The organism is Aminobacter sp. J41 (assembly GCF_000526635.1).
Taxonomy (GTDB): domain Bacteria; phylum Pseudomonadota; class Alphaproteobacteria; order Rhizobiales; family Rhizobiaceae; genus Aerobium.
Window position 1 is genome coordinate 57,481 of the sequence record NZ_JAGL01000009.1, and the last position, 56,672, is coordinate 114,152.

General features: G+C 61.3%; 56 protein-coding genes and 2 tRNA genes (2 of these 58 only partly in view). 11 read left to right on the forward strand and 47 right to left on the reverse strand.

The features are described from left to right. The 30 genes from L630_RS0108490 to L630_RS0108650 all read right to left on the reverse strand — a co-directional run. On the reverse strand, positions 1-3,557 hold the 5' portion of the coding sequence (locus L630_RS0108490) for a hypothetical protein (RefSeq protein ID WP_024847834.1). It extends 283 nt beyond the left edge of the window; 3,557 of the gene's 3,840 nt are visible here — the first part of the coding sequence; its start codon is at positions 3,555-3,557; the stop codon falls past the left edge of the window. A gap of 8 nt (positions 3,558-3,565) precedes the next feature. Beyond that, on the reverse strand, positions 3,566-5,548 hold the full coding sequence (locus L630_RS22145) for a hypothetical protein (RefSeq protein WP_144708619.1): 1,983 nt from the start codon (positions 5,546-5,548) through the stop codon (positions 3,566-3,568). Then, complete coding sequence (locus L630_RS0108500; protein ID WP_144708618.1) at positions 5,548-5,922, reverse strand: hypothetical protein; 375 nt, start codon at positions 5,920-5,922, stop codon at positions 5,548-5,550. Before L630_RS0108500 ends, L630_RS22145 begins: the two co-directional genes overlap by 1 nt. 79 nt (positions 5,923-6,001) lie before the next feature. Then, on the reverse strand, positions 6,002-6,481 hold the full coding sequence (locus L630_RS0108505; protein ID WP_024847837.1) for a hypothetical protein: 480 nt from the start codon (positions 6,479-6,481) through the stop codon (positions 6,002-6,004). Then, complete coding sequence (locus L630_RS0108510) at positions 6,481-8,859, reverse strand: hypothetical protein (RefSeq protein ID WP_024847838.1); 2,379 nt, start codon at positions 8,857-8,859, stop codon at positions 6,481-6,483. The genes L630_RS0108505 and L630_RS0108510 overlap by 1 nt, the downstream gene beginning before the upstream one ends. A 2-nt stretch (positions 8,860-8,861) precedes the next feature. Next, positions 8,862-9,467, reverse strand: coding sequence for a hypothetical protein (locus L630_RS21205; protein WP_024847839.1), 606 nt, complete (start codon positions 9,465-9,467; stop codon positions 8,862-8,864). Positions 9,468-9,533: 66 nt separating this feature from the next. Further along, positions 9,534-10,496 carry a hypothetical protein gene (locus tag L630_RS0108520; protein ID WP_024847840.1) on the reverse strand — a complete coding sequence of 321 codons (963 nt, stop codon included), beginning with the start codon at positions 10,494-10,496 and terminating at the stop codon, positions 9,534-9,536. Between the two features lie 583 nt (positions 10,497-11,079). Beyond that, positions 11,080-11,949, reverse strand: coding sequence for a hypothetical protein (locus tag L630_RS22150; protein WP_024847842.1), 870 nt, complete (start codon positions 11,947-11,949; stop codon positions 11,080-11,082). A gap of 30 nt (positions 11,950-11,979) precedes the next feature. Next, positions 11,980-12,408, reverse strand: a complete 429-nt coding sequence (locus L630_RS0108535; protein ID WP_024847843.1) for a hypothetical protein — start codon at positions 12,406-12,408, stop codon at positions 11,980-11,982. Continuing rightward, positions 12,401-14,059: a portal protein gene (locus L630_RS0108540; RefSeq protein ID WP_024847844.1), complete on the reverse strand. Its 1,659-nt coding sequence runs from the start codon at positions 14,057-14,059 to the stop codon at positions 12,401-12,403. Before L630_RS0108540 ends, L630_RS0108535 begins: the two co-directional genes overlap by 8 nt. A gap of 543 nt (positions 14,060-14,602) precedes the next feature. Beyond that, entirely contained in the window at positions 14,603-16,591 is a 1,989-nt protein-coding gene (gene nrdJ, locus L630_RS0108550; RefSeq protein ID WP_024847845.1) for a ribonucleoside-triphosphate reductase, adenosylcobalamin-dependent, read from the reverse strand. Continuing rightward, positions 16,591-16,818: a glutaredoxin domain-containing protein gene (locus tag L630_RS22425; protein ID WP_024847846.1), complete on the reverse strand. Its 228-nt coding sequence runs from the start codon at positions 16,816-16,818 to the stop codon at positions 16,591-16,593. Before L630_RS22425 ends, nrdJ begins: the two co-directional genes overlap by 1 nt. Further along, the gene (locus tag L630_RS0108560; RefSeq protein WP_024847847.1) at positions 16,755-17,102 is read right to left on the reverse strand and encodes a hypothetical protein; all 348 of its coding nucleotides are present in this window, start codon (positions 17,100-17,102) and stop codon (positions 16,755-16,757) included. The genes L630_RS22425 and L630_RS0108560 overlap by 64 nt, the downstream gene beginning before the upstream one ends. Then, positions 17,099-17,812, reverse strand: coding sequence for an FAD-dependent thymidylate synthase (gene thyX, locus L630_RS0108565; protein WP_024847848.1), 714 nt, complete (start codon positions 17,810-17,812; stop codon positions 17,099-17,101). Before thyX ends, L630_RS0108560 begins: the two co-directional genes overlap by 4 nt. Next, the gene (locus L630_RS22155) at positions 17,802-18,140 is read right to left on the reverse strand and encodes a DUF3310 domain-containing protein (RefSeq protein ID WP_024847849.1); all 339 of its coding nucleotides are present in this window, start codon (positions 18,138-18,140) and stop codon (positions 17,802-17,804) included. Before L630_RS22155 ends, thyX begins: the two co-directional genes overlap by 11 nt. Further along, complete coding sequence (locus L630_RS0108575; protein WP_024847850.1) at positions 18,140-18,580, reverse strand: hypothetical protein; 441 nt, start codon at positions 18,578-18,580, stop codon at positions 18,140-18,142. The genes L630_RS22155 and L630_RS0108575 overlap by 1 nt, the downstream gene beginning before the upstream one ends. Further along, positions 18,562-19,368, reverse strand: coding sequence for a hypothetical protein (locus L630_RS0108580; protein WP_024847851.1), 807 nt, complete (start codon positions 19,366-19,368; stop codon positions 18,562-18,564). The genes L630_RS0108575 and L630_RS0108580 overlap by 19 nt, the downstream gene beginning before the upstream one ends. Before the next feature lie 193 nt (positions 19,369-19,561). Further along, on the reverse strand, positions 19,562-21,430 hold the full coding sequence (locus L630_RS0108590) for a DNA polymerase (protein WP_024847853.1): 1,869 nt from the start codon (positions 21,428-21,430) through the stop codon (positions 19,562-19,564). Beyond that, positions 21,430-21,618 carry a hypothetical protein gene (locus L630_RS0108595; protein ID WP_024847854.1) on the reverse strand — a complete coding sequence of 63 codons (189 nt, stop codon included), beginning with the start codon at positions 21,616-21,618 and terminating at the stop codon, positions 21,430-21,432. The genes L630_RS0108590 and L630_RS0108595 overlap by 1 nt, the downstream gene beginning before the upstream one ends. Then, on the reverse strand, positions 21,615-21,824 hold the full coding sequence (locus L630_RS0108600; protein WP_024847855.1) for a helix-turn-helix domain-containing protein: 210 nt from the start codon (positions 21,822-21,824) through the stop codon (positions 21,615-21,617). Before L630_RS0108600 ends, L630_RS0108595 begins: the two co-directional genes overlap by 4 nt. A 175-nt stretch (positions 21,825-21,999) precedes the next feature. Next, complete coding sequence (locus tag L630_RS0108605; protein WP_024847856.1) at positions 22,000-22,269, reverse strand: hypothetical protein; 270 nt, start codon at positions 22,267-22,269, stop codon at positions 22,000-22,002. Beyond that, entirely contained in the window at positions 22,256-23,953 is a 1,698-nt protein-coding gene (locus L630_RS0108610; RefSeq protein ID WP_084465855.1) for a DnaB-like helicase C-terminal domain-containing protein, read from the reverse strand. Before L630_RS0108610 ends, L630_RS0108605 begins: the two co-directional genes overlap by 14 nt. Beyond that, on the reverse strand, positions 23,954-24,169 hold the full coding sequence (locus L630_RS0108615) for a hypothetical protein (protein WP_024847858.1): 216 nt from the start codon (positions 24,167-24,169) through the stop codon (positions 23,954-23,956). Then, positions 24,166-24,561 (reverse strand): hypothetical protein, encoded by a 396-nt coding sequence (locus tag L630_RS0108620; RefSeq protein ID WP_034329744.1) that lies wholly within the window; start codon positions 24,559-24,561, stop codon positions 24,166-24,168. Before L630_RS0108620 ends, L630_RS0108615 begins: the two co-directional genes overlap by 4 nt. Then, entirely contained in the window at positions 24,548-25,186 is a 639-nt protein-coding gene (locus L630_RS0108625; RefSeq protein WP_024847860.1) for a hypothetical protein, read from the reverse strand. The genes L630_RS0108620 and L630_RS0108625 overlap by 14 nt, the downstream gene beginning before the upstream one ends. Positions 25,187-25,215: 29 nt before the next feature. Next, positions 25,216-25,449, reverse strand: a complete 234-nt coding sequence (locus L630_RS0108630) for a hypothetical protein (protein ID WP_024847861.1) — start codon at positions 25,447-25,449, stop codon at positions 25,216-25,218. 4 nt (positions 25,450-25,453) lie between these two features. Beyond that, a complete protein-coding gene (locus tag L630_RS0108635; protein WP_024847862.1) occupies positions 25,454-25,684 on the reverse strand; it encodes a hypothetical protein in 231 nt (76 codons plus the stop codon). Positions 25,685-25,700: 16 nt separating this feature from the next. After that, on the reverse strand, positions 25,701-26,045 hold the full coding sequence (locus tag L630_RS0108640) for a hypothetical protein (protein WP_024847863.1): 345 nt from the start codon (positions 26,043-26,045) through the stop codon (positions 25,701-25,703). 14 nt (positions 26,046-26,059) lie between these two features. After that, the gene (locus L630_RS0108645) at positions 26,060-26,389 is read right to left on the reverse strand and encodes a hypothetical protein (RefSeq protein WP_024847864.1); all 330 of its coding nucleotides are present in this window, start codon (positions 26,387-26,389) and stop codon (positions 26,060-26,062) included. 29 nt (positions 26,390-26,418) lie between these two features. Then, positions 26,419-28,905 carry a DNA-directed RNA polymerase gene (locus L630_RS0108650; RefSeq protein WP_024847865.1) on the reverse strand — a complete coding sequence of 829 codons (2,487 nt, stop codon included), beginning with the start codon at positions 28,903-28,905 and terminating at the stop codon, positions 26,419-26,421. Between the two features lie 798 nt (positions 28,906-29,703). Here L630_RS0108650 and L630_RS0108660 point away from each other — a divergent pair. Then, positions 29,704-30,105 carry a hypothetical protein gene (locus tag L630_RS0108660; RefSeq protein WP_024847866.1) on the forward strand — a complete coding sequence of 134 codons (402 nt, stop codon included), beginning with the start codon at positions 29,704-29,706 and terminating at the stop codon, positions 30,103-30,105. Between the two features lie 32 nt (positions 30,106-30,137). Here L630_RS0108660 and L630_RS0108665 read toward each other — a convergent pair whose 3' ends face one another. Beyond that, positions 30,138-30,413, reverse strand: coding sequence for a hypothetical protein (locus L630_RS0108665; RefSeq protein WP_051473154.1), 276 nt, complete (start codon positions 30,411-30,413; stop codon positions 30,138-30,140). 160 nt (positions 30,414-30,573) lie between these two features. Between L630_RS0108665 and L630_RS0108670 the strand changes: the two genes are divergently transcribed. Together L630_RS0108670 and L630_RS0108675 are read left to right on the forward strand one after the other, a co-directional pair. Further along, a tRNA-Asn gene (locus L630_RS0108670) sits at positions 30,574-30,648 on the forward strand. Positions 30,649-30,810: 162 nt separating this feature from the next. After that, a tRNA-Asn gene (locus L630_RS0108675) sits at positions 30,811-30,885 on the forward strand. 34 nt (positions 30,886-30,919) lie between these two features. Here the strand turns inward: L630_RS0108675 and L630_RS23140 are convergent. Beyond that, complete coding sequence (locus L630_RS23140) at positions 30,920-31,201, reverse strand: PepSY domain-containing protein (protein ID WP_024847868.1); 282 nt, start codon at positions 31,199-31,201, stop codon at positions 30,920-30,922. Positions 31,202-31,317: 116 nt separating this feature from the next. Between L630_RS23140 and L630_RS22810 the strand changes: the two genes are divergently transcribed. Further along, entirely contained in the window at positions 31,318-31,470 is a 153-nt protein-coding gene (locus tag L630_RS22810) for a hypothetical protein (protein WP_156941755.1), read from the forward strand. A gap of 70 nt (positions 31,471-31,540) precedes the next feature. Here L630_RS22810 and L630_RS0108685 read toward each other — a convergent pair whose 3' ends face one another. From L630_RS0108685 to L630_RS0108735, 11 genes are all read right to left on the reverse strand, one after another. Continuing rightward, entirely contained in the window at positions 31,541-33,679 is a 2,139-nt protein-coding gene (locus L630_RS0108685) for a sodium-translocating pyrophosphatase (protein WP_024847869.1), read from the reverse strand. 179 nt (positions 33,680-33,858) lie between these two features. Next, positions 33,859-35,085 (reverse strand): MFS transporter, encoded by a 1,227-nt coding sequence (locus L630_RS0108690; protein ID WP_024847870.1) that lies wholly within the window; start codon positions 35,083-35,085, stop codon positions 33,859-33,861. Then, a complete protein-coding gene (gene nusB, locus L630_RS0108695) occupies positions 35,082-35,588 on the reverse strand; it encodes a transcription antitermination factor NusB (RefSeq protein ID WP_024847871.1) in 507 nt (168 codons plus the stop codon). The genes L630_RS0108690 and nusB overlap by 4 nt, the downstream gene beginning before the upstream one ends. Before the next feature lie 2 nt (positions 35,589-35,590). Continuing rightward, positions 35,591-36,046 carry a 6,7-dimethyl-8-ribityllumazine synthase gene (locus tag L630_RS0108700; protein ID WP_024847872.1) on the reverse strand — a complete coding sequence of 152 codons (456 nt, stop codon included), beginning with the start codon at positions 36,044-36,046 and terminating at the stop codon, positions 35,591-35,593. A gap of 118 nt (positions 36,047-36,164) precedes the next feature. Next, positions 36,165-36,782 carry a riboflavin synthase gene (locus L630_RS0108705; RefSeq protein WP_024847873.1) on the reverse strand — a complete coding sequence of 206 codons (618 nt, stop codon included), beginning with the start codon at positions 36,780-36,782 and terminating at the stop codon, positions 36,165-36,167. Beyond that, the gene (gene ribD, locus L630_RS0108710) at positions 36,782-37,897 is read right to left on the reverse strand and encodes a bifunctional diaminohydroxyphosphoribosylaminopyrimidine deaminase/5-amino-6-(5-phosphoribosylamino)uracil reductase RibD (RefSeq protein WP_024847874.1); all 1,116 of its coding nucleotides are present in this window, start codon (positions 37,895-37,897) and stop codon (positions 36,782-36,784) included. Before ribD ends, L630_RS0108705 begins: the two co-directional genes overlap by 1 nt. A 6-nt stretch (positions 37,898-37,903) precedes the next feature. Next, positions 37,904-38,368, reverse strand: coding sequence for a transcriptional regulator NrdR (gene nrdR, locus L630_RS0108715; RefSeq protein WP_024847875.1), 465 nt, complete (start codon positions 38,366-38,368; stop codon positions 37,904-37,906). A 34-nt stretch (positions 38,369-38,402) separates the two neighbouring features. Continuing rightward, complete coding sequence (gene glyA / locus L630_RS0108720; RefSeq protein ID WP_024847876.1) at positions 38,403-39,716, reverse strand: serine hydroxymethyltransferase; 1,314 nt, start codon at positions 39,714-39,716, stop codon at positions 38,403-38,405. A 157-nt stretch (positions 39,717-39,873) separates the two neighbouring features. Further along, entirely contained in the window at positions 39,874-41,124 is a 1,251-nt protein-coding gene (locus L630_RS0108725) for a L,D-transpeptidase family protein (protein WP_024847877.1), read from the reverse strand. A 229-nt stretch (positions 41,125-41,353) separates the two neighbouring features. Continuing rightward, positions 41,354-41,869, reverse strand: a complete 516-nt coding sequence (locus L630_RS0108730) for a winged helix DNA-binding protein (RefSeq protein WP_024847878.1) — start codon at positions 41,867-41,869, stop codon at positions 41,354-41,356. 146 nt (positions 41,870-42,015) lie between these two features. After that, positions 42,016-42,444 (reverse strand): DUF6163 family protein, encoded by a 429-nt coding sequence (locus L630_RS0108735; RefSeq protein ID WP_024847879.1) that lies wholly within the window; start codon positions 42,442-42,444, stop codon positions 42,016-42,018. Between the two features lie 110 nt (positions 42,445-42,554). Here L630_RS0108735 and hemB point away from each other — a divergent pair, with 110 nt between their 5' ends. The 4 genes from hemB to L630_RS21220 all read left to right on the forward strand — a co-directional run bounded on the left by hemB (position 42,555) and on the right by L630_RS21220 (position 45,950). Beyond that, entirely contained in the window at positions 42,555-43,586 is a 1,032-nt protein-coding gene (gene hemB / locus L630_RS0108740) for a porphobilinogen synthase (protein WP_024847880.1), read from the forward strand. An 81-nt stretch (positions 43,587-43,667) separates the two neighbouring features. Continuing rightward, complete coding sequence (locus L630_RS0108745) at positions 43,668-44,138, forward strand: RDD family protein (protein ID WP_024847881.1); 471 nt, start codon at positions 43,668-43,670, stop codon at positions 44,136-44,138. A gap of 111 nt (positions 44,139-44,249) precedes the next feature. Further along, positions 44,250-45,011, forward strand: coding sequence for an arginyltransferase (locus tag L630_RS0108750; RefSeq protein WP_024847882.1), 762 nt, complete (start codon positions 44,250-44,252; stop codon positions 45,009-45,011). 57 nt (positions 45,012-45,068) lie between these two features. Continuing rightward, the gene (locus tag L630_RS21220; protein ID WP_245263691.1) at positions 45,069-45,950 is read left to right on the forward strand and encodes a DMT family transporter; all 882 of its coding nucleotides are present in this window, start codon (positions 45,069-45,071) and stop codon (positions 45,948-45,950) included. Here L630_RS21220 and L630_RS0108760 read toward each other — a convergent pair whose 3' ends face one another. Both L630_RS0108760 and parC read right to left on the reverse strand, forming a co-directional pair. After that, a complete protein-coding gene (locus L630_RS0108760; protein WP_024847883.1) occupies positions 45,951-47,468 on the reverse strand; it encodes an ATP-binding protein in 1,518 nt (505 codons plus the stop codon). Between the two features lie 147 nt (positions 47,469-47,615). Further along, complete coding sequence (gene parC / locus L630_RS0108765) at positions 47,616-49,898, reverse strand: DNA topoisomerase IV subunit A (RefSeq protein ID WP_024847884.1); 2,283 nt, start codon at positions 49,896-49,898, stop codon at positions 47,616-47,618. Between the two features lie 207 nt (positions 49,899-50,105). Between parC and L630_RS0108770 the strand changes: the two genes are divergently transcribed. Next, positions 50,106-51,290, forward strand: a complete 1,185-nt coding sequence (locus L630_RS0108770) for a hypothetical protein (protein ID WP_024847885.1) — start codon at positions 50,106-50,108, stop codon at positions 51,288-51,290. A gap of 107 nt (positions 51,291-51,397) precedes the next feature. Here L630_RS0108770 and aspS read toward each other — a convergent pair whose 3' ends face one another. Continuing rightward, positions 51,398-53,188 carry an aspartate--tRNA ligase gene (aspS, locus tag L630_RS0108775; protein WP_024847886.1) on the reverse strand — a complete coding sequence of 597 codons (1,791 nt, stop codon included), beginning with the start codon at positions 53,186-53,188 and terminating at the stop codon, positions 51,398-51,400. A gap of 285 nt (positions 53,189-53,473) precedes the next feature. On the opposite strand from aspS, the gene L630_RS0108780 reads away from it, so the two are divergent. Beyond that, positions 53,474-54,748 carry an MFS transporter gene (locus tag L630_RS0108780; RefSeq protein ID WP_024847887.1) on the forward strand — a complete coding sequence of 425 codons (1,275 nt, stop codon included), beginning with the start codon at positions 53,474-53,476 and terminating at the stop codon, positions 54,746-54,748. A gap of 75 nt (positions 54,749-54,823) precedes the next feature. After that, the gene (gene rnd / locus L630_RS0108785) at positions 54,824-55,978 is read left to right on the forward strand and encodes a ribonuclease D (RefSeq protein WP_024847888.1); all 1,155 of its coding nucleotides are present in this window, start codon (positions 54,824-54,826) and stop codon (positions 55,976-55,978) included. A gap of 45 nt (positions 55,979-56,023) precedes the next feature. Here the strand turns inward: rnd and ppx are convergent, their stop codons facing one another. Next, on the reverse strand, positions 56,024-56,672 hold the end of the coding sequence (gene ppx, locus L630_RS0108790; protein ID WP_024847889.1) for an exopolyphosphatase. The gene runs 869 nt beyond the window's last position; only the last 649 of its 1,518 coding nucleotides appear in the window; its start codon lies beyond the right edge, outside the window; the stop codon is at positions 56,024-56,026.

A 56,672-nucleotide genomic window follows, 5' to 3' on the forward strand; every position in this document is an offset into this window, starting at 1 on the left:
GCTGCTTCGAAGTTCTCGCCCTGTCTGATCGTGACGGAGCCTAGCGGGACGCGATCCCCGGTGCCGCTGCCGACCTTGACCTTGATGTCCTTGGTGGCCTTCGACTCGTAGACGAGACGCTGGTACTTCTGCCATGCGTTCTGTCCGTCGATGGTCTCCAGGTCGAACAAGGACGGATGCTTCTTGCCGAGGAGTTCGTCGACCCAACTGATGTGGTAACCGGCGTTCTTCCAGTCGGCCTTCCCGAAGACCTCCGAGGGTTTCCCGAGGGAGATACCCAGGTCACCCGCACGGTTGAGCATCACGTACTCGGCCCGAAGCGGATCATCCGTCCTCACCGGCTTGGAGTTCGTCGGGTCAATACCGCGCCAGTAGTCGTCATCGACCGGCTTCCCGAGGAAGTCGATCTTGGCGTAGGCGTTGTATTTGAAGCCAGCGTTCGCCGCGAGCTGCCCGAGGAACTCCTCCGATTCATACTGGGTCCAGTCGCCGGTAACGACGCCCTGGTTCTTGCCAGCAGCACGGATGAGACCGGGGGTCCACTGCTTCGCGTAATCCTTGAGTACCTGGTTCAGAGTCTTCGCGGTGTTCTCCGTGGGGTTCTCTGCGATGGTCAGGATGTTGTCGATCATGTCGCCCATGCCTCGCAGGGACGCTGCGTCGGACATGAGGTTGAACGACAGAAGCAGGAGACCGGTGCCGTAGTCAGACAGCCAGTCGGAGGCGCGGTACGTGTCGTTCACGTACATGCCGTCCTTCATCTCCAGGTAATGCTCGCGCTTGGCGTCTCGCATGAGACCAACGAGCATCAGCGGAGCAGAGAACGGAAGCAGACGGGTGAGGTCGATGGCCTTACCACCGATGATCAGCGAGGACGGCGGGTACTCCTGAAACGCAGCCTTCTTGGCGTCCCACCGCTTGTGACCGGCGGGGCCAGTAATATCGAACAGCCCCATTTCAGCCGCCATGTAGGCCGAGCCCATCATCATGTAGCCGAGACGCTGTCGACCGATAGCTCGCTGCTGCGCATGGTAGCCGTTGGCACCCGTCAGATCGTCCACGAACTTGAACGTCTTGACGAACTTCTCGCCGTACTTCGTTCGAGCAGCCGCCTTGATCACCGAAGCCGGGATCGGCTGGATCGTCTGCATCGAATGGCTACCGATGTTGATCAGCGTCCTCCAGAACGGGACCGCCATACGTGCCACGATGGACACGGCGGGGTTCGAGGAGTTGCGCCAGTTGTCGACCTGTTGGGCCATCTTGCCGAGGGCATACCGGGTATCGATCACGCCCTGCCAGAGATCGTCCTGCACGGTGATCCTGAGGGACGGATCGACCAGAGCGCCCTTCTCGTCGAACTTGCTGTTGGCGTATTCGAGAGCCAGCTTCTTCGCCCTGCCCTTCGGGTTACCCGCCTTGAGGGCCAGGTTGTAGCCGTCCGCGTATGCGATGCCGACCGCTCGCATTGCCTTGGAGCTTTCCGAGGAGGCAATCGACAGGTCAGCCGCGAACTTCCACATGCGAAGCCCGAGGTACCGGAGATATTTGCCCTGGTCCTTCAGAGTATCGTAGTCGGTGTACCCGGAGATCGGGTTCTCGGTGATGTCGAAGTCGTCGAGGACGCCCTTGCCCCTGGCGTACGCCGCCTTGAACACCTGCCAGGACCGATTGAACGCCAAGCGGTAACCCGCGTATTCCCTGAAGGCACGACGGAAGTCGCCCCTCGTGAGGATGTGTTGCGTGATCGGCTGCAGGACGTTGTTCAAGGTGTTCGAGAGAACCTCCAGACCAGCCGTCGAAGGCTGACCGAGGAGCGAACTGGAGTGCAGATCGTGGAACGCGCGGAGCCACGAGGACTCCATCAGGGCCTTCTCCTCGGGAGACAGGCGAGACAGAGCGTTGTCCTTACGGTTTGCCAGGACGGCCTGACGGGCTTTGTCGAACTCATCGAACTGCCGGTATAGGTCATCAAGGACGCCCACAGGATCGATGCCCATCTCGTCCAGTTCCATAGACCGGATCAGAACGAACTCGTTCTTCGTGGTCGTAAGGTTGATGCCCATCTCCGAGAGTTCCTCGGCAATGTCCCTCTCGGCCTCCTTGAGAGCCTTCAGGGTGTGGTCCTTGAACAGGACGCCCTTCCGGGTGTTCATCGCGCTAGACGATGCCGTACCAAGCTCGCGGTAGACCTCACCGAGCTTCGTCTTGTCCTTGAGGACACCAGCCGCGATGTTCCTCCAGGCCGCGTCGGTGCGAACCTGGGGATTGGCGCGGATGTACTCCAGCACCTCACCGGCCTTCGCTTCGAGACGAAGGAGACCCTGTCGCAACAGGGAGGTCACGTAGGTGTGGCCGAGGGAGGTCGCCCGAGGAAGCTGGTCAGCCGACCGCAGGAGCGTCAGCGCGTCCTCGATGTTGCCCACATGGACAGCCTCGTAGAACTTCGCCGCGTGTTCCCGGTAAGCCTTGGAGGTCGCCCCGGTCTCGGCACTGTCGATGGCCGACTTGAGGCTCGGGTTGCGCTGCTTCGACAGGTCGAGGACGTGCTGGACAGGCCGCAAGACCTCACCGATGAAGTTGTCCACGTCTTCCTTCGGAGGTGCCGGGACGTTCTGAGGAGCGTCCTTGATCGGCACCCCGAGGCGCTGCTGCAGGGCTTCTGCGGCAACCTTCTCGCGGACATGGGCCTTCTGCGTCTTGGCTACCTGTTCAGGCGAATGCTTCGTCTCGCGAGACACCTGTGAGGCCACGTTGTCGAGAGCCTTGGCGAGGTCATCGGTGTTCGCCGGTCCTTCCCGAAGCGGGACGCCGACCTCGTCGGACAACTGCTTCAGGGTGTTCATGTCGACGAACTCGGTCGGGACCGACTTGAGGTACTGGTAGAGCTTCACGCCGAGCACCGGAGCGGCCAGAAGCGCGTCGGTGATCAGGTTGGCAGCGAAGCCCTTGACCAGGGAGGTCTCCGGGGTGTCCTCGTCGTTGATCACGAGGAAATCCGGCATGGCACCGCCCGTCCACTCGTCAGCGAGCTGGATCAGGTTGTCCTCGTCCTCGAACGTCAGCGAGGTCACGGCGGCACCCGCGAGGATACCGCCAGCACCGCCGGTCATCACGCCAGCGGCCACCGCAGGGGTAGCCTGGCCGACGACACCAGCGATCTTCTCACCGACGCCACGTTCGGTGTCCATGGCCGGGTCAAACAGGGTGTTCGCCTGTTCCTCGACCCACTCACCAGCGCCCTTGAGGGTGTCAATGCCGGTGACCTCACCCACCTTTTTCAGGCCGATGGAGACACCTTTGGCACCCTCGCGGACAGCGTCGGTGAGGTAGCTGGTTGCCAGCATCGGGGCGACGTAGCTGGCGAGACTTCCCGACCCGCTCCGCATTGGGTTGTGGATGATCGCCTGGACCTCCTCGCGGGATTTACCGGAGAGAGCGGCGATGTCATCGACAGCGTTCGGGAACTTTTCAGGGTTTGCGCGGATGGCTTCCAGAAGCTCCGCGCTTGGTTGAAAGGTTCCGTCTTCCTGCGGAACCCAAGGGGAGTTGGTCATCTGTCTCCTTAGAGTTGGTATTCAGGTCGAGCCATGCGGGACTGGACGTCCTGCTGATGGACCGAGACGAGCTGCTGCTGGATTCGCTGTGCAGCGTCGGTGATTTCGAAGAGAGCCGGTCGCTCACCGCCGTTGGACTTGGTCAGATCACTGATCGCGACCGCCAACTGCTGGTCGAACGTCTTCTTGAGCTGGTCTGTCGGGAGTGTCCGCTTGAGGACATCCACGGTCTCACGGACGCCAGGCATCTTGAGGACCGGCAGAGCCGAGCGCTTGGTGTTGAACTCGGCCATGGCAGACTGGTAGGTCTCCCGGTCGATTTCACCGTCGAGGTACGCCTTGAGGGCCACACGCGGGAAGGACGCGCTGTTGAAGTCGGCCTTCTCCATGAACTCCTCATTGTCGACGTTCTCGTCCCCTCCGGTCATGCGGGTGAGGACAAGCTGGTACACCTCGGGGCTCTTGGCCTTGAGGTTCTGCAGCTCTGCCTCGTCACCAGACAGGGCCAAGTTGGCAATCTGGACGATCTCGTCGGCATCCCGCTCTTCCTTCAGCGCGGCCTTCTGCTGGTTCTCCACGCGGATGCGCTTCAGGTTGTCGCGGACGTACTCGCGCTGTGCCTCGGGAAGCTTGGCGTTCGCCATGAGGTCTTCGATGTGGTCGCTGTCAGCGAACTGGGGGTCAGACTCGGCACGACGGACGAGTTCCTGGGCGTAGCTCCGACGAGCCTCACCGGAGTCGACACCGAAGTTCTCCGGGGCCGTCTCTAGGAAGGTCGCGACATCCTCCTCGCCGCCGTCAGCGTCGAGCGCGAGAGTGCCCTTCTCTTCCTTGGTGGAGGCTACGCGGACACCGGCAGCTACCTGGTCTCGATACGCGATGAGCGCATTGACGACACGACGGAAGTCGGTGTTGGCGCGGTTGCCCTGGATGCCGTCGTACTTGCCTTTACCGTCCTTGCCCTTGAGCGCTGCCCACTGACCAGCCAGCACCTTGTCTGCGAAATCCTCGGCGGAGATTCGCCCTTCAAGGAAGTCGGACAGACGCTGGCCCTTCGGCATGACCTTCTCCAGCAACACCTGAGCGAGCTGGTGCTGGACAGCCGGGGTGAACCGCGTGGTCTTCGGGTCAAGACCGGATGCACGGACGACAGCCTTCAGCGTACTCGGGATGAACTGGTAGAGACCAGCCGCACCAGTGTAGCCACCGGGACCAGAGTACTGCTTCTGGTGCTCCATGACCTGTTCGATGGTCATTTCGGTGAGCTTGACGCCCCCACGTCCGTTGATGGCGTTGTAGTTACCACCACTCTCGCCGCCCATGAGCGGCACCATGAGGTTCGTCCAGGCGTCTCCATCCTTCAGGGCAGACAGTTCGATGTCCACCTTGGAGGCTAGGCGGTTCTCCAGCGCTTGCTTGTGGAGACTCGGCATGAAGCTGTCGAGGTGACCGGCATGGACCTGGACCATATCCTTGAAGATCGGAGCGATCCGGGTAATGTAGCCGTGGTAGTAGCTGTCGCTAGATCCGTTCAGCTTCTCGAAAACCGCGGCCTTCTGCTGTTCGAAGAACTGAGAGAGGGCTTGTGGGTCCGAATTTTCGTGCAGACCAGCCTGTGCGTAGGCCGTCCGAAGCTCACCAGCGAACAGATCGGCGTCCAGGCGACCTCGTTCGGCCTCATACGAGTCCAAATCCATCTCGTCGGACTTCATCAGGCCGAAGAAAGAGCTTCCCTTGGCGATGCGGACGCGGCTTTCCTCGGCTCCCATCATCGCGAGAGCCGCCTTCTGCTCCCTTTCGAGCTGTCCCTCGCCGGTATCCTTCTGCTTTTCCTGGTAAGCAGCGGCAGCATCCGGCAGGACGCCCAAGAGACGCGCCAGAGCGGCCCCAGGTTCGTTCCTCGCGTCGTGGTAGTCATAGACAGTGCGAGGACTCGGGATGTTCGACGTCTCCTTGTACGTCGGAATCATCGATTGCTGTGGTGCTGCCATTACTTGAAGGCTCCATAGTTGCTAAGCCCAGCCGTAGCGATCCGCGTCATGGCCGTCAGAGGGTTGACCCTGTTGGTGTTGATCTGGTTCTGAGCACCGATCTGGATGTTCTTGCCGGAAAGCGCGTAGTTCGCGTTAGCCGCGTCTGCGCGATCCTTGGCATTTGCGATTGAGAGAGCGCCCTGGCGTCCCTGTTCGGCCCCGCGAGCGGCCATGGTGGCACCATACGTTCCACCGCCAGCGGTTTTGACGGCGCTCTTGCCGCGAGCCGCCTCAAGGAAAGCCTGATAGGCGTCTTTGTTGGCCGCATTCGTCTCGACAAGGAACTCGCGCTCATTTGCAGCGTGTTGCAGACGAGCCTGTTCCTGAATCATGCGGTTGTTCTTCTTTGCAGCGCTTGCTTGCCCTGCGACCTCTGCCGCACCAGCGGCGAGACCAATGACTAGACCGAGATCACACAAGTGCGTCTCTCCGAATGACGAAAGGACGGAACAATTCGCCGGTCGCTCCATAGGGAACGGGCGGCAGAAGCTCTGCGCCACACCACTTGAGCCAGCGGTGATGCAGGGTGTTGTTTCCGTGGGTGAAGTTGATGAGGTGCTGGAGGTCGGGATAGGTCTGGAACCACCCGGCCAGGTGTTTGCGACACTCGCGAATGAACGGGACACGGTACTTTTCGATGTGAACCGTCGCGAGAGCCCAAATTAGTGCAGTATGAGGGGTAATTCGGCGGATGCCCCAAATGACAAAGGGTCCATCCGGTGTGTCGGCTACGTGAGCTTCCTCGGAGTGCTGCAGGGAGTCCCTAAGACCACCCAGGCCATAGGGTCTCCCATAGAAAGCCAGCAGCTCCTTCTGATCCGCCGCCCTCAGATTGAGCGCGATGGTCGGAAGGTCGTCCTCACGAGCCCTCCGTACCATGTAGTCGGTCATCAGGTCGTTCGACGCTTCTTTGGTCGATATGCGCCGTCCCATTCCAGAGACGAGAAGCGGACACGCCAGGGCGTCGAAGCCTTGACGCGGATTTTCGTCTTGGACGCCTCACCCGGAGCCAACACGCGGAACTTGCCGCTGTTGAACGAGAACTCACCCAGCTTGTCCGTCACAGAGCCGACGATGAAGCCGGACTGCTTCTTGACGTGGGTGTCTCGACCGAACGGGGTCACATGAACCTCGAACGGGCCCGAGTTGGCGTATAGGAACGAGACACTGCGGAGTTGCAGTCGACCGTCTTGGATTGCGACGAGCTTCGCGTCACGGACGTAGATCGGGTTGAGTTCCCACTCGAAATCGTACGTCCAGCCGACATAGAAGTCCTCGCCGGTCAGGTCGACATTCGGGATCATGATCATGTCTTCGTAGGCGTAGACCGGCTTGTAGGTCTTGCACCCATGGATGCTTCCCTGGTTGTTCGGGGAGATCACCACGAGGTGCCTCTCCAGGTCTTCCATCGACTGAATCCAGTACGGCATGATGATCCAGGTGTTGCCCTCGTAGTAGGTCACACCGAGGAGACTGGAGGGGACGCGGTAGTCCAGCAGGACACTCGCCTCAGACAGGAGCTGGTCTGCACCGTTCTGGAAGTTGAACGACAGGATGTGAAGCTCCCCGTCGTACTCCACGGTAAGGACGAGCTTGTCGTCGACGAAGCCGCCACCGTAGATGTCGAACGGGAACTCCCAAATCTGCCATGCCGACAGAATCTTACCTTCCTCGTTGTTGAAGAAGTTGTAGAACCAGAGCTTCTTCCGGTCGGCCTCCGAGAGGAGAAACAGGATGTTGTCCGAGGACGACGACATGATCCGGTAGACGCCCGAGGGGATCAACTCGGGAACGTGTTCGGTGATCGACGGAGCGATCTCGCGGCCAAACGTTCGGTCGATCTGGTACTCCCGCAGGGACGCATACGCCCTCCCCCGGAAGTCATCGACGAAGATCACGTTCGGGCCGATGTAGGTCGGCTCCACGCCAACCGCGTTGTTGTACGAGTTGACGCGCTTGATCGACACCGTGTTGGGCGACAGGATGCCCTCGCGGTCACTCTCAAGCCTGAATTGCTCGAACTGTGAGAACAGCAAGAGCTGGCCGTCGAAGTCCATGGCCTGACCCAGGAGGGCACCACGGGAGTTCGGAGAGGCGATGTCGATGGGGTCTTCGTCCAGCAACTGGGTACAGGTCGAGCGGTAGAAGTTCTCGAAATGACCCACCTGGGACGCGATGAAGTTCTCGTCCGACAGGATGCACATGCGACCCTTGTAGGCCCACATCCTGTTGATCGTCCGACCCACGAATGATGGCGTCGGGTTGCTGTCCCGGTCGCCTACCTCGCGGCCCTTCCAGGTATGCTGCTTGAAGGTCCAGGTGCCGTCGCCGTTGTCCACGAGGACGTGCGGCATGGTGGCCGCATTGAGAATCTCGCGGGAGTCCCAACCGTAGGTCTCCTCCCACTGTCCGTTAGCGTACCAAACCCAGTAGTCGTCTTCCTTGTCGGAGCGAGACTGCTGGATCAGCACGAGACGGCCATGGGCATCGAAGTTCGGCAGATCGGTGAACTCGTCGACCTTCTCGTTGTAGGAGAAGATCGCCTGGTTACCGTAGTCGTCGTGAGACGTCAGGAAGCCCTGCTCGTCCGCGAACTGGACCGACAGGACGGTCTCCGAGGCAACATTGACGGTGTGTCCGGCTGTTTGCGCCTGAGACCGGAGGTCTGACGCGATTTCCGCTGGCGTCTTGTCGTCGGTCTGCACGAGGCCCACGCGGATGCCGTTGATGTACATCGCGTAGTTGGCCTTGTAGCCAGCCCTCTGCTTGACCCACAGGGTACCGTGGCGGAACGGGTTGCGGCGCAGGACTCCACCGTTGTCGATGCCGGTGACACCACTCTCGTCATAGAGCGTGGCCTGGACGATAACCTTGCGGTTGTAGATGAAGGTCGTGTCGCCCACCGTGAAGAAGCCCAGGTCGGATGCAGCATCCTTCGTGTCGATGTATGAACCGGCCATGCCGACGAAGTTCACTGGCTCCATCATGCCGGTCGTCAGGTTGGTCACGACGATGCCACCCGAGTGGACACTGATGCGGTACTGACCGGACGGTTTCTGGATGTCGTGGGTTGCGACCGTGTTGCCCTCGGCCAGCGGGGCAAGACCGGCCTTCCCTCGGAACTCACCACATGGGCGGGTCGAGAGACCGTTCGCCGGATCGCACCAGGTGTTCCGAAGGTCCGCAGCGGAATTAAGAGTTCGAAGCTCCGGTGGCTGCTGCGAGATACCACCGACCACATTGGGGATACCCCCGGAAACTGCTGTCATCGTTAGATTAGACGAAGGCTGTTCATGGGAAGACGCGACGTGACGTCGTTCACGATTTCCGCCTCACGGAGCGTCAGCGGTTCTGCAGCAAGCTGCTCCGCGTGAAGCATCGCGAGGGCGCGGTTCTCGTCGCTGGTGTCTTCGTTGAGGTTCATTTCGTCGCCCACGTCGCGCACCTGGGAGACACGGGCGGCTCGCAGGGCGATGTACGTACGGGCGGAAGCAGGAAGCTCCTCGAACTCCAGGCCGAGGATCATCTGGACACTGACGGGCCCTTCGAAGGCGTAGGTGTTGGCGAACGGGGTAATGTTGAAGAGACGGTTTCCCCGAGCGGTCACCTTGACCGGCTTCGATGCCCCTACTGTCTTCACAGACAGGACGTTAGACGGAAGGTAGATCGTCTTGGTGTGGTCCGGTGTGAGGTTCCGGTACTCGGTGTTGAAGTACCAGCCTTCAGTCTGGACCGCCTTGGAAATCTCTTGGAGCGTGTCGTAGGCCTGTGAGGCCTCAAGCGGGAGAGCACCAGACAGAGAGTTGACCGGAGCCTCGCCCATGTTCTTGAGGATCAGGTTGACCGCCTCAAGAGCTGTCATCTGAGTGATTGCCATTGTGTCCCCAAACGAAAAAAAGGGAGACCCCTGTTAAGAGGCCTCCCTGGAGGAGAGCGAAAGCAATTACGCCTTAGCCGAGATCAGTCGGATGCACTCGGGACGGAGGACGCCGTGGCCGACTGCCATCTTCGAGACCATGAGCGTACCCTGGCGGTTCACCTGATAATCCTTCTCGGTCGAGAGGTTCATCAGGCGGACGGTGCCGAGGGCCTGCTTCTGCATCACGAGAGCGACAGTTGCGGTGCCGTCGACGGTGTAGTCCTGAACCGTCGAACCCGCGCGGACACCAGCGATGGTGTCGACACCGAAGTCGAGCGCGAGGTTGTTGGTCGGGACGACCTCGAAACCAGCGACACGGAGCTTACCGCCGTCGTTCTGGTTCGGGCCACCGTTACCGAAGTCACGGTCCAGGAACGAGCCATCCTGAATGAGATCCCAGTAGAGCTTCGGGGTGACGAAGATCGTGCGATCCGTGTTCGGGATGTTCGTGCTGTCGAAGTGTGCAGCAGCGCTGTAGATGGCGTCGACGATGTTCTGGATCGTCGGGGTCGTACCGATCTTGTCCTCGGTAGCCGCGCCCATCTCCGGTACTGCACCGGTAGCACCCGTGACAGCCGCCTTGGTCGCAATAGCGAACAGGTGCTGGTCATAGGCCTGGGCGAGCGAGTCACCCATCTGGAAGGCCAGCTCCGAGCGAACCTCGTAGTGGTTCATCGCCTCTTCGAAGTTCGAGACGAAGCCCGAGCTGATGAGCATGTCATCGATGTGGATGACCTTCTCACCGTGGTTCGTGGACTGACCGAGGATGACGTTACCCGGAGTGTGGTACTCCGCTGCCATCTTGCCGAGAGCCGGGAACTGAGCCGACTTGCCGTGCGGGATGGTGCGCTCACGATGGCGACCCTTCATCACGCAGCGGGTATTGAAGACCTTCAGGGTCTCACCAGAGAACACCTTCAGGTAGAGGTTGTCCGAATGGGACGGACCTGCCGGAATACCGGCGTTGACCGTTGAAGTCTGAGGCATGAGTTACCAAGAAAAATCAAATGGCTGCCGTGGAGGCAGACAGAAGATTCCGTCTGGAAACTCTCGTGTTCGTCTGTGGTTATCCCCGAAGGGGCCAGAAAGTACTTGCGAAGGTTCCGTGAGAACGAAATCGTTAGGAGTCGCCCTCTAGGGAGAGGCGGGACTACATCGATTTATTCTTGGCTGGCGAAACTGAACTGCCGTCCCAAGTCGAGGCTTCCGTCATTCGGTCAAGAAGCAGGACGGCAGTGAGACGAATTTTGTCTCTATATGAGGGGGAAATTGGAAGTAGCCTCCCAGGGTGCGCTTCAGTGAGAGGCGTGGGAGGCATTGTTCCTACTTCCGCTTCGGTTGCTTCTTCCGATTGGCTTTGACGGAGGAGATTTTGAGGTTGGACAAGGCGTTCGAGCCACCGGCCTTCAATGGCTTGACGTGGTCGACCTCCTTGCCCTTCAGAGCGGCCTTGCCGTGAATCTTCTCCATGCGCCGCCGAGCCCTCTTGCGAAGGATGTTGTCCCGGCGACGGTCTGGACGGCGAGAGGCCCGGTATTCCTTGGCGTAGTCTCTCGCCATGGACCTCGTGTTACATGATGTTCGAGCGAGCGAGCTTCGCCATCACCTGACGACGGAAGGACTCGTTCGTGTCGTAGCGCGGGTCATTCAGGTCCGCGAGGTAGTCGTCCATGGTCTCGTAGCGAGAACCACCGACAGAGGCACCCTTGACCGTCACGGGAGCTTCCGGCTCACGGGAGTCATCCTTCGTGGCCTCCGCGACAGCTCGCGAGTAATCCGCGTGAAGCGCCTTGATGGCACGGAGGACGCGGCTGCGGTCGTTCGAGTTGATCTCCGCGTCGAACGCCTTCTGGTCGGCCTCCGGGAGGTTGTCGATGGCCCACTGGATCATATCGTTGTAGCCATCGGAGCCACCGGTGAGGGAGTACGCCTCGTTGATCACGTTGGCGCTACGAGCGGCGAGCCCCTCGATGTAGACGTCCACGAGGTCACGCGGGTAACCGGCCTTCTCAAGAGCCTCGTAGTCGCTGTCGTCGATACGGCCATTGGCGTACCACTTCTGAGACAGCTCACCGAGGTTCAGACCGGCCTTTGCCGTCGCGGCCTCTGCTGCGGCTCGCTCCTCCGGCGACATGGGGTCTTCTGCAGGAGCTTCCTTGGGAGCAGGAGTTTCGGTCTCCTTCTGGCCCGAGGACATACGCTTCTCCAGTTCGGTGTATGCCTTAGCCAGGTCTTCCGGGGACTTGAACTTCTCGGGAAGCCACGCAGGGCGGTCCCCACCTTCACCACCCTGCGCGGTCCCATCTGCTCCCCCTTGAGCAACTGGGTTTTCCTCGGAGATGACACCTTCTGCTACGAGGGCGTTGTACTGTTCTTCGATAGACGGACCGGCCTGTGCTTCGTCGCCGGTAAAGACGTTGACTGCTTCAGTGTTGGACATGGGTTCACTCAAGGGGGTTGTCAGAGCGAATTAGCGGCCCTTCGGACGCTTCTTCGGGAGGGGGCCCTTAGCGGGGGTCTCCTGGATGACACCACGGCTGATACCGTTGAGCATCGCAGTGATCGCCTTCCCGGCCCCTGCGTTGTTCTTGCGAGCGGCCTCTACGCGGTCAGCGCGAGCCTTCTGGGCAGCAAGACGCTGCCGTCTGGCCTCGGCCATCGTCGCGAGCTTGGAGCCAGGCTTTGCGATACCGACACCAGGAGCCGGTCGCGGGGACGGCTTGGGAGCAGTCGCCGGGGTCTCATCGCGAGGACGAGGGGTTGGCGCGGGAGCCTTCTTGGGGGTCGGCTTGTGGGAGGCGAGCTTGGTGTTGTAGCGATTACCGTTCCAGACGAAGGTCTTCTTGCCAGCCTTACGCGCTGCGGCGAATGCCGAGTTGAAACTGGGCCTCTTAGCCATTCATGTCTTCTTGGTTGATCTGAGCGGAAATGCCTTCGGCGGCGACCTTGGCGACTGGGCCTACGCCACCCTTGACGGCTTCCATGAGCATCTGCTGTTGGAGACCAGCGTTCTGCTGTGCAGCGAGGTTCTGCTGGTTCTGAGCCTTCTGCTCCTCGCTGAGGAACAGACCGTCGGTGTCGATGGACAGGGAGACAAGCGCTCGCTCCGCAAAGTCGCGGATGCTGATCTCGCCCTGCAGCTCCTGCTTGAACGGGATGATGATGTCCCGAGCGGCTGTCATGTACTTGTTGTAGTCATGACCACGCCCCAGGGCCTCGACACCCGTGACCACCTTCGGAGACGCAATCGGCTTACCGTCCGGTCCCTTCAGGGAGGACAGCTTCGGAATCTTCTTCTCGCGCTCCATGCGATCCATGATGCGAACCACGAGGGGCATCTGGAGGTCTTGCGCGAGCAACGAGAAGATACCGCCGAGCACGTCGTCGATATCCGAGACAAGCGCACGGATTTCCTCGGCAGTCACACGCTCGCCCTGGCGCTGCACCGACTTATTCATCATGAAGGCATGGGTGAGCCTCTGGATGATGTCGTTGAGCAGCGTGTGCGGGACAGACAGATCACCCTGCTTGTCCAGCGTGAGCATCGTCACGTCGTCCTTGCGGCCAGAAATGACCTCAAGGTTCTGGGCACGGGCAATGTCGGCAGCGCGGGTGAGACCGGTCGGGTTGACCATGGGGACAACCTTGGCAGCAGCCGCAGCGGCCTCGCGGATCGCCTTGGACAGCGCCTCGGCACCAGACAGGTCACCGAAGTACTCGTCGATGTACGAGCGACCGTAGTCCTCGTCCGACAGGTAGGTCCACCGGAGAGCCATCACCGGGGATCGATCGGCCTTCCAAGAGCCCTCGGAGCCAGGGATGCGAACACCCTTGATGGTCTGGTAGGAGACCATGCGGTCGTCCTTGCGCTCAAAGACCGTGTAGAGGTCGTAAGGCTTATCCGAGACCTTCCGTTCGTTGTCAGACGGAAGATCAACCTCACCCTTGACCTCGACCAGATCGAGGACACGCTTGGGCAGGACGGAACGAGCGACGGTTTCCTTGATGATGACACGAAGGAGGTTCCCTTCGTAGTCACGCTGGACGACGTACCGGTCCAGACGGAAGATTTTGAGACCACCCTTCTTGGGGAGGTATAGGAGGACATTACCTCCAACGATGAGGTACTTGATTGCCTCAGTGAGAGCGGCACGGATCGACAGACCTTCGATCTCATCCATGACCGCGCGTTCAACCTCGTTGAGCTTCTTCTCGACACCGGCTCGCATGTCCTTCGCCTGAAGCTCCTCCAGAACCTGGTCGGTGACCGACAGGCGGAACATCGGGGAGTTCGGCGGGAGGAGCGTCATGACCAGCTTCGACGTCAGCGTGTTCACGCCGTGTGCGCCGATGGACTGGAACGGGGTGTAGAGACGAGTCGAACCGTCACTCCCTTCCGGTGGGAAGAGAGACGGGATCGTGTACCGAGAGTTTTCTCTCGCGCGGTCGAGGAACGGCTGGCGGTCTTGCTCTAGACGAGCGTACAGGCCAGCGATCTCGTCGTCAGTCGTTTCCGTGTCCCGCGAATTGATCTGCGGTACACGAGCCACTTGAGCCTATGGGGTTACACCTTGATGCCACTCGGTGCCTGAGCAATCGTCAGACCGGTGGTATTGAGACCGTTCGAGCTACGGTACTTCTTGGTGCCAATCGCGAGAGGATTGGTGTTTGCCGTGGGAGTACTACCAGTCTTGGAGCGGTCGTTCGTCTGACCACCGGCTGGTGCAGAGTCGATTGTCTTGTCGATCTGCTTTACGACCGGAGCTGGTTGGGTAAGCACTTCCGGCGGCGGAGCCGGGGTCGCCACTTGCTGCTGACCACCACCACCTGAACACATGGGAATCACCTGTTAATCTGCGCCTTGTGGACACCTTCGAGGAACTGGACGACCTCGACGGCACCCTTGTAGAGCCAGAGCTGACGTTCGTTTTCGACGTTCATGAATCCGGCAAGGGGGTATTTCTCTTTTAGGAACTCCACCAACTCATGAGACACATGAGGGAGAACCTCTAGAGACACTGGTGTATTATCTTCAGCCATCACACACAGCTCTATATGAGGGGGAAATGGGAGGCCCGAAGACCTCCCCCTGCTTAACGGATGGGGCAAGCGCCGGTAGCGCAGCCTTCGTCGAGCAATTCGTCCGACATCGGAGCATCCAGATCGACCGGCAGGAGCTTGGAGACGTATGCCTCCCAGGTCTCCCTGGTCACCACCTCCTGCGGAAGGTAGGCGTAACCCAGGTCTTCCGCGGTCTTCGTCGGATCGTTACGGTAGACGAACGAGACACCAACGTAGGAGTCCCAGTTCTCGTAGAGCCAGTCGACAATCGCCGGAACTTCGCTCGGGTCATACGAGATCGTCACCGAGCAGTTGTGATCGACGTAGTAGTCCATCATGAGCTTGTAGCGCTCAAGCTGCTCGACGGCGCTTTCCAGGTTGACCTCGACGCCATTCACGACGTCGAACTGCACGTTCTCATACTTGACCGGCAGACGGACGATGACGCCGGTCGGGTCGGTCGGGTGCGGGAACGTGTAGTAGCCAGCGGCCTTCAAGCGGTCCACCAGCGGGTCATTCACGGAGAAGTTGACGTTGTTGAAGATGTACTTCCCGAGCGGCTTGTGGACGCCCTCGGTCGTGTCCATGATCTTCCCGAGAGTGCCGGACGGCTTCACCGTGGTGACCGCCTTCGGACGCGGGAGACCAAGCTCGTCGGCCATGGAGAATGCACCCTGACGTGCGGCCATGCGGAGCGCCGTGAGAACACGAGGATGGTCATTGTAGTGGAGACTGTCGAGGAACCCGACGATGCCGGTCGCGCCGACACCGCAGAGACGCAGGAACTCGTTCAGTTCGTGCCAACTGTCGGACAGGATGCCGTCCTTCAGGTTGACACAGGTCTGGCGGTAGTTGGCTCGTGCGGCCAGGTAGATTGCCTCACGAAGGCCCTCAATGTCGCTGATGAACTTCGTCCAATCCACCTCAACAAGGTTACAGAAGCTCTTGTTTCCCAACAGGATTTCCGCACACGGGTTGCAGCCTTTGAACCACGGAGCCCTCTTGCGAGCCGCCTGAGCGTTGATGAAGCCAGGCTCGGAGCCACCAGCGTCGATCATGCGAGCGAATACGCCATGAAGCTCCATCTTCGTCGGCTTCGTCCAGAAGAGGAGCGAGTTGTTCGACTGTGACCGCTGCGGGTTGCCCGTCAGCCAGTGGTCCTTCTTGGCACCGATGAACTGCCAGGCTTCCGGGTCTTCGTAGTCGAGGACACAGATTTCGGCAGAGCGGCGCGAGGACAGCGTCGTGCCCAGCCAGTTCATCACGTCGAGGATGTCGATGGCGGTCAGTAGCTTCCCGGCCCGACGATTCAGGATACCGGCGATGGCGACGAACGCCTTGGAAATCGACTCGTCACCCGAGGAAATCCAGCCGTAGCCCTTGAGGCGTTCACCGGCTGCTCGGACCTCGGAGAAGTCGAGCACGACCACGTCAACGACATGCTTGAGGGCCAGGAGCTTACCAACGGCCTTCGCCCATGCCTCGGCAGAGTCACCAATGGTGAGACGCCAGTAGCGACGACCGGCCTTCGTGTAGAGCTTCGTCCGGTTCACCTCGACGCCCTTGGGGTCACCAGGGACTTTCGTGGAGCGGATCACCTGGAGTTCGACCGGCTTGGCGAAGCCGTTGAGGATACCTGGGACCGGCTTGAAGCCGACACCGCATCCCTGCAACAGCAGCCAGAACATATCAACAATATCAAAGACATCTTCGGCGAAGCTGAAGCTGCAGTTAAACTGCGAGGCCTCCCGGCGCATCGCCACTTCGGTACCACCGAGCCACAGGGTGCGACCGGAGACGGACACCTTGCGGTCCATCATCAGCTCCCGGAGACGAGTGAGTTCGCGGGTCTCGCGCTCGTCGATCTCCGTGCCCTTCGCGCGTTCCCACAGCCACTTCTGGTGTCGGATGACGCGGTCGACTGTCTGCTCCCACGTCTCAAACGAGCCGTCCTCCAGGGGACGGTTGTAGGTGCGCCGCGTGAGGAGTTGGGCGCGGAACGAGGGGGTATGCTTAGTCATCAATCCCAGGATTCGAGGAACTTCAGGAGGTCGTCGTAGCCACCGATGTGCTTGCTACCGACGTAAATCTGAGGGACGGTCTGGAGACCGCAGGAGATGAGGAAATCGGTGAGAGCTGGCTGTTCCACGATGTCGAACTTGTTGAAGAGGACACCCATCTTCTTCAGCGTCTCTTCCGCTTTGACGCAGTAGCTGCAGCCTTTGCGTCCGAGAATTGTGAAAGCCATTCGAGGCGCTCCTTGTCTTGTTGTTCAATGAACGCGATCCACTCGTGGGCCTTCACGCGGTCCTCCTCGGTGAAGACGAGGTCGAAGCCGGTGCCAGCCTTGAGGTGGTCGCGGGTGATTCGTTGCTGGAGGTCTTGGGGGAGCCTGTCGTAGTTCCGCATGAGGAACGCGCAGTGCTGGTCGAACATCTCGTCAGACCAGATCGAGTAGTCCTCCACGTAGTAGAGATAGCTGGCGAGGACGAACATCTCGCCCTGCCAGCGCCAGATTTGCTCTTCGGTCATGCCGTGAGGGCTACCCAGGAGACCGGGAAGAGCTTCGTGAGCACATCCCCGACCATCCCGGCGAGCTGCTGCACCTCAACCTGAGCATGGCTGTCGGTGCGCTGCCGGTAGAACCGCGCGTAGGCCGCGAGAGACCCCGTCCATACCCACTGGACCTCCACGCCTTGCGGCAGGATGAACCGGGCCTGTTCAGGGCAGACACCAGCCGCGATCATGTCCTCGTAGAGGTCGATCATGGCCTGGCACTTGTCGCGGTATAGGAGCTTCCACGGTTCGCTCATCGGGTGGGTCTCCCCCGAGCCCTGCTTGATGGACCCGTCGGGCTTGCTGCGGAACTCCTTCGGGACGAATAGAACCGGCCTGGTGCTGATGTACCGACGGCTCTCCTCGTTCTCGACGAAGCCAAACTTGTGCTTGAAGCACTGGGTGCGGATGGGCACCGGGGCTTGCATCCGCAAGGTGATCGCCGTGTGAGCGAACGGGGTCCAGTGGTTGTGACGCGCGAGGTAATGGATGAGACGGGCGTCGTCATCCTTGAGCTTCCCCTGCCCGAAATCATGGAAGCAACCGATGCAGCGCTTCCCAGGATCATCCTGGCCGCAGCCGCCGCAGTACTCGTATTCGAGTTCGCTCACCTTGTCGAAAGACACGCGAGCCGCGTTAACCACACTGAGGTCGGACCCCATGTGGTCGACGTATTCAACCTTCATTCTTTCTGAGACCTTCGAACTCAATCAGCAGTTCAATCGCGTGGATCGCCTTCTCAAGGTCTTGGAGAGGCGTTCCCTTGTCGCGGAACCGCGTGATGTACTTGATGGCGGTGTGCTGACAGGCATCGAGGCCGTTCGCCATGGAGTACTCCATCGGCTGGATTTTCAGCTTCTTGTAGTGGTCACCGCCAACCTGGCTCTTGAGCGCGGACTTCGGCTCTTCCTTGGGCTCCTCCCCGCGATTTCTCGCGAGGGAGCAGCAGTCGGCTTCATGTACGGTGTCACACGGAAACGCAGTGAGTGCGCCGCAGTAGGTACAGGTCTGCATTAGTTCCAGATGAGGCTACGGATGTCAGGGGCCTTGTAGTTCGGACCCTTGAGGATTTTGCCGTCTTCGCGACGGATCGGCTTGCCGTCGTCCCCGAGCTTGCTCATGTTGCTCTCGTGGACCGCCTTGAAGGCTCGCTGGCCGACGCCGGAGAAGATCATGTTGATGAACGGTAGCAGGTCGGAAAAGCGCTCGACCTTCGCCATCATTTCCTCGTCGATATTGTCCTCGACGTCCTTGTCCGTCTTCGTGACGGCGTGGAAGCCCATCATCACGTAGCCGAGGTCGACCAACTCCTTGATGAAGTCCGCGAACGCCTCCTCGACTTCTTCCAGCTCCTCGCGGATCAGCTTTGCCCAGAGGGCCGGATCGCGGGACGCCTCGAACTTCTCAATGAACTCGATGAGTGCCTGTTCTCCGTTCAGCGGCTTGGTGTCCATAGCGTAATTTCTCCGTTATCGTAGGAATTTGCTTGTAGAATGCGAGCAATCCGCGCCTGTTCGAGCGCGTCTTCTTCAGTCAATCCGGCCTTCTCGAAATGGCTTACTACGACCTCCCACAGATCATCTGTCGGGACTTCTTCGTAGCGAATCTCGGTCTTGCCTTTGTTCTTCCCGGCCTTGAGCACATGCTCGTACGGGACGAGCTTCATGCGGTTCTCAAGGACACGCCAGGCAATGGTCTCGCCAATGCCGGGACATCCGGGGTAGCCGTCCGCAGTGTCTCCTGCGAGCGTCTGGTAGAGGTGGAACAGATCGCCCTCCTCCGGGGTCACCTCGACCACCTCGTCATCACGAAGGTGTCGACCGGGGATTTGCTTGAGGTCTTTGTCGAGAGACCAGAGGATGGGATCGTCGAACTCCCCATTGGTCATCAGGATGCCAAGGGTGTCGTCGGCCTCCAGGTTCGGGAGGATGCGGTAGGGGTATCGTTTCTTGATCCCCTCCACCACGTCCCAGTACGCGAGAGGCTTGCGGGTCGTCCTGCGGTGTCCCTTGTAGTCTCGGGCGAGTTTATGCCGGAAGGTTCCGGTGGGGTCCGAGAAGCAGAACAGGACGTCGTCTGTCTCGGCCAGGTCCGTCAGCTCGCCAAGCGTTTCCAGCATGACGTGCCAGCCGTCGTCGAAGGACGAGAACAGGATGTGGTAGCGGTCGAGAAAGCGCGTGTCCTTCTCGACGGCCACCGTGGAACGGTAGGCGATCATGTCGCCATCGATGAGAAGCGTCATTGGTCGTCGTCGGAGTCTAGATCGAAGTCACCGCGAGACCTCTCAAAGACTACCTCGGTGGTCTCCTCGGTGATCGCGATGGTTGTCTTGCGGAGGAAGTAGTTGTCGAGAACATGCTGCAGGACATATTCAGGACTATTACCGTTGCAAATCAAGAACTTACCTTGCGGGGTGATGGCGTAGTACGAAGTAATCAGTGACAATCTTCCCAAGTCCTTCCGATTTTGTACTCGCCGGTCAGCGGGACACGGATGCCCAACACCTCACCGGCTCGTTCGATTGCTTTGATGCAGAGTTCACCGACCTTGGAGACGAGCTTGCCGTCTTCGTCGGTCTCAACCAGTTCCTCGGGGATCTCCATCTGGAGTTCGTCATGGACCCAAGCCATGAGGTGGACCTGGTTGTGCAGCCCCTCCTCGCGCAGGAGCTTGTCGAACTCGACGATCCACTGCTTGCAGACGATGGCACCGCCGGACTGCAGCAGGAGGTTCAGCGCCGAGTGCTCCGACCGGACATGCAGGACACGACCGTCGAGACCCCTGATGGAGCCCGTCGAGGCCTTCTCCTTCACGTTGTCGATCAGCTTCTTGAGCGCGGGAATCTTCTTGAAGAATCGCCGCTTGATCGCCTTGCCTTCCTTCCGGCCACCACCGACGAGAGCACCGATGAGTTCGTCACCGGCCCCGTACAGGAAGGCGTAGATGAACCGCTTGGCGAGTGCTCGTGTCGCGAGACCAGCAGCCTCCTGGTTCACCGTGTGGATGTCACCGTCGATGACCTCACGAGCGTAGGCACCTCCATCGTAGCGAGCGATGAAGTGTCCCAACATGCGAAGCTCCAGACCGGAGACGTCACAGCCAAGCTGGTAGTAGCCCTTCCGGGCCATAAACAGGCGTCGGCATTCGTGCCCATAGGGAGCGTCACAGGACGGCACCTGGGCGATGTTGGGGTTGCTGTGGGTGGCTCGACCGGTGACGGCTCCGTTGGTCACCACACGGCCATGGATGCGGCCTTCCGGTGTGACGAACTTGAGCCAGGCCTTGTCTCCCTCGGCAAGCTGACCGATCCGCTTCTGGATCATCAGGTACTCGGAGATTTCCTTGGCCTCCGGGTACGGCAGCTCCGCGAGGATTTCGTCGGTGATCTTGGCCTTGCCGGTCGGGGTGAACTCCCTCGGTTTCCAGCCGTAGATCGTCCGCAGACGGTCTTCGATCTGGTCGTTGGAGTTCGGGTTGAAGACCATGAGCTTGATCTTCTGAGCCGGGTAGCCAACGAATGTCGACTTGTCGGACGGGTCTCTGTAGTGACCCCAGTAGCCGAGCTTGGCATTCGGGCGCTTGGGGGTGAACTCGTCCCCGTCCCTCACGTACCAAGGGTTGAAGATCGACCGGAGCTTGTCCTCCAGATCGGCTCGCTTCATCGCGAGTTCGACGTAGAGCTTCTCGGCGGCTTCCGTGTCGAAGCCGAAGCCGTGCCGCTCCATGCGAGCCATGATGAACGCCAGAGCGTGTTCGAGTTCGAGACAGCGCGTGGAGTAGTTCTTGCCTACGATCAGATCGTACAGGCCATTAGTGACCTCGACGTCCTGCTCGCAGTAGGTCTGCATTTCAGGGTTCCAAGAGGCCCACGGGTCTAACCCACGTTCCTCCATCACCTTCGCGTAGTCGCCCTTCCAGTTACCCAGGCGGTGACCCCAGGCTTCAAGGCTGTGGGAACCGACGAGGCTGTAGGGGAGCGTCGTTCTGTTCTTCCTGATTTTGATCAGGTCGGTGTCAGCGACGTTAGGCCAGATCACTCGTGAGACGATCAGGGTGTCGACCACCTTGGATTCGTCATAGGTGAACCACGGGTAGACCTTCTGCAGCGCCGGGAGGTCGAAGTTGATGACGTTGTGGCCGACCAGAAGATCAGCCTTCATCATCATCTCCAGCCCCCGGACGATGCTGTCACCGTGGAGCGAGTGCTTCTCCCCCGTCTTCCTGTCGTGGAGAACGAGGGAGTGGACCTTGGTGATGGTGGGGAGCAGCCCGTTGCCTTCGATATCGAAGACAAACTCGCACATTACGACAGGGCAACCGTCAATGCAGTGCGAAGCGCGAGGTTCTCACGCTTGGTCTCTTCAAGGGCACCCGCGAGCTGCTCGATCTCGCTGTCCCGGCGACGGAGGGTTTCCTCCAGTTTGCCGATGACGATCCAAGCGACCTTGTCCTTGATCGCCTTCTTCAGGGCCGAGCGGTATAGGTCTTTCATCGTGCGGCCTCCAGCAGATAGTAGCGGGTGTACTCCTGACCCGTGGTCGGGTGCTTGCGACGACGGCCAATCAGCCGGTAACCGGCCTGGCGCAGATCGGAGAGACGTCGGTGGAAGCTTTGGATGCCGTAGTCGATGAAAGCTTCGCGCTGCGTGATCGATCCGTTCTTCCTGATGTGGTCGAGAATCTTGTCACACTGGGTCATGGCGTTCCTTCCAATGGGTTTGCGACCGCCCTCAAGCTCTTGAGCCAGGCGGGTTGCCTCACGGCAGTCGGGGATGAGGTCGGGGTTTTCGAGAGCTTCGAGACAGATGCGCTCTGCTCGCTCAAAGGGACATTCAGACAGTTGAGGTCACCATCGGCTGGCAACCTCAGAGGTCTCACTCGTCGTCTGTCGGGCCACCCTCGTCACCGAGGAAGACCGAGTAGTATCCAGTGACGCCCTCGGGGATGTTGTCCTTGAGGAAGCTCAGGAAGGCGATGTCCTCCTCGCTGAGTTCCCTGTCTCCGAAGTAGATTTCCAACCAGTGGTCGGTCCCCTGCGGTGTCTGTTCCCAAAGGAACGCCTCCATGAGACGGTCGATGTTGCCGTTGAGGACTGCGACAACGTCAGGGCGGTAGACACGGAGGGTTTGGTTAGTAGTCGTCATTTGCCGAAGAGTTCCCGTTATCGGAGTGATCTGGATAAAGGTCGGGCTTCATGCCCTTTACGAACCGTCCGGTCTTCTCGTCGAACAGCACGTAGTCGGCGGTGCCGGTGCGTCCGGTCTTTCGACATTTGAGGACCGTGATGGTGCTGGTGTTCCGCGCCAGCGGGTTCTCCGCTTGCTGGTTGCGCGAGAGCGCGAAGACACCGTTGGACAACTGCTTGATGCCGCCAGAGCCGCGCAGATCGTCGAGGGTTGGCACAAGGCCGGTCTCGAACGTCCTGCCCTGGGAGGCACCCACCGGCTTCTTCAGGTGGCTGATGAGGCCGATGTAGATGTTCAGCTCGACGGTGAGCTTCTTGAGGTTGCTCATGAGAGCATCGATCCGTCGACGCTCGTCACCGTCCTGGTCCATGTCAGAGACGAGGATGGACAGATGGTCGAGCCAGAAGATTTTGACGCCGTACGCGGTCGCCAGGTACCGGATCGTGCTGTAGAGGCTTTCGTCCTCGACGGAACCGAAAGCGTCGTAGAGCTGGAACCGAGGATTGCCATTGGCGTCAACCGAGGTGAACAACCGCAGAGCTGCTTCCTCGTATTCCCGCGTATTCTTGAACTCGGGGTTGTCGATCTGGAAACGCTGACCGACCTCGTAGGCGATCAGGTCGTCACCAGTGTCCTCCAGCGGTTCCTCCAGATGGATCAGCGCTTGGCAGAAATCCGTCGTGTGGAAGTAGTGCCACTGGAGCATCTTGATGATGGTCGTCTTGCCCATGCCTGAGCCTGACGTCCATGTGTCGAGTTCACCGAGACGGATACCGCCGCCGGTCATGTGGTTCAGGACACCGAGGATTTCCGGGTACGGATAGGCCGGGACAACCGGGCGAGCCTTGAGGCGTTCGATGATCTTCTGGCCGGATACCAGGGCTTCTGGCACCCATTGTTTGGCGCTGAAGACACAGTCGACGATCAGGCTGGACTTCCCGGCTTGCATCAGGTCGGAGGCGTCCTTGTAGCCCTCGGGAGCCCATGTGATGTAGGCCTTGCCGGGAGGCAGGAGCTTCTTGACCTTGTCGACCGCCTTGCGGCCCTCCTCGTCGTTGTCAAACCAGAGGATGATCCGCTCGAACTTCTCTAGCCACGGCAGGGCTTCCTTGATGCCCTTCTCGGCTGAACCCGCGCCGTCCACGAGGGACACCACGGCGTACTTGTTCTGCTGCGCCTGTGAGACAGACAGAGCGTCCAGCTCGCCCTCGGTGATCACCACCTGTTTGCCGCCGTCGCGCCACAACCACTGGCCGTAGAGGCCCTTGAACTGCTTGCGCTTGCCCACCCAGGTGAACTCCTTGGTAGGCAGTCGGACCTTCTGAGCCACAACCCTGCGGTTGTTGTCGAGGTACTGCGCGACTTGGACATGCTGTCCGTGGAAGTCGGCCTTGATGTACGACCAGAAGCGACAGGTCTCCTCAGTTATCCGGCGCTTCGCCAGAGCCCCGTAGGAGCCCCGGAGAAGTTCACTGGCGGGACGGGAGCCGCCCTCATCATCAACGTGACGAGAGCGGTCCTCCTCGTTCAACCGCCTGGTTTTGCCACAGGAGAAGCAATGGGTGTGATCGGAGTAGATCGCGAGAGCATCGCTGGAGCCACAGTCGTCGCACGGCTGGTGCGTACGAATGGCTTCAGACATTTACTTGATGAGCGCCTCGATCTTGTCAGCTGCGAGGGTGGCCTCAAGGGCCTCGTTCTCTGCCGCGTTGGCCTCGTAGCGGAGACGTACGGCCTCTGCGTTGAGCTGGTCGGCCTTGTCAGTGCAGCGAACCGACAGCTCGCGGAGTTCAACGACGGTCTTGCGGATAGTAGAGGTGATCTGCGCGAAGTCGCGCTTACGGCGGAAGAACCTCATTCTTCTAACCATTCCTTCGGGATTTTCCCCTTGTCCGCGTACTTGAAACCCTTGGACTCACACCACTTTGCGTAGGTGGTGTTTGAAGTCTTGCCGATCTTCTTTCGGGCGTTCTGGAAGACGAACCGAATGTCCAAATGCGGGTGCTGCTTGCGGATGTAGAGGTGTTTTTGTCGATCTTTTGTGTCGAAGAGCCCCTTGCTTTCGATGAACATGGGTTCACCGTTGCGTTTCTGGATGACGAAATCCGGGGTGTACTTCGCAGGACGTTCGGGAACGAGGTAATCGATCTTCACAGCCTCGTAACCGAAATCGCGACCCGCCAGTTCCAACTGGCGAGCCACGTCTCGTTCAAGACCTGAACGGAAGTTCAGATCATCAGTAGTCGGCATCCTCGTCGTCGTTCGAGCTACCGGTGTCGGAGTCGTAATCCTCCTCGTCTTCGTCGTCGGCCTTAGAGCCACCAGTGAAGCCGCCTTCGTGCTTCTTGAATGCGCTCATGTCGCCGCGAGAACCGGTGCCGTCACCCTGGATCAACTCCAGGATTTGAACGACGATAGGCTGTAGCTGCAGGAGCTTCTTGCCGTCCTTGTCCTTACCCACATAGACCTCGGACTGGACGACGATGGTCGAGCCACCCCACGGGTTGACGTCGACCGGCTTCAGGTCAGCGTCGATCAACAGCGGACGGCGATCCCAAACCTCGCCGGTCTTCTTGTTGAGGCGATTCTTGACCTCGTTCTTGAAGATGACGTAGCCCGTCTCCTCCTCGGTCTCCTTGTCGAGTTCGAAGTACCAACAGGTGTTCTTCTTCTTCGGCATCTTCTTGCCGATCAGCTCCTCGGCAATCGCCTGAAGCTGCTCCATGTAGGCCGTGGCTTCTGCCAGCGGGACACGGATGTTGGCCTTGTAGGTGCCGTGCTCGTTGTACTTGGTGTCAGGGCGCTTGAGAGCGAGGTGGACGCCCTTGGCGGCGTCGAAGGTGAAGAGCCTCTTCTTCTGCTTGTCGTTAGCCATGGATTGTTACGGGGAATACACAGGTGAGGTCAGTCTTCCGACTGGTCCTCGGTGTCCTTGGTGGGCGTCGGGACGTGAGCCCTTGGGTCAACCTGCTGTGGCTCCTTGAGCTTCTTGCGGCGGTTGACGCGGCGGACGATCTTCTCGTCCTTTTCAGCCTGGTCGAAGTTGGGCGTGGCACCCGAGCAGGTGCCACAGACAGTGTCGCGGTCTGCCGTGTAGAAGACAGAGCCGCAGTTGGTGCAACGTGCGCGTTTCAGCATTTCATCAGTCCTGTCGGCGGAAGAAGCGAACCGACGCCAGTGCGTCCTGCCGGTTGTTCTGAACATCGAGCACGACCTCGCCGCCGATGTTCAGTTCCAGCTCGTTCATGGTCGTGTCCTTGAGACGGGCAACGACCTCGTACTTCTTGTCGAACTTCCGCTTGCTGTAGTGGACCGAGGCCTCGATGTAGCCAGCGTTGTTGCGGATGCGCTCGTGTGCAGCAGTGATCTTCATAAGCGAATAATCTCCGTTAGCGAAGGAAAATCAAAACAAGAATACCGATGACGGCGAGAGCCATGATGGCGAGCAATATGAGGGGGAAATTCCATCCCCTCCCCTCGTCGGCCTCGTAGACCCACTCTTCCTCGTCGAGGTAGTAGCCGAACGGGTCTATGTAGTCAGACACCGGCTCAACCTCGTGCAGCATGAAGAGCATCGTCGGCTTGCCATTCACTTCATAGCCGAGGGTGTAGCCGTAGTGGCGCTCCTCGACGGCCACCTCAACGAAGCAGCCATAGACGGACTCGACGGTGCCGATGCCCTGTACGTGGGCCTGTTGGTAGTGAACCACAGACCCGATCCAGATGTTACGCATGTGAAGCGTCTCCGTTAGCGAAGGAAAATGAAAACAACGAAGGCAGCAGCAATCGCGAGAGCGAAAGTGATGTGCAATATGAGGGGGAAATTCCTTTTGGGCTCCTCCTTGGCCTCAACCGCGAGGTCAAACTCGTCGAGAACCGGTGTGGACGGCCACAGTTCACTCTCGTGGAAGATCATGGTTGGATCACCTAAGACCTCCCCGGTCGCCTTGTAGGCATCGTCGGCCTCAACGGTGACCTCGTACAGGTCGTCGACCACGTCCACCACGGTGCCGAAGCCAGCGGCGTACACACTCTCGTAGTAGACCTCGTCGCCTACCTTGAACTTTGATTCGGTCATGGGATTTCTCCATTATCGAAGGGAATTGGTTAAGAGAAAAAGAACGGGTTCTCCAGGATGCCCCGGAGGTCCAGCTTGCCGAGCTGCGGTACAGGAGGAATGTCCTTCTGGTACTCCTCGGAGATCAGCCGCTCCGCACTCACTAGGAAGTCAGACAAAACGTCGTGGTTCTCGTACATCTCGACAAAGCACTCGCGGATGATGCGGGAGAAGCGCTCGACGTCACATGCGTGGACGCCGAAGCTGTCGTGGACACATGCGAAGTCCGTGATGCCCTCCCTTGCTGCCCGATCTATCGTCATCTGGAGGTGACAAGCGTCGAGCGAATGGACGAAGCTCGGGGGCACCGACGAGGACATCTGACGGCTGTCTAGCTCGTCCAGCTCGTCGTTGATCCGCGGCTTGATGATACGTCCGTCGAAGAACGTCTCGATCTGCCGGGACTTCACGTTGAACTTCGCCTGATGGACCGGGAAGCCGAGTGGCGTCGTCCACTCGATGCGGCGTTCCTTCGGCTGCGACTTGCCGACCAGACGGGAGACCGTGCAGAGCCACTTCATAGCCCCGTCAGCGGCCACCACGACCTTCGGGATCGCGGCCCACACCTTGTCGGCCCCGTACATCTTGAAGGTCCACATATCCTCGGACGGCCACGGCAGGGCATGGCCCTCCTCCAGCTTCTCGTCGACCGCATCGGAGACGTACTGGCCGCAGGACTGCCGGGTGCCACTGTATGGCTTCACCATGACCGGACGCTTGGTGACCCCTCGGCTGATGCCAAACTTGAGCCATGCCTGGGCGAGGCTCGCGTTGTCACCGTCGAGGTCCGCTTCGACGAGCTTGATGGTCTCGGCTGCGACCGCACCATAGACGTCCTGACGCTTGTCGTTCGGCACCATGTTGACGTGGAAACCGCCGACTTCGTCGCGGAGCATCGCGGAGAAGTGCTGGAGACCAGAGCACGTCGCGTCGAGGTCGATGTGGAGCTTGCTGACGTACTCCTCGGGGTTCGCCATGTAGGACATAGCGGCCCACTCAAAGCACCACGCTAGGAACTGACATGGATTATCAGCTTCTGTCCATCGAAGATCGGCGCGGGGATCTGCGGCCACACTTCGGGCGAGGTCAGTATGACGTTCAGCCCAAGCGGCGCGTTCCTCAAGAGGAAGCTTGTCTTCTCCCCAACAGTTAGCGCCGTGGATTGCCAGCCAGCGGCGACCATGGGTGCCGAGAGGCTTACCGTCCGCAAACTGAAGTAGGCCTTTGACGTAGTCCGGGCCCTGCGGGTGGAGTCCTGTAGGCTTTGGATAGACTCTTCCACGGCTGTCAAAATCATGAGGAAAGTAGATGGCGTCATACTGGCTGAACTTCCTTGCAAGCTGGAACGCACGACCGGCCATGACTCGTTTGCCGACGACACGACGGTTGTGCTCATGGATGCTGAAGCAGTAGGCGCGGTACGCCTTGACCTCTGGGTGGTCTGCCGGAAGGAACTCCAGGCGCTTCGGCGCAGGGTCCGGCTTCTTGTTGTTCGCCCTGGGGAGTTTCCCGCAGGGGATGTTGTTGAGGTAGACGTACTCGATGGCGTCGAGGACCGGCACGTTGATCTGCCAGCGGGTGCGCTGCAGGGCGTTCACGGCGTTCAGGACGGTGTCGAGCTTGCCCTCCTTCACGAGACCCTTCAGGAGGGCCTTGTAGGCCCGTCTGGAGCCCTTCACGAGGGGATACGGGGTGACGTGGTGGGAGAGGTACCCACCAAGCTCCAGCGTCTCCGCTGTCCAGTCTCGGGGCGGTACGACCATCGGGAAGTAGTTCGTGAACAGCGCCTCGCAGTGAGCCGCGTTGTCAGCCACGGCCTTCTGGAGGCCTTCTGACGGGATCACGATGTCCCTCTTGGCCTTGCCGGTGCCAACAGTGGAGACGATCAGGTCGCCCGTGACCTCCTTGAAGATCGACAGCAGGGCCATACCGACATGGACTTTGTCGGTTGTGGTCCACGTCGACCAGGGCATCTCGGCCTTCAGGAAGACCTTGCGCATGTACTCCTCGCGCTTCTCACGGGGCAGCTCACGCTTGTTGAAGTCCTCGTGGATGCGCTGAGACCACTTCTTGTACTCGTCGTCGAACGCGCGAAGGCGCATCTCGTCGTGGATCAGATCGGCACCAGACAGCGCGAGACCCGTCAGGGTACACACCTTCTGGTTGTTGTAGACACCGACCTTGTTGAAGATCGCCTTGAGCATCAGGAACGCAGCGACGGACGCCGGGACGTCCTCAAGCAGCTTGGAGGCGGTCGACCGGCGACCGACCTTGCCAGACAGCGAGGCGTTCATCCACTCGGCAATCCCGGCGATGTACGGGTTGAGGTAGCGGCGGATCAGGTACGAGCCCAAGAAGGTCTCACTGAAGGTGTCATCTTGGGAGCCGTTCGCGTGTTCCCGGTGGAACCGCTCAATCGTCAGGCCCCTCGCCTCTTCTTCCAGACGGAGTTCTTCAAGGTAGAGTTCTTCGGTCATCTTCCCTCGTTAGTGAGTTCGTTTCGTTTACGGAGCGTTCTAGAAAAATCGGTATAGGTCGTCAACCGGGATTACCGGGAGACCACAGCCGGGGATTTCAGGGGATCGCTGTCACCAGTGTGACAACGAGCACGAAGGCCACGACCAGCAGGAAGCCAGCCTCCTCGTGAGGTGTCATGGATATCTCCTAAAGAGTACTAGAAGGGAGAAACCCTAGAGAACTCTAGAGAGACACTAGAGAGACACTAGGGAATGGATCACGAAAGCGAAAATCGTGTGTGCAATATGAGGGGGAAATTGTCCGCTACCCTCTGGCACACCACCAGCGGGGACTCTTCGGTAGCATAGGATTTTTAGCACGAAAAAACCCCAAGGAAATCTAAGTCCTTGAGGTTTTTAGTATCGCTACCGAAACTAGCACTTTTAGGATTTGCAGTCCTCTGCGTAACCACTCCGCCACGAGGCCTAACGTTTCCAAACGTTCCGGCGCCTCAATATGTTAGGTAGGACGAGGCGTCAAGCGCGCTCGCGCCATTCTGAAAAATATCCTCGAAACATTCTCCATCGCCGGGGCGGAGGTGGGGCCGGGACGGACCCAATTGTCATCTCGGCTTGCGAGATATGGCAGCGGCAGGATGATAGCCTTCACTTCCCCGATAAGTAATCTTGGCGCAAATACACCGGATATCTGAACACGTCTTCTTTTCCCGACGCAGTTGTCTGCAACCACGAGGCGATGGATTCATGTATTTCCGCATGCTCTACTTCACATGCACAAGCTCGGGGGAGGAACCGGCCATGCCTGCCATTTCAAGAATGTACTTTCGAGTTGCAGTCGCATTCCTGATCGTTGGAATTCTGGTCGGACTGCACATGTCCATCAGCCAGAATCACCAGGCGGTTGGAGCGCACGCGCACATCAACCTGCTCGGTTGGGTGACGATGTCGATCTTCGGCGCCTACCATGCCCTCAATCCGGAAACCGCGGAAACACGCCTCGCGAAGCTGCAGTTCTATGTCTACACGGTTGGCGTCATCGTGATGGCCCCGTCGCTTTACCTGCTGCTGACAGGCTCACCGGCGATGGAGCCGATAGTCGCGATCGCTTCGATCATCGTCTTTGTCGGGGTATTGATGTTCGGCGCCATCGTCCTGCGCGCACCTAAGAAGGTGCACACGGGTCTGCAACCGGCAGAATAGCCTCAGGCGCCCGCGCCCGGCGCTTGTTCTCATCAGCGGCGGCGTGAATTGCGCCGCCCGCGCCGCTCCGCCCACCAGACGGAGGAGCGGCGGCGCCATCTGCGCACCGTCGCGAACTCATAGGAAAGAATCAGCAGGCCAACGGGAATCATCCAGAAGCCGAGAATCGGCAGAAACCCGAGGCAACCGCCGATGATCAGTGCAATACCGATGCTGATGCGCACCCCTCGGGATTCGGGGAGCGTGTAGCTGCGCCCCATGATCGAAATTTTGTGTCTGCGCCGGACTTCCTGCTCTTCACCGCACATTCGCACGTCCACTCGTCACCCCTCGCCCGAGGCCAGATATGAGGCGGCTTGTGGAGAAACGCCAGCGCCCCGGCAGAAAATTTGCAGGTGGCGCCAAATAGGCGCTTGGCAAATCGGAAAAGGCTTTGTATACGCAGCCTCGTTCACGTGAGCAGGCCATTCCCCGGTAGCTCAGCGGTAGAGCAACCGGCTGTTAACCGGTTGGTCGCTGGTTCGAATCCGGCCCGGGGAGCCACTTTTTTTCTCAGGAAAATCAAGAAGATCGCAGCGTCGAAGCCCATCAACGGGTTCGTTTATTCGCACGTTTATCACGATCTCCACACGTGCTTTGCGCCGTAGCGGTAGACGACGTCGCGGTTGCCGTGTATATGCAGCCCCGTTCACGTGAGCAGGCCATTCCCCGGTAGCTCAGCGGTAGAGCAACCGGCTGTTAACCGGTTGGTCGCTGGTTCGAATCCGGCCCGGGGAGCCACTTCTTTCCATACAAGCTCGGGAAGACCGCAGCGTCAGCGCCCATCAACGGGTTCGCCGGTTCTCGCGTCGATATTGATCTCTACCCGCGCCTTGTCCCCGGTGCGGTAGACGATCTCGTAGTAGCCGTCGTCGTCCCAACTCATCTCCTCCAGCCGTGCGAAATCGGGGCGCTTCTCGATGAGAAGGAGGATCTCCGACGGCTTACGCAAGTCAGAGCTGGCGGTGTTTGCCGGCGCCTGCGCCTGCCCCTGGGCGTAGCCGGCCGCAGTGGTGAAAAGTGCCAGGCCTGCCGCGAGTATCAGTTTCCTGAGCATGACGTTCTCTCCTCTAGGTTGCGGGAGTGGAACGGCAAAAAGTGTTTCGCGTTCCCTGTCTCCGAAGAGGAACCTCGGCTGCCTCGCGGGAGTTGGGGGACGAAAGGAGAGCGCAGATGCTGAAACTGTTATTCCTCGGCGGCCTGACCTGGCTTGGCTACGTAATCATGAAAGAGAATCAGCAGCGGCGGCCGGTGGCCCTGATCGCTTCGCCAGATCGGTGGCGGAGAGAAGCGGATCGTCCCTTCCCCGGATCTCGCCTGCCCTGAGGCGAATCGGAAGCGAAATCAAAAAGGGCCGAGGTAGTGAATCCGCGGCCCTTCGTGTGTCATCGCCCGATCAGTGCGCGAGGACTGCCAGAAGCAGCAGCGCCATGATGTTGGTGATCTTGATCGCCGGGTTCACGGCGGGGCCTGCCGTGTCCTTGTAGGGATCACCGACCGTATCGCCGGTCACGGAGGCCTTGTGCGCGTCGGAGCCCTTCAGGTGCTTGACGCCGTCCTTGTCGGTAAAGCCGTCCTCGAATGACTTCTTGGCGTTGTCCCACGCGCCGCCGCCCGAGGTCATCGAGATGGCGACGAACAGGCCGTTGATGATCACGCCAAGCAGCGAAGCGCCTAGCGCGGCAAAGGCCGAGGCCTTGGAGCCGGAGATGATCAGCACGCCGAAATAGACGACGAGCGGGGCCAGCACAGGGAGCAGCGACGGCACGATCATCTCGCGAATCGCAGCCTTCGTCAGGATGTCGACCGCGCGGGCGTAGTTGGGCTTGGAAGTCCCAGCCATGATGCCCGCATCCTCGCGGAACTGCTTGCGCACTTCCTCCACGATCGAGCCTGCCGCACGGCCAACCGCAGTCATCGCGATGCCGCCGAACAGGTACGGGATCAGGCCGCCGAAGATCAGGCCGGCGACGACGTACGGATTCGACAGCGAGAACGAGATGTCGCCGATGCCCGCGAAATACGGGTAGCGTTCGCTATTGGCGGCAAAATACTCGAGGTCGTAGGAGTAGGCGGCAAACAGCACCAGCGCGCCAAGGCCCGCTGAGCCGATTGCATAGCCCTTGGTGACCGCCTTGGTCGTATTGCCGACCGCGTCGAGCGCGTCCGTCGAGTGACGCACCTCTGGCGGCAGGCCCGACATTTCGGCGATACCACCGGCATTGTCGGTCACGGGGCCGAAGGCATCGAGCGCGACGATCATGCCTGCAAGGCCGAGCATCGTCGTGACCGCGATCGCCGTGCCAAACAGGCCAGCAAGCTGGAAGGTCGCGATGATGCCGCCGACGATCACGATCGCCGGCAGCGCCGTCGATTCGAGCGAGACGGCGAGACCCTGGATCACGTTGGTACCGTGGCCTGTCACCGACGCCTGGGCAATCGAGTTCACCGGCCGCTTGTTGGTGCCTGTATAATACTCGGTGATCACCACGATCAGACCGGTCACGATGAGGCCGATCAGGCCGCAGATGAAGAGATTCGATCCGGTGATCGATTGTCCCGCGACAACGCCGATCTCGCCCCAGCCGATGGTGAACTGGTTTGCAATCGCCACGCCGACGATCGTCAGAAGACCCGTCACGATCAGGCCCTTGTAGAGCGCACCCATGATCGAGCCGTTGGCGCCGAGCTTGACGAAGAATGTGCCGATGATCGAGGTGACGATGCAGGCGCCGCAGATTGCGAGCGGATAGAGCATCACCGAGGCGAGCATTTCCGATCCGGCGAAGAAGATCGCGGCCAGAACCATGGTGGCGACAACCGTCACCGCATAGGTCTCGAAAAGATCCGCGGCCATGCCCGCGCAGTCACCGACGTTGTCGCCGACGTTGTCGGCAATCGTCGCCGGGTTTCGCGGATCGTCTTCGGGAATACCGGCTTCCACCTTACCCACGAGGTCGCCGCCGACGTCAGCACCCTTGGTGAAGATGCCGCCTCCCAGTCGGGCGAAGATCGAAATGAGCGAGGCGCCGAAGCCGAGAGCCACAAGTGCGTCCACGACGGCACGGTCCGAGGGCGAATAGCCGGCAGGGCCGATCAGCACCCAATAGTAGACCGCAACGCCAAGCAGCGCGAGGCCAGCCACCAGCATGCCAGTGATGGCGCCTGCCTTGAAGGCGATGTCGAGGCCGGCTGACAGGCTGCCCGAGGCCGCCTGGGCAGTACGGACGTTAGCGCGCACCGACACGTTCATGCCGATGTAGCCGGCTGCGCCGGACAGGACCGCACCAATCAGGAAGCCGATGGCTGCCGCTCCCGAAAGCAACCACCAGGCAAGAAGGAAGACCACGACGCCGACGATGGCAATGGTGGTGTACTGACGATTCAAGTACGCCTGCGCCCCCTCGCGGATTGCGCCGGCAATTTCCTGCATGCGAGCATTTCCCTGGTCTGCCGCAAGAACCGATTGCGTTGCCCAGACGGCATAGACCACAGAAAGCAAGCCGCACAGAATGACGACATAAAGCATGGTCATTTCGCGGATTTCCTCACTTGATGGCCCGAAAAACCCCTCCCCGGGCCGGGTTTGAAGAGGCAGAAACCCCGAAAGGACTCCTGCCTTCCGCGCGCAGAGTGCGAAACGGCTATGCAGACGTCAAGCTAGTGTACGTGTTTTGTAGTTTTTTCGCGGACCGTTGCTGATCTACTACTTGATCAATTGCTTTCAACTGCTGGTTTTGAACCGGACAATTGATGCAGCGCCAGCAGGCCAACAAAGCAGATTGCGATCACCGGGAAGGTCAGCCAGTTCAGCATTTCCCAGCCCCAGGCGTTGTAGACGAATCCCGCCAACAACGAGGCGACGGCGACGACGCCGAACAGGACGAAGTCATGAAATCCCTGCGCCCTACCCTTTTCATTCGGCTGGTAGGTGTTGGCAACCATGGCGGTGGCGCCGATGAAGCCAAAGTTCCAGCCGAGGCCGAGCAGGATCAGCGACGTCCAGAATTGCCATAGCTGAATGCCGGACAGGCCAACTATGGCGCAGCCGAGCAGGAGCACGAGCCCGAACGCGATGATCTTCTCGCAGCCGAACCGGCTGATCAGCCGGCCAGTGAAGAAGCTCGGCGCGTACATGGCCATGACGTGCCAGGAGATGCCGAGCGTCGCCTCGTCAGGGGTGAAGCCGCAGCCGACCATGGCGATCGGCGCGCCGGTCATGACGAAACTCATCAGCGCATAGGTGCCGACAGCGCACAGTAGGCCGACAGCAAAGCGCGGCTGACGGATGATTTCCCCCAGCGACCGGGCGGGGCCCTCCTGAGCCACCGAGTGGTGGGAGATCGTGTCCCGGGCGCGCAGAAAGGAGAGGATCACAGCACCGACCGCTGCCAGCACGACGATCGAGGCGAACGAGCCGGCGAACATTACCGGCGCAAGCAACTCACGTGTGAAGATGACGATCTGCGGCCCTAGGATGGCCGTAATGATCCCGCCGGCTAGCACGAAGGAGATCGCGCGCGCCTTGAACGGCGGCGGCGCATTGTCTGCAGCTGCAAAGCGGAATTGCTGCACGAAGGCGCCGCCAAGACCGATGATGGCAAGCGCCAGCGCAAACAGCCAGAAGGAGGATTCGAACAGGGCGAGCGTCGCGAGCGCGCCGCCCAGCGCGGAAACGCTGGTGCCGAGCATGAAGCCGGCGCGCTGACCAAGGCCCTTGATGAGGGCCGCGGCCGGAATCGCGCCGACGGCGACGCCCAGCGTGAAGCCGGTCACCGGCAGCGTCGCCAGCGACTTGTCCGCGTCGAGCAGGTAGTAGCCGGCGAGCCCGCCTATCGAGATGGTGATGGGTGCGGCGGAGCCGACAATGGCCTGTGACGAAGCGAAGATGATCGCCGCGCGGCGCGCAGCCGCTTCGTCATAGACCGGTCGTGTTGTCACGCCTCAGGATCCTTGCCCCGCCCTTCGCCGCGCAGACGGCGGGCAACACGGTCGAGAACCGCGTTCACGAGCTTCGGCTCTTCCTCTTCGTAGAACGCCTTGGCGATGTCGACATATTCGGAGACGACGACCGGAACCGGCACGTCCTCGCGCTTCATCAGCTCGTAGACACCGGCGCGCAGGATCGCACGCAGCGTGGAATCGAGGCGCGACAGCGGCCAGTCGTCGGTCAGTGCCTGGCGGATGACCGGGTCGACGATCTTCTGGTTCTCGACGACGCCCGACAAGATGGCGCGGAACCACTGCGGATCGGCCTCACGGTACTGCGCTCCGTCGACTTCCTTGCCGAGGCGGAACTGCTCGTACTCGGCCGTAATCTCGAGGACACCGCTACCGGCCACGTCCATCTGGTAGAGGGCCTGCACGGCGGCAAGACGTGCGACGCCGCGCTTGTTGGCCGGACGCGGCGTGCCCGGTTTGGGGGTATTTGATTTCGGAGCCACGCTTAAGCTCCAAATCGCTCGCGCAGGGCAATCATGGTCAGTGCAGCGCGCGCTGCAAAGCCACCCTTGTCGCCTTCACTGCGCCTTGCGCGAGCCCATGCCTGCTCATCGTTTTCGACGGTCAGGATGCCGTTGCCGATCGCCAGCGATTCCTCGACGGCGAGGTCCATCAGCGCGCGGCAGGACTCGTTCGCGACGATGTCGAAATGGTAGGTCTCGCCGCGAATAACGCAGCCGAGCGCGACAAAGCCGTCATAATCGGTGCCGCCGTTCTCAGCGCCATCGAGCGCGAACGAAATGGCAGCAGGAATTTCAAGTGCGCCAGGGACGGTGACAACATCATACTGGGCGCCAGCCGCGTCCAACGCGGCCTTCGCCCCTTCGAGCAGGGCGTCAGACAAATCGTCGTAGAATCGCGCCTCAACAATGAGGAGCCGGGGCGGGGTGGTCGTGGTCATGCGATACTCCGGAGATTGTTCGGTGACTTAGGCCGAAGCAGGCCCCTTAGCAAGCGGTACATTGACGCTGGAGCATTGCACTGGGCGCAATGCTTCAACTTGATCAGGATCGAAGTGGTTACAGGCCCCGCCGGACGGCCTCGGCCAAACGCGCGGCGTAGCGGGCCATTGTGTCAATTTCAATGTTGACCCGGTCGCCAATTTGCCGCTCGCCCCAGGTCGTCACGGAGAGCGAGTGGTGAATCAACAATACGTCAAATCTTGTACCGTCGACATGGTTGACCGTGAGTGAAGTGCCATCGAGGGCAACCGAACCTTTGGGGGCAATGAAACGTGCCAGCCCGCGCGGCGCTTCGAGGGTGAAGCGCACGGCATCGCCCTCCTCCTTACGGCCCACGATGTCTGCCCGACCGTCGACGTGACCCGATACGATGTGGCCGCCGAGTTCGTCGCCGATCTTCAGCGCGCGCTCGAGATTGATGCGTGTGCCGGGCTTCCAGGAGGATGCCGTGGTGAGCCGCAGCGCCTCTTCCCAGGCTTCCACCTCGAACCAGCGTTCGTTCGAGCCAGCCTCGGGAAGCGCGATGACCGTCAGGCACACGCCCGAGCAGGCGATCGAGGCGCCGATGTCGATGGTCTTCGGATCATAGGAGGTCGCAATGCGCAGCCGGATGCCTTCCGGCAGCGGCGAGACGGAAGCCACGGTTCCAACGTCCGTCACGATACCGGTGAACATTAGCGTACCCTCACAAATTCAAGATAGTCGTCATTGCCGTAGCGCGCGGTGCGCACGAGCCGGAAACCTTCCGGCACGGTGTCGCGCGTGATGGGCGAAGCGATACCGCCCTCGCCGATCGTCACGTCGCCCGAAAATAGCGCAATACGATCGACAAGGTCTTCGTCGATGAACTGGCGGGCAGTCTTTGCTCCACCCTCGACCATCAGCGTCGAGACGCCCTGCGAGCCGAGATCCTCCAGCAATTCCGGCAGAGCGAGGCGGCCGTCATAGGTTTCGGCTGCCATGAAGCTGACGCCCGCTGCCGCAAGCGCATCGCGGCGTTCGGGATCGCCCGCCTCATTGCAGGTTGCAACCAGCACCGGCACTTCGCGCGCCGTACGCGCCAGCTTGGACGCAACCGGCAGCCGAAGCGAACGGTCGAGCACAATGCGCATCGGCGAACGCGCCTCAAGCCCGGGCAGTCGGCAGGTCAGTTCCGGATCATCCGCAAGCGCAGTGCCGATGCCGACGAGAATGGCATCCGACTCGGCGCGCATCACGTGCACCTGGGCCCGGGCCTGCGGGCCGGTGATTGCCACCTGGCCCTCTCCCGTCTTACCGATCATGCCGTTGGCGGAAACCGCAAGCTTTAGAGTCACTTCCGGCCGACGGCTCATGGAACGAGTCAGGTAGCCGGCCATCGCGTCGACGGCTTCTTCAGCCAGTACGCGCTCAACGACCTCGATGCCGGCAGCGCGGAGAATGGCGTAGCCCTTACCGGAAACGCGGGGGTCCGGATCGCTTGCTGCCCCAACAACACGAGCAACACCTGCCGTCACCAGCGTGTTCGCGCAGGGCGGCGTCCGGCCATGGTGCGCGCAGGGCTCAAGCGTCACGTAGGCCGTCGCACCACGCGCAAGTTCGCCTGCCTCGGCGAGAGCCTGCGGCTCGGCATGCGGGCGTCCGCCCAGCGCGGTCACCCCTCGACCGACAATGACGCCGTCGCGGACAATGAGCGTTCCAACAGAGGGATTGGTAGCAGTCAGACCAAGATTGCGCCGCGACAGCCTGATCGCAGCAGCCATGAACCGACGGTCGGCCTCGCTTGCCTCACTGCGCGAACTTGCCGCCATCGGCACCTATTCCTCGTCTTCGTCGCCTCGCAGTTCACCGAGGACATCATGGAAGTCCTTGGCCTCGCGGAAATTGCGATAGACCGAGGCGAAGCGCACATAGGCAACGTCATCGATGGATTTCAAGGCATCCATCACGAGCCGGCCGATATCGCCGGAATTGATCTCGATTTCGCCGGAGCTCTCGAGCTGTCGCTGAATCCCACTAACCGCACGCTCCAGCAGTTCCGGATCGACGTTGCGCTTGCGCACCGCCGTTTCCATCGACCGCAACAGCTTGTCGCGGTCGAAGGGGACCTTGCGGCCCGATTTCTTTATGACAACGAGATCGCGCAGCTGCACGCGCTCGAAGGTGGTGAAGCGACCGCCGCAAACCGGGCAGACCCTGCGCCGGCGGATCGCCGCCCCGTCTTCTGCGGGGCGGGAATCCTTTACCTGCGTGTCTTCAGACTGGCAGTATGGGCAGCGCATCGCTCATCCCCGACGAATCTTGGTAGCCGTAGGCTTACCCCAGATAGGGGTAGAGCGGGAAGCGTGCGCAGAGCTCCTCGACCTTGGTACGCACAGCCTGCTCGACGCCGGCATTGCCTTCGTCGGAGTTGGCGACCTTCAGGCCATCAAGCACTTCCGAGATCATGTGGCCGATCTGGGTGAACTCGGCGGTGCCGAAGCCGCGGGTCGTGCCCGCCGGGGTGCCGAGACGGATGCCCGAGGTCACGAACGGCTTCTCAGGGTCGAACGGGATGCCGTTCTTGTTGCAGGTGATATGCGCACGGCCGAGAGCCGCCTCGGCGCGCTTGCCGGTGGCGTTCTTCGGACGCAGGTCAACCAGCATCAGGTGGTTGTCGGTGCCACCCGAGACGATGTCGAGGCCAGTCTCCTTGAGAGCGGCAGCCAGCGCCTTGGCGTTGTCGACGATGTTCTTCGCGTAGGTCTTGAACTCCGGCTTTAGCGCCTCGCCAAACGCAACCGCCTTGCCGGCGATGACGTGCATCAGCGGGCCGCCCTGCAGGCCGGGGAACACGGCCGAGTTCATCTTCTTCGCGATTTCCTCATCGTTGGTGAGGATCATGCCACCGCGCGGACCACGCAGCGACTTGTGGGTCGTGGTGGTGACGACGTGCGCGTAGGGCAGCGGCGACGGGTGCTGACCACCCGCGACGAGGCCGGCGATGTGCGCCATGTCGACCATAAGGTAAGCGCCGACCGCGTCAGCGATCTCGCGGAAACGCTTCCAGTCCCAGATGCGCGAGTAGGCAGTGCCGCCGGCGAGGATCAGCTTCGGCTTGGTCTCGTGCGCCTTCTTCTCGACCTCGTCCATGTCGAGAAGCTGGTCTTCCTTGCGGACGCCGTAGGAGACGACGTTGAACCACTTGCCGCTCATGTTGACCGGCGAGCCGTGGGTCAGGTGACCGCCCGAATTAAGGTCGAGGCCCATGAAGGTGTCGCCCGGCTGCAGCAGCGCCAGGAACACGGCCTGGTTCATCTGGCTGCCCGAGTTCGGCTGGACGTTGGCGAACTTGCAGTCGAACAGCTGCTTGGCGCGCTCGATGGCGAGTTCCTCGACGATATCGACGAACTGGCAGCCGCCGTAGTAGCGCTTGCCCGGATAGCCTTCCGCATACTTGTTGGTCAGGATCGAACCCTGGGCCTCAAGAACGGCGCGCGAGACGATGTTCTCCGAGGCAATCAGCTCGATCTCGTCGCGCTGACGACCGAGCTCCTTGCGGATTGCTGCAAAGATTTCCGGATCGCGCTCTTCGAGCGGCTGGGTGAAGAAAGCGGAAGCATCTGCCGACGCTGCGGAAGCAATGGCCATGGACCTGTCCTTCGGACTTACTTGGGGTGGCGTTGGATGCGGCGCGATTAGCACACTTCCCGTGGTGCGACCATGCACGACCGCGAAATTTGATTGCGGCTTTGCGCCACAAATGAAAAGGCCGCCCCGAGGCGGCCATTCCGGAAATTGTTTTTCGTCAGAGCGTCGAGATCTGCAACGCGTCCACGCCGTCGAGCCCGTAGATGTCGTCGCGGAAGTGTGCGACGCCCTGGTCGGTCGCCCATGCCGACACGTAGGTCATGTGGATCGGCACCGGATTGGCCACCGGGATCTTGACGTCCGATTCCGTCTGGATGGTCTGCTCGATACGGCGGCGGTCCCAGCCCTGCGTCTCCTTGAGGATCCAGACGACGAGGTCGCGCACGTTCTGGACGCGCACGCAACCCGACGAGTGGAAACGCTCGAGGCCGTTGAACAGGCTCTGCTGCGGCGTGTCGTGCAGGTAAACCGCGTGTGGGTTGTGGAAGTTGATCTTCGTGCTCGCCATCGCGTTGATGCGGCCCGGATCCTGGCGGAAGCGGAGCTTCGCCGCCTCTTCCGTGTTCCAGTCGATCGACAGCGGATCGACCTCCCCGTTCGGCCCGAGGATGTGGATGTTGTTTTCCTTCAGGTAGTTCGGGTTCTTGCGCATCAGCGGGATGATGTCGCGGCGAACGATCGACTCCGGCGCATTCCAGTACGGGTTGAGGTTAATCTCGTGGATCTTCGAGGTGAGGCGTGGCGTCTGGCGGTCGATCTTGCCGACGACGGCGACGTGCCGCGAAGCAACACGGCCGTTCTCGACGGCCTCGATCTCGGCAGCCGGAATGTTCACCATCACGAAGCGGCCGGACGTGTCCGGCATGTTGCGCAGGCGCTCGAGATTCGTCTGCAGCTGGCCGAGGCGGATGTCGGCTGAAATATTCATCGCCGCATAGGTGTAGCGGCCGGTCGCCCCGTCAGCTGGCAGGCCGTGGCGCGTCTGGAAGCGCTTCAGGGCAACGTCGACATAGGAGTCGAAGGCGTTCGAAATGCCAGCCGATTCGGCCAGATCGCCCGAGATCATCAGGCGGCGGCGCAGAACCGCGACGTCAGGATCGACCACGCCAAGCTTGAGAGCCTTCCCGCTCGGCACGATCGGCCAGCCGCCATTGGCAACGATGTTCTGGTAGTGCGCCATCGTCTGCTCGACATAGGCGACGGTCTGCTGACTGAAAACCGGCGAAGTGGAAACCACCCTGCCCGGCTGCGCCGTCGGGCGCGCATCAAACTGGTCGTCCCAGGTTGCGCGCGAATGGGAGGACAGGATTTCGTCAATGACGCTCTGGGCCATCGCCGGCGCTGCGAGTGCTGCCGTGGCAGCCCCTGCGCCCACGACCCGGATAAAGGTACGACGAGATGTCTTCATTGAGTTGGTCCCGGCACTCGAAATTTTCGCCGCGGCGAAGGCCTGCGGCACCACTCACGCATATTGCGGCAACAGGGTTAAGATAGCCCAAACAGTAGCCGAATTCATTAACGATGCGCGTAGCTTCCGGTCCCATGCTTTTATGGCGGGAACGTGGCGGCGGCTGAAACGCCGCGACCGCGCGCGCCGGAGCACACGCGGTTTCGAGAGCGCCGGATGACCGTTCGGATTACATGCGGTAGGCGATCGTGTCGTTCCAGAAGCGGTCGAGACGCTGCAGGGCGCGGTTCATCTGCTTGAACTCGTCCGCGTTGATGCCGCCGACCTGCTCGATCGAACCGACGTGGCGCTCGTAGAGACGGCCGACGATCTCGGCCACTTCCTGGCCCTTCTCGGTCAGGCTGATACGGACCGAACGACGGTCGATGCGCGAACGCTGGTGGCTGACGAAGCCGAGGTCGACCAGCTTCTTCAGGTTGTAGGACACGTTCGAGCCGAGATAGTAGCCGCGGGTGCGCAGTTCACCGGCGGTCAGCTCGGCATCGCCGATGTTGAAGAGCAGAAGAGCCTGGATCGCGTTGATGTCCGAACGGCCGTTGCGGTCGAACTCGTCCTTGATCACGTCCAGAAGACGACGGTGCAGTCTTTCCACCAGCTGCAAAGATTCCAGATAAAGATTCCGGATAGCATCCTTGCGATCTTCATGGTTATCCGCGGGCTTCGCCGCCTGACGGGAAGTCATCATGGTCTTGCCTCTTGTTTGACGCCTGGTGATTTTCTTTTTTGTTCTCACCTTGGCCCGACCATATCGAACACGTATAAAATTCGACTTAAACCGCAGGCTTAACAGGGGCTTACCGGGCGAAACAGGCAGACAGGACTAATGCGCAGTTAATCTGACTGCTTGCGTGCCTTGAGGAAAAAGACCGCGCGGAAGGCGCAGTAGATGATCGCAACGATGCCGTGAGCGATCAGGATTTCGAGGTGAAATCCAAACAGGCGCGGGAAGCCGAGATACATGCCGAACTCGATCGCCGCGCACAAAAACCAGATGACCGGCCCCCACGACGCGAGCATCCACAGGCCGCTGGCCGCGAAGGGAAAGAGGACGGCAAGCGCCACTGCGGCCACCTGCCAGTGAACGGGCATCAGGTCGAAGCGCCATTCGGCGCCGTCATAGAAGCCGATCAGCCGCACCCAATAGAGAATGCCGAGGATAAGGCTCCAGGCAGCCACGACACGAAGAAACCATTGCCAGGCGAGCTCAAGCGTCGACGCATAGGTTGGCGTGCGTTCGAAGAACTCGTTCGTAACCGGCATGCTCTCTCCCGTCAGATTCGCCATGCAGCATAGGGCAGCAGGTTTGATCTGCAAGCAATTGGCCCGGCGGCAATCCCCATGTTAGAAGCGCGGAAACTGGAGTCCCTGCCATGAACATTCCTCCTTTCCGCTCTTCGGCCCGCACCGTTGACGAGATTACCGGGTCCAGAAGACTGCGCCGCATGCGCAAGGCCGACTGGTCGCGCCGCCTCGTCCAGGAGAACCGCCTGACCGTCGATGACCTGATCTGGCCGATCTTCCTGATGGACGGCGAAAAGCGCCGCGAGCCGGTGGAAGCAATGCCCGGCGTCTTCCGCATGTCGGTCGACGAGGCGGTGAAGGAGGCAGAGCATGCCGCCAAGCTCGGCATCCCGGCGATCGCGACCTTCCCTCAGGTCGACGGGGCGCTGAAGGATGAGACCGGCTCGGAAATCCTCAACCCGGACAACCTCATCAACCGCGCCACCCGCGCGATCAAGGCCGCGGTGCCACAGATGGGCATCATAACCGACGTGGCGCTGGATCCGTTCACCAGCCACGGCCATGACGGCATCCTGCGCAACGGGATCATCGTCAATGACGAGACGGTCCAGCAGGTCGCGCAGGCTGCGATCCGCCAGGCCGAGGCAGGCTCCGACATCATCGCCCCGTCGGACATGATGGACGGCCGCATCGGTGCCATTCGCGACGCGCTCGACAGCGCCGGCTTCCAGGACGTCGCCATCATGTCCTACGCGACCAAGTTTGCGTCGTGCTTCTATGGTCCTTATCGCGAGGCTATCGGCACGCTCGGCCTGCTCAAGGGCGACAAGAAGACCTACTACATCGACCACGCCAATTCCGACGAGGCCGTGCGAGAGGCAGAGCAGGATCTCGTCGAGGGGGCCGACATGCTGATGGTCAAGCCCGGCATGCCGTATCTCGACATCATCTACCGCCTGAAGCAGGAGCTTCGCGTGCCGATGTTCGCCTACCAGGTGTCGGGCGAATACGCGATGATCCAGGCGGCCGCAGCCAATGGCTGGATCGATGGCGAGAAGGCGATGCTGGAGTCGCTGCTCGCCTTCAAGCGCGCCGGCTGCGACGGCATCCTCACCTACTTCGCGCCGCGCGTCGCGGAACTGCTCAAGCAACAGGGCTGACAATCAGCCCTGCACTTTCAGCGTTCGGTTGAAATCGGCGTCCTGCCACACCACCTGACAGGCATGATGAGGGAAGACTCAATGAACAGCCGAACGCTTGATGGCGAGATCATCAACGACCGCCTCGATGATATTCGTGTCTATGACGGAGTGCGGACGCGGCGCGTCTTCGCCTTCCTGATCGACTATCTGATTATCGGGCTCCTCCTGATCCCGTTCGGGATCCTGGTGTTCCTGCTTGGCCTGCTGACCCTTGGGCTCGGCTGGATGCTGTTTGCCATCCTCGGCCCCGCCGTCGCGCTCATCTACGTCTGGAAGACGTTAGGCGGCCCGGATCAGGCCACCATCGGCATGCGGATGATGAACATCCGCCTCGAGCGGCTGGACGGCGGTCGTGTCGACGGCATGCTGGCGATCGTTCACACCGTCCTGTTCTGGGCCGGCAACGCGATCCTGACGCCGCTCATCCTTCTCGCAACGCTCTTCCTCGAGCGCAAGCGCACGGTCCACGACCTGCTGCTCGGCACCGTCGTTGCCCGCTCAGATCGTTAAGCCGGCCACCGCTCGGCTGACGATACCGTTTCAAACTTTTTCGTTTGACTTTTTAGCCCGTCAGACGAGCTTATTCAGGTGTACCCTTGGTTGGGACACCTGCCAGAAGCCATGACGCATCAGACGACGCAATCCCCCCAGTTTTTCCTCACCGCCCCGGCTGCCTGCCCTTATCTCGAGGGACAGCAGGAGCGGAAGGTCTTTACCCATCTGGTGGGTGATCGCGCTCCTGAACTGAATGACCTCCTCACTCAGGGCGGCTTCCGCCGCTCACAGAATATTGCGTACAGGCCAGCCTGCGAAACCTGCCGGGCCTGCGTGTCGGTGCGCATCCTCGTCGACGAGTTCAAGCCGACCCGCAACATGAAGCGCGTGCTTGCGCGCAACAGCGACCTCATCGGCTGCGCCAAGCTGCCGGAGACCTCGACCGAGCAGTACTCCCTCTTTCGCACCTATCTCGACCGCCGCCATCGCAGCGGCGGCATGTCGGACATGAGTGTGTTCGACTACGCGATGATGGTCGAGGACACCCACGTCGACACGATGCTGATCGAGTACCGCCGTCGTGGCCCGGACAGCTTCATCACCGGCGAAGGTGAAGGCGAGTTGATCGCCGTCGCGCTCACTGACCGGATGAGTGACGGTCTGTCCATGGTCTATTCGTTCTTCGACCCGGACATGGAGGATCGCTCGCTCGGCACCTTCATGATCCTCGACCACATCAACCGGGCGCGCGCAGCCGGCCTGCCACACATCTATCTCGGCTACTGGGTCAATGGCTCGCGCAAGATGTCGTACAAGATCCGCTTCGAGCCGCAGGAGCACCTTGGTCCGCGCGGTTGGGAGAGGTTCGATCCCGACAACGCCGGCTAGCACCAGCCTTCCTGAAACATTTCCGCGAGTTCGCGCCAACGGCGCAGGAGTTGCTTTATGTCCGAAAAGATGTCGCCGCACACCAAGGGCCTGCTGCTGACAGCCATTGGCGGCCTGGCGCTCACGCTCGACATCCCGCTGATCAAGCTCTCCCAAGGTGACGTCTGGTCGATCCTGCTCCTGCGCGGCGTTTCCACTTTGGTTGCGGCGCTGGTTGCTTGGCTTGCCTGGCGCGCGGTTTCGCGCAACGTGCCGCCGCTGATCCCCGGTAAGGCGGGCCTGGCGGTTGCCGCCTGCTACGGGGTCACCTCCCTCTGCTTCATGAGCGCAGTGTTCTACACATCGACCGCGAACCTCGTGTTCTGCGTCGCCTTCAGCACGGTGTTCTCGACCATCCTGTCATGGCTGTTCCTGCGCGAGGTACCCCGGCCGCAGACGCTGGCTGCCATCACCGTGATGATCGTTGCGATCGGCCTGATCGTACAGGACGGCCTCAGCTCCGGCGGCTGGTTCGGCGACATGCTCGCACTCTTCGCGGCGCTGGCGATCGCCTCCGCGATCGTCATCTCCCGCGCCAGCGGCCGCGATATGGGCTTTACGCCGCTGATTGCCGTCGTCGTGCCGATCCTCATCGGCGGTTCTGTGGTGGCAAGCCAGGGCCTCAACATCCAGGCCCCCTGGTGGATCATCCTCGACGGCCTGATCGTGATCCCGATCGCCTTCTTCCTGCTGGCGACGGGCCCGAAATACATCAGCGGCCCGGAAGTCGCGATGTTCTATCTGCTGGAAACGGTGCTGGCGCCGATCTGGGTATGGCTCATATTCAACGAAGTGCCGTCGGACCAGAGCCTGATCGGCGGCGCGATCCTGATCGGCGCCTTGCTCTGCCATTCGCTGTGGCAGCTGAACCAGAGCCGGCGCCGGCGCGTGACCGCCTGATCACTCGGCGGCGTCGCGGCCTTCCATCTCGTCGGGCGCGTTAGGATCGCCCGGCGCGGTCTCCGCCCCAAGCTCAGGGAAGACGGCAATGCGCATGCCGTGGAAATCGGTGCGCAGGACCAGAAGCCCCCTCTCTTCGAAATAGGTCAGCAGACGACGGGCGCGCGACGGGGAGCGCGTTCCGTAGACGCGTGCCAGCGTCGCGTCGGACGGGCACGGCGCCTTGGAAAGCGCAGCCTGCGCGACGACAAGGAATACGCCGCGGATGTCATCGGTCAGCGTGTCGGCCATCGCTTCGGCCTGCTTCCACTCCTCGCCTTCAGCCGTCTTGTTGTCGACGCCGGCGCGGGCAATGGCGAGGCGCCGCTTGAAGTTGTTGAGGTCGGGCACCTGCCCCGGCACCCGGTGGATGCGGCAGCGGACGATGAAGTCTTGGTAGAGAACGGCAACCGAGCGGAAGCCGGCGTCCGGATCGTCCACGATCTCCCGCAGCACGGCGGCAAGGGCCGCTTCGCGCTCGGCCTCGTCGATCTCCGGGAACAGGCTCGGCGGCGGCTCGGGGGCAGCCATTGGTTCGGCGCGCTGACGGGTCAGCCGCTCAAGGATCTCAGCGGTCGGTGCCGGCGGCGGAGGCGGCGGGCGGCGGACGATGCGGCGCTCCTCTTCCGGGTCGATCTTGAAGATCAGCTCTGCCGCGTCTTCGGGCGCCGTTTCCGGCAGCGGCATCAGCTTGGGGCTGACCGAGCGTGCCGAGGTTTCGACCGGCCCGATAGCGATCGGAAGCGGGCGGCGCGAAATCGCTGGGCCAAGGCCGACAAAGCGGCCGCGCTCAAGATCCCGGAACTGCTCGGCCTGACGCTTGTCCATGCCAAGGAGGTCGGCGGCACGCGCCATGTCGATGTCGAGGAAGGTGCGGCCCATCAGGAAGTTGGAGGCTTCCGCCGCCACGTTCTTGGCGAGCTTGGCAAGGCGCTGCGTGGCGATGACGCCCGCAAGGCCGCGCTTGCGGCCGCGGCACATCAGGTTAGTCATCGCGCCAAGCGAGAGTTTTCGCGCTTCATCCGAAACCTCACCTGCGGCGGCCGGCGCGAACAGCTGTGCCTCATCGACGACGACCAGCACCGGATACCAGTACTCGCGCTCGGCATCGAACATGCCGCCAAGGAAGGCTGCCGCCGCCCGCATCTGCTGCTCGGCGTCGAGGCCTTCGAGGTTGAGCACGGCGGAGACTCGATGCTGGCGGATGCGGCCTGCGATGCGGGTCAGTTCCTGCTCGGTGCGCTGCGCATCAACGACCAGATGGCCGTACTTGTCCGCAAGCGTGACGAAGTCACCCTCCGGGTCGATCACGCATTGCTGCACCCAGGGTGCGGATTGCTCCAGAAGACGGCGCAGGAGGTGCGACTTGCCGGAACCGGAATTGCCCTGCACCAGCAAGCGAGTTGCAAGCAGCTCCTCAAGATCGACCTTGACGGACGCGCTACCCGCACCCTTACCGAGATCGATGCCGACAGTCATCCAGAAATCTCCGTTCGTTGCGCAGCGACAGGCATAGCATCACTGCCGCCCGATGTGTCGCCTGCGAGCCGCAATTCACAAGAGAGCGGCCACCACGCCTCGCGAGGATCGCGAGGCGCCCGTTCTTTGCTGGCGACCGATTGAAGATCAGCCGAACTTGCCGGTGCGCGGGAAGCCCTTAGGCACCATGCGTCCGGCGGAGGCACGCGCGCCCATCCACTCGACGAGCTCTTCCTTGGTGCGCGTGAAGGTGCGCTCGGCGGAATCCTGCCAGGTGAGCCCGTCGGCAAGGTTGAAGGTCTTGATGTCGCAGACGCCGCCGTCCTTGTACTTCTGCAGGCGCACGCCCTTGCCGCGGCCCATCTCGGGCACTTCCGACAGCGGGAAGACAAGCAGCTTGCGGTTCTCGCCGACGATCGCGACGTGGTCGCCCCCGACTGGCAGGCAAAACTTCGCCTCGTCCGGCGCCTTGACGTTCATGACCTGGCGCCCCTTGCGGGTGTTGGCGACAACCTCCGTCTCCGGAACGAGGAAGCCGTTGCCGACATAGGACGACAAGAGCAGCTTGCGCGACGGATCGTGCACGAAGGCGGTGACGATCGCCTGGTCATTCTCCATGTCCACCATGATGCGGATCGGCTCGCCATGGCCGCGGCCGCCCGGCAGCCTGTCGGCGCCGATGGTGAAGAACTTGCCGCCCGTGGTCAGGAACAGGATCTTGTCGGTGGTCTGCGCGTGGAAGGCGAGCTTGAGGGCATCGCCTTCCTTGAAGCTCAGGGTCGAGTAGTCCGACAGGTGGCCCTTCAGCGCCCTCAGCCAGCCCTTTTCCGACACCACGACAGTGATCGGCTCGCGCTCGATCATCGCCTGCTGGATGTCCTCAATGTCGTGTTCCGGCGCATCCGCAAACTGCGTACGACGGCGGCCAAGCTCGGTCGAGGAGCTGAAGCGGTCGCGCAGGCGCTCGACTTCCCAGCGGATCGTCTTCCACTGCTTCTGGTCGGAGTTGAGCAGCGCCTCGATCTGCGCTTTTTCCTCGGAGAGCGCATCGAACTCCTTGCGGATCTCGAATTCTTCCAGCTTGCGCAACGAACGCAGCCGCATGTTGAGGATCGACTCGGCCTGAAGGTCGGTGAGGTCCCAACGGGCCATCATCACAGGCTTCGGTTCATCCTCCTCGCGGATGATCCTGATCACTTCATCGAGGTTCAGGTACGCGATCAGCAGGCCGCCGAGGATTTCCAGCCGGCGCACAATCTCGTCCAGCCGGTGGTTGGAGCGACGGATCAGCACTTCCTTGCGGTGATCGAGCCACTCGCGCAGCACCTGCTTGAGCGACAGCACGCCCGGCACCTTGCCGCGCGACAGCACGTTCATGTTGAGCGGGAAGCGCACCTCAAGCTCGGTGAGCTTGAACAGCGACTCCATCAGCAGCGCCGGATCGACCGTCCTGCTCTTGGGCACCAGGACGACGCGGATGTCCTCGGCACTCTCGTCGCGGATGTCTTCCAGCAGCGGCAGGCGACGCGCCAACAGCAGCTCGGCGATCTTCTCGATCAGGCGCGACTTCTGAACGCCGTACGGGATTTCGGTGACGACGATCTGGTAGGTGCCGCGGCCCTGGTCTTCCACCGCCCACTTCGAGCGGACGCGGAACGAGCCACGGCCGGTCTTGTAGGCCTCCAGCATCGTCTCGAAGGAGTCAACAATGACGCCGCCGGTCGGGAAGTCCGGCCCGCGCACCATATTCTCGTCCGGGTCCTCGTGCGGGACCCGCGTCATCAGGTCCTCGACCTCGGCGTCGGGATTGTCGATCAGGTACAGCGCCGCCTTGCAGAGCTCTGCCACGTTGTGCGGCGGGATCGACGTCGCCATGCCGACCGCGATGCCCGACGAGCCGTTGGCAAGCAGGTTCGGGAAGGCGCCCGGCAGGACAACCGGTTCCTCGTCTTCCTCGTTGTAGGTCGGGCGGAAGTCGACAGCGTCCTCAGTGATGCCAGCAAGCAGCTCGGTCGCCACCTCGGTCATGCGGGCTTCGGTGTAACGCATCGCCGCGGCGCTATCGCCGTCGATGTTGCCGAAGTTGCCCTGCCCGTCCACCAGCGGATAGCGCATGGAGAAGGACTGCGCGAGGCGCACCAGCGCGTCGTAGATCGACTGGTCGCCGTGCGGATGGAATTTACCCATCACCTCGCCGACGATGCGTGCGCACTTGGCGAATGCCTGGTCCGGGTTGAGGCGCAGCAGCCGCATGGCGTGCATGATGCGCCTATGGACAGGCTTCAGCCCGTCGCGGACGTCCGGAAGGGCGCGGTGCATGATGGTCGACAGCGCATAGGCAAGGTACCGCTCCTCGAGCGCCTGCTTCAGGTCGACCGGCTCGATGTGATCATCCCCGCCCGAACCGGGCGGAACTAAGCTGTTTCCCATGCAGTGGGGTTAACTGACTGGGTGATTCGCGGCAAGTGCAACAGGCAAGACGCGGCGAACGGCGCAATTTATTCACCGTTCATTATCCATTCAGATCCCGATTGCCATTGATCCACTTTGCGACAATCCTGCACGCCGGTATGCGTGCTCATCCGCACCCGTGCAGGCCTGCGCACCAGAGAACCAAACCACCATCAGGGGGACTTCATGAACAACTGCCGCCGCCATATCCGTTTCCTGCTGCTGTCGGCAGCAGTTGTCGCAGCGCCGCTGAGCGCGGCCCAGGCGCAGGACGTCAACGCAGCCCTCGAGCGCTTCAAGGCCCTGTGGGAAGAACAGGGCATGGCGATCGAGTGGGAAAACGCCGCCATCAGCGGTGACGACGCCGTCCTCGAGAACGTCACTGTCACCTCGGCAGGCGAGGATTTCGAGGTTTCGAACATTGCCTTCGAGGACATCTCGGATGATCCGGAAGGCTATCGCGTCCGCTCCATCACCATGGACGACTTCGAGGTTGAGGGCGAGGACGGCTTCTATGCGGCCGTCAGCGGCATCGGCATGAACAATGTGCTGATGCCGAACGACGACGTGCGCGACAATTACGGCGGCTTCATCTTCTACGAGAACGCGCATGTCGATGAAGCCCGCATCAGCGTCGACGGTGTTGACGTTGCGTCGATGACGAACTCGCAGATCACGATCACGCCGCCGGTCTCCGGCGCGCCGATCTCCTATACCGGGTCGGTCGAGAAATTCTTCGTCGATCTTTCGCTCGCCAAGGATAACGAGCAATGGCCGATCATCGAGGCCCTAGGCTACCAGCAGATCAGCGGCAGCATCAAATCAAGCGGCAAGTGGAACCCGCAGGACGGCGATTTCGAGCTGACCGAGACCAACATCACCATCAATGATGCCGGCACGCTGGGCATGTCCTTCACCCTCGGCGGCTATACCCGCGAGCTGATCGCCTCGCTGCGCGAGATTCAGCAGCAGATGGCCGACGATCCGGAAGCCGACAGCACGGCTCAGGGCATGGCAGCACTTGGCCTGATGCAGCAGATGAGCTTCCGCAGTGCCGAGATCTCCTTCACTGACGACTCGCTCACCAGCAAGGTGCTGGAGCTCGTCGCCCAGATGCAGGGCATGAGCAAGACCGACGTGGCCGCCATCGCAAAGGGCGCGGTGCCGTTTGCCGTGTCCCAGCTCGGCGATTCCGACTTCACCGCCTCTACCACGCAGGCGGTGTCGGCCTTCCTCGACAACCCGAAGGTCATCCGCATCACCGCGAAGCCAGCGAACGACGTTCCCTTCGCCCTCATCATGGCAGAAGGCATGAGCACCCCGCAGGGCCTGATCAAGACGCTCAACGTCAAGGTGACCGCGAACGACTAATCGCGGATACGACAACAGCAAAAAGGCCCGGCAAACCCCGGGCCTTTTCTTTTGACCTCACTCCGGATGGAGCAAGAAGCCGGCGGCCGCGCCGCCGGCGTCTCAGATCAGTCTTCCTTCTTCGGAGCTACGACGCGCAGCGACAGCTCTCGCAGCTGCTGCGGGGTTGCCTCGGACGGAGCGTTCATCAGCAGGTCCTGTGCCTGCTGGTTCATCGGGAACAGCGAGATTTCGCGCAGGTTCTTCGCGCCAACCAGCAGCATGACCACGCGGTCGATGCCGAAAGCGCAGCCGCCGTGCGGAGGAGCGCCGTACTGGAATGCGCGGTAGAGGCCACCGAAACGCTCCTCGACGTCTTCCTTCGACAGGCCGACCTTCTCGAACGCCTTCACCATCAGTTCCGGCGACTGGTTACGGATCGAGCCCGAGGCGATTTCGAAGCCGTTGCAGACCGCGTCGTACTGGTATGCCTTGAGCGTCAGCGGATCGGCGCTGTCAAACGCCTCGATGCCGCCCTGCGGCATGGAGAACGGGTTGTGGGCGAAGTCGATCTTCTTCTCGTCCTCGTTCCACTCGTAGAACGGGAAGTCGACGATCCAGCAGAGCTCGAAGCGGTCGCGGTCGACAAGGTTCAGCTCCTCGCCAGCACGGGTGCGGGCAGCACCAGCGAACGAGGCGAACTTCTTCGGATCGCCCGCGACGAAGAAGCAGGCGTCGCCGTCATCGAGGCCGAGCTGCTGGCGGACGGCTTCGGTACGCTCCTCGCCGATGTTCTTGGCGATCGGGCCTGCGCCCTCGAGCTTGTCGCCTTCCTTGCGCCAGAAGATGTAGCCGAGGCCCGGCTGGCCTTCGCTCTGCGCCCACGAGTTCATGCGGTCGCAGAAGGCGCGCGAGCCACCGGTCTTGGCCGGGATCGCCCAGACTTCCGCCTTCGGGTCGTTGGCGAGGATGTTCGCGAACACCTTGAAGCCTGAGCCGCGGAAATGGTCGGACACCTCTTCCATGACGATCGGGTTGCGCAGGTCCGGCTTGTCGGTGCCGTACTTGCGCATCGCGACATCGTACGGAATGCGCGGCCAGTTCTTCGTGACCGGCTTGCCGTCGGCGAACTGCTCGAACACCGACGTCATGATCGGCTCCATCGTCGCCCAGATGTCTTCCTGGGTAACGAAGCTCATCTCGACGTCGAGCTGGTAGAACTCGCCCGGCAGGCGGTCGGCGCGCGGGTCTTCATCACGGAAGCACGGCGCGATCTGGAAGTAGCGGTCGAAGCCGGCGACCATCAGCAGCTGCTTGTACTGCTGCGGCGCCTGCGGGAGCGCGAAGAACTTGCCCGGATGGATGCGGCTCGGCACGAGGAAGTCGCGCGCGCCTTCCGGCGACGAGGCCGTCAGGATCGGCGTCGAGTACTCGGCAAAGCCGGCGGCGGCCATGCCAGTGCGCATCGCGGAGATGATCTTTGTGCGCTTGACGATGTTCTTGTGCAGCGTGTCGCGGCGCAGGTCGAGGAAGCGGTACTTGAGGCGGATGTCCTCCGGATATTCCGGCTCGCCGAAAACCGGGAGCGGCAGCTCCTTAGCGGACGACAGGACTTCCATTTCCTGGGCGAAGACTTCGATCTCGCCGGTGGAAAGATTCGGGTTGACCGTGTCCGGTGTGCGCGCCTTAACCTCGCCATCGACGCGGATCACCCACTCGCCGCGAACGGTCTCAGCGGTCTTGAACGCAGGCGAGTCCGGGTCGGCGACAATCTGTGTCAGGCCATAGTGGTCGCGCAGGTCGATGAAGAGCAGGCCGCCATGGTCACGCACGCGGTGGACCCAGCCCGAGAGACGGACGGTCTGGCCGACATCGGCTTTGGTCAACTGGGCGCAGGTGTGGCTGCGGTAACGATGCAGGGTCATGTGAGATTCCGGATTTAATTGGCGGCCGGCGCGGGACTCCGGCGCTTCTTTTGCGCGGTAGAGCGCATGAGAGGCCGGATTTGTCAAGGATAGCGTGCGTTTTGCAAGGCTGCCCGGACAGATCCGCGACAATTCTGCAGTGTCGTCGAAAAGAATTTTGTCCCGGCGGAATGCGGCACGGATGCTGCTGGACCAGCAACCGCCACGACCTGACATTGGCAAGGATTCGCGCGCCGTCGTACCTAGGGTAAGCCTATCCTTCCGATCCGGTGGCGGCACATGAAAAGCCTCGGACCTCTGGTCCCGATTCTCCTCGCTGCGGGTATCCTGCTCGGCGGCAACGGCCTGCAGGGAACGCTGATTGCAGTGCGCGGCGTTCAGGAGGGCTTTTCCCCCGCAGCCATCGGCTTCATGGGCACGGCCTACTTCACCGGCTTCCTGATCGGCTGCCTCGACATCGTGCGGATGATCCGTTCCGTCGGGCATATCCGCTGCTTCGCTGCGCTGGCCGCCATCGCAGCCAGTGCAACGCTCGTAATGGTGATCTCGGTCGACGTCTTTACCTGGGTAGGCGCGCGCTTCGTCTCCGGCTTCTGCTTTGCCGGCCTCTTCACCGTCATCGAAGCGTGGCTCAACTCCGGCGTCGCCAATTCAGACCGCGCGCGGGTGCTTGCCGTCTACCGCATCGTCGACCTCGGCTCAGTTACCGGCGCGCAGTTCCTGATCCCCCTCTTTGGCGCCGGAGGGTTCTCGATCTTCGCCGTCATGGCGATCATGATCACGCTGTCGCTGGTCCCGGTGTCGCTCGGCGACCGTTCCAACCCGGCCGCTCCGCCTGACATCAAGCTCAACCTCAGGCGCGCCTGGGCGATCTCGCCGCTCGCGGCCATCGGCTGCATCGCCGTCGGTATGACCAACAGCGCCTTCCGCACGCTCTCGCCCATCTATGCGCAGGACATCGGCATGTCGGTCGCGGACGTCGCGACCTTCGTCAGCATGTCGATCATCGGCGGCGCGCTGGTTCAGTACCCGCTGGGTTATGCTTCGGACCGCTATGACCGGCGCAAGGTGATCCTGGTCACAACCGCACTCGCGCTTGCCTCGGCGCTGGCGATCGGGCTGCTTGCCGGCGACAACCGACTGCTCAACTTCTCCATCGTTTTCGTGTTCGGCTGCTTTGCGATGCCGCTCTACTCGCTGTCGGCCGCGCATGCCAACGACCGCGCTGGGCCGCACGAGTTCGTCATGCTAAATGCGGCACTCATGCTCTTCTATTCCGTCGGCGCAATCGTCGGTCCGTTCACGGCAGCCGCTGGGATGGAGCGCTTTGGGCCGCACGCGCTGTTCCACTTCTCGGCCGGTGTCTACGTCGTGTTCCTCGTCATCACGATCTGGCGTATGGCGGTGCGCGGTCCAGCCGACGACAGCGAGCGCGGCCGATTCACCGCCCTGCTTCGCACCTCGACGCTGTTTGCACGCCTCGCCCAGTGGCAGGCACGCAAGGAACGCCCTCACCCGCGAACACAAGACCGTGCAGAAGAAGGGGAAAGATAGGCAGAGCGCGGCTCAACACTTGACGTGAACCTCCATGACTGGAATGGAGACAGAAAACCAAGATTTTCGAGCCTGATGCACCTCATCACCCGCCAAGAAGAACTGGAATCCGTCATCGGGGAGCTGTCGCGCTCCGATTTCGTCACCGTCGATACCGAGTTCATTCGCGAGACGACGTTCTGGGCTGAACTCTGCCTCATCCAGATGGCCGCGCCGGGCGTGACTGCCCTCGTCGATCCGCTCGCGCCCGGGCTCGACCTTGCGCCCTTCTTCCGCCTGATGACGGACGAGCGCATCCTCAAGGTGTTCCACGCCGCGCGCCAGGACGTCGAGATCATCTACCATCTCGGCAAGATCATCCCGACGCCGATGTTCGACACGCAGGTTGCGGCGGCGGTTTGTGGCTTTGGTGACAGCGTCTCCTACGATCAGCTTGTGCAGAAGGTCACCGGCGCGCGGATCGACAAGACCTCGCGCTTTACCGACTGGCGCCACAGGCCGCTGTCGGACAAGCAGCTCGAATATGCGCTGGCGGACGTCACCCACCTCATCGACGTCTACCGCCATCTCAAGGACGAGCTGGAGCGCGAGAACCGCGCGCACTGGCTCAACGAGGAGATGAGCGTCCTCACCTCGCCCGAGACCTACGATCCCGATCCTGAAGATGCATGGAAGCGCCTGAAGATGCGCGTGCGCAAGCCGCAGGAGCTGGCGATCATGCAGGCCGTCGCCACCTGGCGCGAATACGAGGCGCGCGAGCGCAACGTGCCGCGCGGGCGCGTGTTGAAGGACGACGCGATCTTCGAGATCGCCCAGCAGGCGCCGCGTGATGCCGCCGCGCTTGCCCGCCTCCGCACCACGCCGAAGGGATGGGAGCGTTCCTCCACCGCCGCAGGCGTGTTGGCAGCTGTCAACAAGGCGCTGGAAATTCCGAAGGATCAGCTGCCGAAGCTGCCCAAGCAGGTGCAGCAGGCCGAAGGCACGAGCGCTGCCGCCGAGCTACTGAAGGTCCTGCTCAAGATCGTCGCCGAGCAGCAGGGCGTCGCGCCGAAGGTGCTGGCCTCTTCCGACGACGTCGAGAAGATCGCAGCATCGGGCGAAAACGCGGACGTTCCCGCCATGCACGGCTGGCGCCGTGAGGTGTTTGGCGAGCGGGCGCTGGCGCTGGTGCGCGGCGAAATCGCCCTCAAATTCGAGAAGCGGAAAATCACCGTCTTCGACACGAAATAAGCCGGCAGTTGCCGGCTTATTTCGTTCCATCGTTGAGCAACTGCCTCAGTCGTCGGCGACGACGATATCCATTGGACGGTTCAGCACCTTGCCGAGCAGGGCCATGCGCTTGTCGGGCCGCTCGCCCATCAGGTCGGCGTGGCTCTTCGGGATGACCAGTGACAGCTTCCGGCCCTCGCCCTTCCGCCACTTGAGCTTTGGGATGATGCCGGGCATCGAGGCCGAGAACAGGTAGACGACGCGCAGCAGTGCGCCGAGGATGCGGGCGCGTTCGAGATAGAGCGGCCCGGCAAGCGAACGCATCACCGGCGAGACGTCATCTTCGTAGATGCCCTCGTGGCGGAACAGGCTGGTCAGCGCGATGAAGGCGCGGCCCGGGTGATCGACGCCGATGAACGAGCCGTGGGCGATGATATTGAGCGACTGCGTGCCGCGATAGTCGGGGTGAGCGCGCCAGCCGATATCGGTGAGCAGACAGGCGGCGCGGCGGTAGCGCGCTTCCTCCACCGTCTCCTCGATGCCGAAGGCCTCAAAGGCCTCGCCGGTCCAGGCCTCCAGCTCGCGGCAGTGCGTAACCGAGCGCGCACGCAGGATGGCGAGTTCCTCTGCGGCGGAAATCAGCGGGTCCTGCCGCTTCTGCTGCTCGTCGAGCAGCGAATAAAGATAGCCTTCGCGCACGCCGAGCGCTGACACC

Bases quoted from the DNA above. Each gene is read 5' to 3' on its own strand.
- rnd (WP_024847888.1), top strand. From the start codon at position 54,824: ATGCACCTCATCACCCGCCAAGAAGAACTGGAATCCGTCATCGGGGAG.
- L630_RS0108735 (WP_024847879.1), bottom strand. From the start codon at position 42,444: ATGCCGGTTACGAACGAGTTCTTCGAACGCACGCCAACCTATGCGTCG.
- L630_RS0108685 (WP_024847869.1), bottom strand. From the start codon at position 33,679: ATGACCATGCTTTATGTCGTCATTCTGTGCGGCTTGCTTTCTGTGGTC.
- L630_RS0108505 (WP_024847837.1), bottom strand. From the start codon at position 6,481: ATGACCGACTACATGGTACGGAGGGCTCGTGAGGACGACCTTCCGACC.
- L630_RS22145 (WP_144708619.1), bottom strand. From the start codon at position 5,548: ATGGCAGCACCACAGCAATCGATGATTCCGACGTACAAGGAGACGTCG.
- ribD (WP_024847874.1), bottom strand. From the start codon at position 37,897: ATGGCGGCAAGTTCGCGCAGTGAGGCAAGCGAGGCCGACCGTCGGTTC.
- L630_RS0108595 (WP_024847854.1), bottom strand. From the start codon at position 21,618: ATGAAAGACCTATACCGCTCGGCCCTGAAGAAGGCGATCAAGGACAAG.
- L630_RS0108535 (WP_024847843.1), bottom strand. From the start codon at position 12,408: ATGGCTAAGAGGCCCAGTTTCAACTCGGCATTCGCCGCAGCGCGTAAG.
- L630_RS0108600 (WP_024847855.1), bottom strand. From the start codon at position 21,824: ATGACCCAGTGTGACAAGATTCTCGACCACATCAGGAAGAACGGATCG.
- L630_RS0108700 (WP_024847872.1), bottom strand. From the start codon at position 36,046: ATGACCACGACCACCCCGCCCCGGCTCCTCATTGTTGAGGCGCGATTC.
- L630_RS0108605 (WP_024847856.1), bottom strand. From the start codon at position 22,269: ATGACGACTACTAACCAAACCCTCCGTGTCTACCGCCCTGACGTTGTC.
- L630_RS0108650 (WP_024847865.1), bottom strand. From the start codon at position 28,905: ATGACCGAAGAACTCTACCTTGAAGAACTCCGTCTGGAAGAAGAGGCG.
- nrdJ (WP_024847845.1), bottom strand. From the start codon at position 16,591: ATGACTAAGCATACCCCCTCGTTCCGCGCCCAACTCCTCACGCGGCGC.
- L630_RS0108645 (WP_024847864.1), bottom strand. From the start codon at position 26,389: ATGACCGAATCAAAGTTCAAGGTAGGCGACGAGGTCTACTACGAGAGT.
- L630_RS0108780 (WP_024847887.1), top strand. From the start codon at position 53,474: ATGAAAAGCCTCGGACCTCTGGTCCCGATTCTCCTCGCTGCGGGTATC.
- L630_RS0108575 (WP_024847850.1), bottom strand. From the start codon at position 18,580: ATGGACACCAAGCCGCTGAACGGAGAACAGGCACTCATCGAGTTCATT.
- L630_RS0108615 (WP_024847858.1), bottom strand. From the start codon at position 24,169: ATGAGGTTCTTCCGCCGTAAGCGCGACTTCGCGCAGATCACCTCTACT.
- glyA (WP_024847876.1), bottom strand. From the start codon at position 39,716: ATGGCCATTGCTTCCGCAGCGTCGGCAGATGCTTCCGCTTTCTTCACC.
- L630_RS22150 (WP_024847842.1), bottom strand. From the start codon at position 11,949: ATGTCCAACACTGAAGCAGTCAACGTCTTTACCGGCGACGAAGCACAG.
- L630_RS0108635 (WP_024847862.1), bottom strand. From the start codon at position 25,684: ATGAAGATCACTGCTGCACACGAGCGCATCCGCAACAACGCTGGCTAC.
- L630_RS0108500 (WP_144708618.1), bottom strand. From the start codon at position 5,922: ATGATTCAGGAACAGGCTCGTCTGCAACACGCTGCAAATGAGCGCGAG.
- L630_RS22155 (WP_024847849.1), bottom strand. From the start codon at position 18,140: ATGCAGACCTGTACCTACTGCGGCGCACTCACTGCGTTTCCGTGTGAC.
- L630_RS0108665 (WP_051473154.1), bottom strand. From the start codon at position 30,413: ATGTGCGGTGAAGAGCAGGAAGTCCGGCGCAGACACAAAATTTCGATC.
- L630_RS0108730 (WP_024847878.1), bottom strand. From the start codon at position 41,869: ATGATGACTTCCCGTCAGGCGGCGAAGCCCGCGGATAACCATGAAGAT.
- L630_RS0108580 (WP_024847851.1), bottom strand. From the start codon at position 19,368: ATGACGCTTCTCATCGATGGCGACATGATCGCCTACCGTTCCACGGTG.
- L630_RS0108510 (WP_024847838.1), bottom strand. From the start codon at position 8,859: ATGACAGCAGTTTCCGGGGGTATCCCCAATGTGGTCGGTGGTATCTCG.
- L630_RS0108610 (WP_084465855.1), bottom strand. From the start codon at position 23,953: ATGTCTGAAGCCATTCGTACGCACCAGCCGTGCGACGACTGTGGCTCC.
- L630_RS0108625 (WP_024847860.1), bottom strand. From the start codon at position 25,186: ATGGCTAACGACAAGCAGAAGAAGAGGCTCTTCACCTTCGACGCCGCC.
- L630_RS0108725 (WP_024847877.1), bottom strand. From the start codon at position 41,124: ATGAAGACATCTCGTCGTACCTTTATCCGGGTCGTGGGCGCAGGGGCT.
- L630_RS0108520 (WP_024847840.1), bottom strand. From the start codon at position 10,496: ATGCCTCAGACTTCAACGGTCAACGCCGGTATTCCGGCAGGTCCGTCC.
- L630_RS0108640 (WP_024847863.1), bottom strand. From the start codon at position 26,045: ATGCGTAACATCTGGATCGGGTCTGTGGTTCACTACCAACAGGCCCAC.
- L630_RS22425 (WP_024847846.1), bottom strand. From the start codon at position 16,818: ATGGCTTTCACAATTCTCGGACGCAAAGGCTGCAGCTACTGCGTCAAA.
- L630_RS0108660 (WP_024847866.1), top strand. From the start codon at position 29,704: ATGCCTGCCATTTCAAGAATGTACTTTCGAGTTGCAGTCGCATTCCTG.
- hemB (WP_024847880.1), top strand. From the start codon at position 42,555: ATGAACATTCCTCCTTTCCGCTCTTCGGCCCGCACCGTTGACGAGATT.
- L630_RS0108770 (WP_024847885.1), top strand. From the start codon at position 50,106: ATGAACAACTGCCGCCGCCATATCCGTTTCCTGCTGCTGTCGGCAGCA.
- L630_RS0108590 (WP_024847853.1), bottom strand. From the start codon at position 21,430: ATGTGCGAGTTTGTCTTCGATATCGAAGGCAACGGGCTGCTCCCCACC.
- L630_RS22810 (WP_156941755.1), top strand. From the start codon at position 31,318: ATGCTGAAACTGTTATTCCTCGGCGGCCTGACCTGGCTTGGCTACGTA.
- thyX (WP_024847848.1), bottom strand. From the start codon at position 17,812: ATGAAGGTTGAATACGTCGACCACATGGGGTCCGACCTCAGTGTGGTT.
- L630_RS0108760 (WP_024847883.1), bottom strand. From the start codon at position 47,468: ATGACTGTCGGCATCGATCTCGGTAAGGGTGCGGGTAGCGCGTCCGTC.
- L630_RS0108745 (WP_024847881.1), top strand. From the start codon at position 43,668: ATGAACAGCCGAACGCTTGATGGCGAGATCATCAACGACCGCCTCGAT.
- L630_RS0108705 (WP_024847873.1), bottom strand. From the start codon at position 36,782: ATGTTCACCGGTATCGTGACGGACGTTGGAACCGTGGCTTCCGTCTCG.
- L630_RS23140 (WP_024847868.1), bottom strand. From the start codon at position 31,201: ATGCTCAGGAAACTGATACTCGCGGCAGGCCTGGCACTTTTCACCACT.
- parC (WP_024847884.1), bottom strand. From the start codon at position 49,898: ATGGGAAACAGCTTAGTTCCGCCCGGTTCGGGCGGGGATGATCACATC.
- L630_RS0108620 (WP_034329744.1), bottom strand. From the start codon at position 24,561: ATGCCGACTACTGATGATCTGAACTTCCGTTCAGGTCTTGAACGAGAC.
- L630_RS0108560 (WP_024847847.1), bottom strand. From the start codon at position 17,102: ATGACCGAAGAGCAAATCTGGCGCTGGCAGGGCGAGATGTTCGTCCTC.
- nrdR (WP_024847875.1), bottom strand. From the start codon at position 38,368: ATGCGCTGCCCATACTGCCAGTCTGAAGACACGCAGGTAAAGGATTCC.
- L630_RS0108750 (WP_024847882.1), top strand. From the start codon at position 44,250: ATGACGCATCAGACGACGCAATCCCCCCAGTTTTTCCTCACCGCCCCG.
- L630_RS0108630 (WP_024847861.1), bottom strand. From the start codon at position 25,449: ATGCTGAAACGCGCACGTTGCACCAACTGCGGCTCTGTCTTCTACACG.
- L630_RS21205 (WP_024847839.1), bottom strand. From the start codon at position 9,467: ATGGCAATCACTCAGATGACAGCTCTTGAGGCGGTCAACCTGATCCTC.
- L630_RS21220 (WP_245263691.1), top strand. From the start codon at position 45,069: ATGTCCGAAAAGATGTCGCCGCACACCAAGGGCCTGCTGCTGACAGCC.